65 protein-coding genes, 3 rRNA genes, 1 pseudogene and 2 other annotated features (1 of these 71 only partly in view) are annotated in these 57,153 nt (G+C 42.9%); all 69 genes and pseudogenes read right to left on the bottom strand.

The window, feature by feature from the left end:
* On the bottom strand, positions 1–408 hold the 5' portion of the coding sequence (gene truA, locus IQ283_RS11520) for a tRNA pseudouridine(38-40) synthase TruA (RefSeq protein ID WP_194220310.1). It extends 333 nt beyond the left edge of the window; 408 of the gene's 741 nt are visible here — the first part of the coding sequence; it begins with the start codon at positions 406–408; the stop codon falls past the left edge of the window.
* An 11-nt stretch (positions 409–419) separates the two neighbouring features.
* Positions 420–1,217 carry an energy-coupling factor transporter transmembrane component T family protein gene (locus IQ283_RS11515; protein WP_194220309.1) on the bottom strand — a complete coding sequence of 266 codons (798 nt, stop codon included), beginning with the start codon at positions 1,215–1,217 and terminating at the stop codon, positions 420–422.
* Positions 1,214–2,083 (bottom strand): energy-coupling factor ABC transporter ATP-binding protein, encoded by an 870-nt coding sequence (locus tag IQ283_RS11510; RefSeq protein WP_194220308.1) that lies wholly within the window; start codon positions 2,081–2,083, stop codon positions 1,214–1,216. The genes IQ283_RS11515 and IQ283_RS11510 overlap by 4 nt, the downstream gene beginning before the upstream one ends.
* A complete protein-coding gene (locus IQ283_RS11505) occupies positions 2,059–2,898 on the bottom strand; it encodes an energy-coupling factor ABC transporter ATP-binding protein (RefSeq protein ID WP_194220307.1) in 840 nt (279 codons plus the stop codon). Before IQ283_RS11505 ends, IQ283_RS11510 begins: the two co-directional genes overlap by 25 nt.
* A gap of 303 nt (positions 2,899–3,201) precedes the next feature.
* On the bottom strand, positions 3,202–3,564 hold the full coding sequence (gene rplQ, locus IQ283_RS11500; RefSeq protein ID WP_098445995.1) for a 50S ribosomal protein L17: 363 nt from the start codon (positions 3,562–3,564) through the stop codon (positions 3,202–3,204).
* A 47-nt stretch (positions 3,565–3,611) separates the two neighbouring features.
* A complete protein-coding gene (locus tag IQ283_RS11495) occupies positions 3,612–4,556 on the bottom strand; it encodes a DNA-directed RNA polymerase subunit alpha (protein ID WP_194220306.1) in 945 nt (314 codons plus the stop codon).
* 244 nt (positions 4,557–4,800) lie between these two features.
* The gene (gene rpsK / locus IQ283_RS11490) at positions 4,801–5,196 is read right to left on the bottom strand and encodes a 30S ribosomal protein S11 (RefSeq protein WP_048313348.1); all 396 of its coding nucleotides are present in this window, start codon (positions 5,194–5,196) and stop codon (positions 4,801–4,803) included.
* A 16-nt stretch (positions 5,197–5,212) separates the two neighbouring features.
* Positions 5,213–5,578 (bottom strand): 30S ribosomal protein S13, encoded by a 366-nt coding sequence (gene rpsM / locus IQ283_RS11485; RefSeq protein ID WP_048313347.1) that lies wholly within the window; start codon positions 5,576–5,578, stop codon positions 5,213–5,215.
* A gap of 21 nt (positions 5,579–5,599) precedes the next feature.
* Positions 5,600–5,713, bottom strand: a complete 114-nt coding sequence (gene rpmJ, locus IQ283_RS11480; protein ID WP_003720928.1) for a 50S ribosomal protein L36 — start codon at positions 5,711–5,713, stop codon at positions 5,600–5,602.
* Between the two features lie 35 nt (positions 5,714–5,748).
* Positions 5,749–5,967 (bottom strand): translation initiation factor IF-1, encoded by a 219-nt coding sequence (gene infA, locus IQ283_RS11475; protein ID WP_098445993.1) that lies wholly within the window; start codon positions 5,965–5,967, stop codon positions 5,749–5,751.
* Positions 5,960–6,280, bottom strand: a complete 321-nt coding sequence (locus tag IQ283_RS11470) for a KOW domain-containing RNA-binding protein (RefSeq protein WP_194220305.1) — start codon at positions 6,278–6,280, stop codon at positions 5,960–5,962. Before IQ283_RS11470 ends, infA begins: the two co-directional genes overlap by 8 nt.
* A gap of 16 nt (positions 6,281–6,296) precedes the next feature.
* Complete coding sequence (gene map / locus IQ283_RS11465) at positions 6,297–7,043, bottom strand: type I methionyl aminopeptidase (protein WP_194220304.1); 747 nt, start codon at positions 7,041–7,043, stop codon at positions 6,297–6,299.
* Positions 7,043–7,693, bottom strand: coding sequence for an adenylate kinase (locus tag IQ283_RS11460; RefSeq protein WP_194220303.1), 651 nt, complete (start codon positions 7,691–7,693; stop codon positions 7,043–7,045). Before IQ283_RS11460 ends, map begins: the two co-directional genes overlap by 1 nt.
* A 66-nt stretch (positions 7,694–7,759) precedes the next feature.
* Entirely contained in the window at positions 7,760–9,055 is a 1,296-nt protein-coding gene (gene secY, locus IQ283_RS11455; RefSeq protein ID WP_194220302.1) for a preprotein translocase subunit SecY, read from the bottom strand.
* Positions 9,055–9,495 (bottom strand): 50S ribosomal protein L15, encoded by a 441-nt coding sequence (gene rplO, locus IQ283_RS11450; protein WP_098445988.1) that lies wholly within the window; start codon positions 9,493–9,495, stop codon positions 9,055–9,057. The genes secY and rplO overlap by 1 nt, the downstream gene beginning before the upstream one ends.
* Positions 9,496–9,524: 29 nt before the next feature.
* Positions 9,525–9,713 (bottom strand): 50S ribosomal protein L30, encoded by a 189-nt coding sequence (gene rpmD / locus IQ283_RS11445; RefSeq protein ID WP_194220301.1) that lies wholly within the window; start codon positions 9,711–9,713, stop codon positions 9,525–9,527.
* 14 nt (positions 9,714–9,727) lie between these two features.
* A complete protein-coding gene (gene rpsE / locus IQ283_RS11440; protein ID WP_098445986.1) occupies positions 9,728–10,228 on the bottom strand; it encodes a 30S ribosomal protein S5 in 501 nt (166 codons plus the stop codon).
* Between the two features lie 18 nt (positions 10,229–10,246).
* The gene (rplR, locus tag IQ283_RS11435; protein WP_194220300.1) at positions 10,247–10,609 is read right to left on the bottom strand and encodes a 50S ribosomal protein L18; all 363 of its coding nucleotides are present in this window, start codon (positions 10,607–10,609) and stop codon (positions 10,247–10,249) included.
* 29 nt (positions 10,610–10,638) lie between these two features.
* Entirely contained in the window at positions 10,639–11,175 is a 537-nt protein-coding gene (rplF, locus tag IQ283_RS11430; protein ID WP_194220299.1) for a 50S ribosomal protein L6, read from the bottom strand.
* Between the two features lie 27 nt (positions 11,176–11,202).
* Positions 11,203–11,601, bottom strand: a complete 399-nt coding sequence (rpsH, locus tag IQ283_RS11425) for a 30S ribosomal protein S8 (protein WP_048313336.1) — start codon at positions 11,599–11,601, stop codon at positions 11,203–11,205.
* Positions 11,602–11,630: 29 nt separating this feature from the next.
* A complete protein-coding gene (gene rpsN, locus IQ283_RS11420) occupies positions 11,631–11,816 on the bottom strand; it encodes a 30S ribosomal protein S14 (RefSeq protein WP_098445982.1) in 186 nt (61 codons plus the stop codon).
* Positions 11,817–11,832: 16 nt separating this feature from the next.
* A complete protein-coding gene (rplE, locus tag IQ283_RS11415) occupies positions 11,833–12,372 on the bottom strand; it encodes a 50S ribosomal protein L5 (RefSeq protein ID WP_194220298.1) in 540 nt (179 codons plus the stop codon).
* Between the two features lie 25 nt (positions 12,373–12,397).
* Positions 12,398–12,709, bottom strand: coding sequence for a 50S ribosomal protein L24 (gene rplX, locus IQ283_RS11410; RefSeq protein WP_194220297.1), 312 nt, complete (start codon positions 12,707–12,709; stop codon positions 12,398–12,400).
* Between the two features lie 41 nt (positions 12,710–12,750).
* Positions 12,751–13,119: a 50S ribosomal protein L14 gene (gene rplN / locus IQ283_RS11405; protein ID WP_098445980.1), complete on the bottom strand. Its 369-nt coding sequence runs from the start codon at positions 13,117–13,119 to the stop codon at positions 12,751–12,753.
* A gap of 45 nt (positions 13,120–13,164) precedes the next feature.
* Positions 13,165–13,428, bottom strand: coding sequence for a 30S ribosomal protein S17 (gene rpsQ / locus IQ283_RS11400; protein WP_194220296.1), 264 nt, complete (start codon positions 13,426–13,428; stop codon positions 13,165–13,167).
* A gap of 20 nt (positions 13,429–13,448) precedes the next feature.
* The gene (gene rpmC, locus IQ283_RS11395; protein WP_048313330.1) at positions 13,449–13,652 is read right to left on the bottom strand and encodes a 50S ribosomal protein L29; all 204 of its coding nucleotides are present in this window, start codon (positions 13,650–13,652) and stop codon (positions 13,449–13,451) included.
* Positions 13,642–14,076 (bottom strand): 50S ribosomal protein L16, encoded by a 435-nt coding sequence (gene rplP, locus IQ283_RS11390; protein WP_048313329.1) that lies wholly within the window; start codon positions 14,074–14,076, stop codon positions 13,642–13,644. Before rplP ends, rpmC begins: the two co-directional genes overlap by 11 nt.
* A gap of 3 nt (positions 14,077–14,079) precedes the next feature.
* Positions 14,080–14,739, bottom strand: coding sequence for a 30S ribosomal protein S3 (gene rpsC / locus IQ283_RS11385; protein ID WP_098445978.1), 660 nt, complete (start codon positions 14,737–14,739; stop codon positions 14,080–14,082).
* Positions 14,740–14,742: 3 nt separating this feature from the next.
* Positions 14,743–15,084 carry a 50S ribosomal protein L22 gene (gene rplV, locus IQ283_RS11380; RefSeq protein WP_048313327.1) on the bottom strand — a complete coding sequence of 114 codons (342 nt, stop codon included), beginning with the start codon at positions 15,082–15,084 and terminating at the stop codon, positions 14,743–14,745.
* Positions 15,085–15,104: 20 nt separating this feature from the next.
* A complete protein-coding gene (gene rpsS, locus IQ283_RS11375; protein ID WP_048313326.1) occupies positions 15,105–15,383 on the bottom strand; it encodes a 30S ribosomal protein S19 in 279 nt (92 codons plus the stop codon).
* Between the two features lie 58 nt (positions 15,384–15,441).
* Positions 15,442–16,272: a 50S ribosomal protein L2 gene (gene rplB, locus IQ283_RS11370; RefSeq protein ID WP_194220295.1), complete on the bottom strand. Its 831-nt coding sequence runs from the start codon at positions 16,270–16,272 to the stop codon at positions 15,442–15,444.
* A gap of 28 nt (positions 16,273–16,300) precedes the next feature.
* Complete coding sequence (gene rplW, locus IQ283_RS11365; protein WP_194220294.1) at positions 16,301–16,585, bottom strand: 50S ribosomal protein L23; 285 nt, start codon at positions 16,583–16,585, stop codon at positions 16,301–16,303.
* Positions 16,585–17,208 (bottom strand): 50S ribosomal protein L4, encoded by a 624-nt coding sequence (rplD, locus tag IQ283_RS11360; protein ID WP_194220293.1) that lies wholly within the window; start codon positions 17,206–17,208, stop codon positions 16,585–16,587. Before rplD ends, rplW begins: the two co-directional genes overlap by 1 nt.
* Before the next feature lie 17 nt (positions 17,209–17,225).
* Positions 17,226–17,861, bottom strand: coding sequence for a 50S ribosomal protein L3 (gene rplC, locus IQ283_RS11355; RefSeq protein WP_194220292.1), 636 nt, complete (start codon positions 17,859–17,861; stop codon positions 17,226–17,228).
* A gap of 46 nt (positions 17,862–17,907) precedes the next feature.
* Positions 17,908–18,216, bottom strand: coding sequence for a 30S ribosomal protein S10 (rpsJ, locus tag IQ283_RS11350; protein WP_098445973.1), 309 nt, complete (start codon positions 18,214–18,216; stop codon positions 17,908–17,910).
* Between the two features lie 376 nt (positions 18,217–18,592).
* Complete coding sequence (gene tuf, locus IQ283_RS11345) at positions 18,593–19,783, bottom strand: elongation factor Tu (RefSeq protein WP_194220291.1); 1,191 nt, start codon at positions 19,781–19,783, stop codon at positions 18,593–18,595.
* Between the two features lie 106 nt (positions 19,784–19,889).
* Positions 19,890–21,968, bottom strand: coding sequence for an elongation factor G (gene fusA / locus IQ283_RS11340; RefSeq protein ID WP_194220290.1), 2,079 nt, complete (start codon positions 21,966–21,968; stop codon positions 19,890–19,892).
* Between the two features lie 46 nt (positions 21,969–22,014).
* Positions 22,015–22,485, bottom strand: coding sequence for a 30S ribosomal protein S7 (gene rpsG / locus IQ283_RS11335; protein ID WP_194220289.1), 471 nt, complete (start codon positions 22,483–22,485; stop codon positions 22,015–22,017).
* 39 nt (positions 22,486–22,524) lie between these two features.
* Positions 22,525–22,947, bottom strand: a complete 423-nt coding sequence (rpsL, locus tag IQ283_RS11330; RefSeq protein ID WP_194220288.1) for a 30S ribosomal protein S12 — start codon at positions 22,945–22,947, stop codon at positions 22,525–22,527.
* A 112-nt stretch (positions 22,948–23,059) separates the two neighbouring features.
* Positions 23,060–23,308: a 50S ribosomal protein L7ae-like protein gene (locus tag IQ283_RS11325; RefSeq protein WP_194220287.1), complete on the bottom strand. Its 249-nt coding sequence runs from the start codon at positions 23,306–23,308 to the stop codon at positions 23,060–23,062.
* A gap of 86 nt (positions 23,309–23,394) precedes the next feature.
* Complete coding sequence (gene rpoC, locus IQ283_RS11320) at positions 23,395–27,015, bottom strand: DNA-directed RNA polymerase subunit beta' (protein ID WP_194220286.1); 3,621 nt, start codon at positions 27,013–27,015, stop codon at positions 23,395–23,397.
* 35 nt (positions 27,016–27,050) lie between these two features.
* The gene (rpoB, locus tag IQ283_RS11315) at positions 27,051–30,593 is read right to left on the bottom strand and encodes a DNA-directed RNA polymerase subunit beta (protein WP_194220285.1); all 3,543 of its coding nucleotides are present in this window, start codon (positions 30,591–30,593) and stop codon (positions 27,051–27,053) included.
* Between the two features lie 262 nt (positions 30,594–30,855).
* Complete coding sequence (locus IQ283_RS11310; RefSeq protein ID WP_194220284.1) at positions 30,856–31,455, bottom strand: class I SAM-dependent methyltransferase; 600 nt, start codon at positions 31,453–31,455, stop codon at positions 30,856–30,858.
* A gap of 117 nt (positions 31,456–31,572) precedes the next feature.
* A complete protein-coding gene (gene rplL / locus IQ283_RS11305; protein ID WP_194220283.1) occupies positions 31,573–31,935 on the bottom strand; it encodes a 50S ribosomal protein L7/L12 in 363 nt (120 codons plus the stop codon).
* Between the two features lie 54 nt (positions 31,936–31,989).
* Positions 31,990–32,490, bottom strand: a complete 501-nt coding sequence (gene rplJ / locus IQ283_RS11300; protein WP_160921565.1) for a 50S ribosomal protein L10 — start codon at positions 32,488–32,490, stop codon at positions 31,990–31,992.
* A 44-nt stretch (positions 32,491–32,534) separates the two neighbouring features.
* Positions 32,535–32,670: a sequence feature (ribosomal protein L10 leader region), on the bottom strand.
* 58 nt (positions 32,671–32,728) lie between these two features.
* Positions 32,729–33,421, bottom strand: coding sequence for a 50S ribosomal protein L1 (gene rplA, locus IQ283_RS11295; RefSeq protein ID WP_194220282.1), 693 nt, complete (start codon positions 33,419–33,421; stop codon positions 32,729–32,731).
* Positions 33,422–33,560: 139 nt separating this feature from the next.
* Complete coding sequence (gene rplK / locus IQ283_RS11290) at positions 33,561–33,986, bottom strand: 50S ribosomal protein L11 (RefSeq protein WP_048313309.1); 426 nt, start codon at positions 33,984–33,986, stop codon at positions 33,561–33,563.
* A gap of 148 nt (positions 33,987–34,134) precedes the next feature.
* Positions 34,135–34,668, bottom strand: coding sequence for a transcription termination/antitermination protein NusG (gene nusG, locus IQ283_RS11285; protein WP_194220281.1), 534 nt, complete (start codon positions 34,666–34,668; stop codon positions 34,135–34,137).
* A gap of 78 nt (positions 34,669–34,746) precedes the next feature.
* Positions 34,747–34,941 carry a preprotein translocase subunit SecE gene (gene secE, locus IQ283_RS11280; RefSeq protein WP_098445961.1) on the bottom strand — a complete coding sequence of 65 codons (195 nt, stop codon included), beginning with the start codon at positions 34,939–34,941 and terminating at the stop codon, positions 34,747–34,749.
* Positions 34,942–35,032: 91 nt separating this feature from the next.
* Positions 35,033–35,182 carry a 50S ribosomal protein L33 gene (rpmG, locus tag IQ283_RS11275; protein ID WP_194220280.1) on the bottom strand — a complete coding sequence of 50 codons (150 nt, stop codon included), beginning with the start codon at positions 35,180–35,182 and terminating at the stop codon, positions 35,033–35,035.
* Positions 35,183–35,441: 259 nt separating this feature from the next.
* On the bottom strand, positions 35,442–36,092 hold the full coding sequence (sigH, locus tag IQ283_RS11270; protein WP_194220319.1) for an RNA polymerase sporulation sigma factor SigH: 651 nt from the start codon (positions 36,090–36,092) through the stop codon (positions 35,442–35,444).
* Between the two features lie 115 nt (positions 36,093–36,207).
* Positions 36,208–36,717: an NYN domain-containing protein gene (locus IQ283_RS11265; protein ID WP_194220279.1), complete on the bottom strand. Its 510-nt coding sequence runs from the start codon at positions 36,715–36,717 to the stop codon at positions 36,208–36,210.
* A 3-nt stretch (positions 36,718–36,720) separates the two neighbouring features.
* A complete protein-coding gene (rlmB, locus tag IQ283_RS11260; RefSeq protein WP_194220278.1) occupies positions 36,721–37,467 on the bottom strand; it encodes a 23S rRNA (guanosine(2251)-2'-O)-methyltransferase RlmB in 747 nt (248 codons plus the stop codon).
* A complete protein-coding gene (locus tag IQ283_RS11255) occupies positions 37,460–37,879 on the bottom strand; it encodes a Mini-ribonuclease 3 (RefSeq protein ID WP_194220277.1) in 420 nt (139 codons plus the stop codon). Before IQ283_RS11255 ends, rlmB begins: the two co-directional genes overlap by 8 nt.
* Before the next feature lie 3 nt (positions 37,880–37,882).
* Positions 37,883–39,283, bottom strand: coding sequence for a cysteine--tRNA ligase (gene cysS, locus IQ283_RS11250; RefSeq protein ID WP_194220276.1), 1,401 nt, complete (start codon positions 39,281–39,283; stop codon positions 37,883–37,885).
* Positions 39,273–39,928 (bottom strand): annotated as a pseudogene (gene cysE, locus IQ283_RS11245) (serine O-acetyltransferase). The gene cysS and the pseudogene cysE overlap by 11 nt, the downstream one beginning before the upstream one ends.
* Before the next feature lie 118 nt (positions 39,929–40,046).
* Positions 40,047–40,269 (bottom strand) — a binding site (T-box leader).
* 15 nt (positions 40,270–40,284) lie between these two features.
* On the bottom strand, positions 40,285–41,754 hold the full coding sequence (gene gltX, locus IQ283_RS11240; RefSeq protein WP_194220275.1) for a glutamate--tRNA ligase: 1,470 nt from the start codon (positions 41,752–41,754) through the stop codon (positions 40,285–40,287).
* Positions 41,755–41,822: 68 nt separating this feature from the next.
* Entirely contained in the window at positions 41,823–42,296 is a 474-nt protein-coding gene (gene ispF, locus IQ283_RS11235; RefSeq protein ID WP_194220274.1) for a 2-C-methyl-D-erythritol 2,4-cyclodiphosphate synthase, read from the bottom strand.
* Positions 42,296–42,988 (bottom strand): 2-C-methyl-D-erythritol 4-phosphate cytidylyltransferase, encoded by a 693-nt coding sequence (gene ispD, locus IQ283_RS11230; RefSeq protein ID WP_194220273.1) that lies wholly within the window; start codon positions 42,986–42,988, stop codon positions 42,296–42,298. The genes ispF and ispD overlap by 1 nt, the downstream gene beginning before the upstream one ends.
* A 25-nt stretch (positions 42,989–43,013) precedes the next feature.
* Positions 43,014–44,111 (bottom strand): PIN/TRAM domain-containing protein, encoded by a 1,098-nt coding sequence (locus IQ283_RS11225; protein WP_194220272.1) that lies wholly within the window; start codon positions 44,109–44,111, stop codon positions 43,014–43,016.
* A gap of 160 nt (positions 44,112–44,271) precedes the next feature.
* Positions 44,272–45,333, bottom strand: coding sequence for a DNA integrity scanning diadenylate cyclase DisA (gene disA, locus IQ283_RS11220; protein WP_194220271.1), 1,062 nt, complete (start codon positions 45,331–45,333; stop codon positions 44,272–44,274).
* Between the two features lie 3 nt (positions 45,334–45,336).
* Positions 45,337–46,710 carry a DNA repair protein RadA gene (gene radA / locus IQ283_RS11215; RefSeq protein WP_194220270.1) on the bottom strand — a complete coding sequence of 458 codons (1,374 nt, stop codon included), beginning with the start codon at positions 46,708–46,710 and terminating at the stop codon, positions 45,337–45,339.
* A 276-nt stretch (positions 46,711–46,986) separates the two neighbouring features.
* Positions 46,987–49,428 carry an ATP-dependent protease ATP-binding subunit ClpC gene (clpC, locus tag IQ283_RS11210; protein WP_206759457.1) on the bottom strand — a complete coding sequence of 814 codons (2,442 nt, stop codon included), beginning with the start codon at positions 49,426–49,428 and terminating at the stop codon, positions 46,987–46,989.
* Positions 49,425–50,480 carry a protein arginine kinase gene (locus tag IQ283_RS11205; RefSeq protein WP_408962593.1) on the bottom strand — a complete coding sequence of 352 codons (1,056 nt, stop codon included), beginning with the start codon at positions 50,478–50,480 and terminating at the stop codon, positions 49,425–49,427. The genes clpC and IQ283_RS11205 overlap by 4 nt, the downstream gene beginning before the upstream one ends.
* 41 nt (positions 50,481–50,521) lie before the next feature.
* Positions 50,522–51,058 (bottom strand): UvrB/UvrC motif-containing protein, encoded by a 537-nt coding sequence (locus IQ283_RS11200; protein ID WP_194220267.1) that lies wholly within the window; start codon positions 51,056–51,058, stop codon positions 50,522–50,524.
* A 38-nt stretch (positions 51,059–51,096) separates the two neighbouring features.
* Positions 51,097–51,558 carry a CtsR family transcriptional regulator gene (locus IQ283_RS11195; protein WP_194220266.1) on the bottom strand — a complete coding sequence of 154 codons (462 nt, stop codon included), beginning with the start codon at positions 51,556–51,558 and terminating at the stop codon, positions 51,097–51,099.
* A gap of 519 nt (positions 51,559–52,077) precedes the next feature.
* Positions 52,078–52,194: ribosomal RNA gene (gene rrf, locus IQ283_RS11190) — 5S ribosomal RNA — on the bottom strand.
* Between the two features lie 115 nt (positions 52,195–52,309).
* A 23S ribosomal RNA gene (locus tag IQ283_RS11185) occupies positions 52,310–55,239 on the bottom strand.
* A 236-nt stretch (positions 55,240–55,475) separates the two neighbouring features.
* Positions 55,476–57,027: ribosomal RNA gene (locus tag IQ283_RS11175) — 16S ribosomal RNA — on the bottom strand.
* Together the 16S, 23S and 5S rRNA genes form the textbook arrangement of a ribosomal RNA operon.
* Between the last annotated feature and the right edge of the window lie 126 nt (positions 57,028–57,153).

Here is a 57,153-nt window from a genome sequence, read left to right as displayed (position 1 = left end):
GAGCGGATGAGGTTCATGTACGGCATAGTTTCTTCTAAAAACATCTGAAGCTGCACGATTATGCACTCGATATTGATAGGTTTTGCGAACGACATCATACCTCGCATGGAAATCGCTAGGAGCGGTTTCAGTGTGTAAAACCCTCACATCCTGTGGGAGCTGAGCGTTTAATGCCCGTGTCCAATTTTCAGAAGGAATCGAAAGCGGGGTGTCAAAATGAATAATCTGCCCGTGAGCATGCACCCGAGCATCCGTTCTTCCTGATCCGGTAATCGGAATAGAGGCGCCTTTATGCATCTGCTTCAGGGCGCACTGCACTTCCTCTTGAACTGTGCGGCCATTTGGCTGAATTTGATAACCATTAAAAGCCGTCCCGTCATAAGAGAGGGTCATTTTTATTCGTTGCATCACATTCTCCCCTAACTTCTTAGAAGCAGCAAACTAACACATAGAAGGAGGAGGATAAGAAATAAGGCTGTATCTTTTCCTGACCACTTCAGTAATCGGATGCTAGTTCTTCCTTCTCCCCCACGATATCCTCTAGCCTCCATTGCCATAGCAAGATCTTCAGCACGCTTAAATGCACTTACAAAGAGAGGTACTAGCAGAGGAACAATACTTTTCAATCGTTCTTTAATTGGTCCACTAGAAAATTGCGCACCTCGTGCAGATTGTGCTTTCATAATCTTCTCAGTTTCTTCCAGAAGCGTCGGAATAAACCGAAGAGCAATAGACATCATGAGAGCAAACTCATGAACAGGAAGACCAATTTTTTTCATAGGTCCAAGTAACGTTTCAATACCTACTGTAATATCAATAGGCGTTGTCGTCAGAGTTAACAAGGAAGTAATCATGATTAAAAACAATAGCCGGAGTGAAATAAATACACCTTGCTTCAAGCCACCTTCATAAACTTCAAGAAAACCAAAATCAAACAGCAGCGGTCCCTCTTTCGTTAAAAACACATGAAGAAGAAACGTTAAAATGATAACAAGTAAAATTGGTTTTAAACCATTATAGATATAGCGCAATGGTAATTTGGATACCAGGATCGCTAGAAGTGTAAAACCACCAAGTAATGCGTAGGTAATCCAATTGTTAGCCAAGAAAACGATAATAACAAATAGAAACGCCGTTAGCAACTTCGCTCTTGGATCAAGTTTATGGATGAAGGATTGACCTGGGACGTATTGACCAATAATAATATTTTGCATCAAGAATCATCTCCTTTCTGCAAAATAGACAGGGCTGCATCAACTGCCGCATCGAGAGTAAATACACTCTTTGGCAGACTGAGATTAAAGCGTTCTTCTAGCCGATGAATGAACTTAACAGTTTCTGGTACATCAAGACTTAGTTTCTTCAACGCATCGGAATTAGCGAAAATTTCCTCAGGTTTCCCCTGAAGTGCCACACCGCCCTTTTCCATTATGACGATCTCATCGGAATACTGCGCTGCATCTTCCATGCTATGGGTCACTAGAATCGTAGTGAGGCCCTCCTCCTGATGTAAACGATAAAAGAGACTCATAATCTCCCGTCTCCCTTTAGGGTCTAGTCCAGCAGTAGGTTCATCGAGAATTAGAATAGATGGTTTCATCGCTAGTACTCCTGCAATAGCTACTCTGCGCATTTGGCCACCACTCAAATCAAACGGAGAACGGCTAAGGTATGATTGATCAAGTCCCACTTGTTCAATTAACCTCGCTGCACGCTGTTTCGCTTCTTCTTCTGATACTCCAAAATTACGAGGACCAAAGATAATATCTTTCTCTATAGTCTCTTCAAACAACTGATGTTCTGGATATTGAAAAACGATCCCTACATGCTCTCTTAGGGCTTTTAGGCGTTTTTCTTTCTCACCAGCTCGAATCAAAAAGTCGCCAATCTGAATGCTTCCTTTTGTAGGTTTAAGTAACCCATTTAAATGCTGGATCAGCGTTGATTTGCCTGAGCCTGTATGCCCAATAATCGTTTGGAAAGTACGTGCTGGGATAGATAACGATATTTCAGAGAGCGCTTTTCTTTCGAAAGGGGTCCCTCTACCATAAGAATGCTCTAAATCTTTGATTGTAATGTCCATAGCTCATTCACCAGTTCCTCTTGAGATAAAGTAAGCTTTGAGAAATCATAGCCTTTCTCACTGAGTGCTCGCTGCACCTGAAGTGGAAACGGCAAATCTAAACCAATTTGCTCAAGCATGTCACCTTTCTTAAACACATCAACCGGAAGACCTTCATCAATGACCTCTCCTGCATTCATGACGATCAATCGATCAGCTTGTGCAGCTTCTTCGAGATCATGGGTGATAGAGATCACCGTCATGCCTTCTTCGTCTTTAAGCTCACGCATCGTTTGAAGCACTTCTTTACGACCAGCTGGATCTAGCATAGAAGTGGCCTCATCTAGGATGACAATGGATGGTCTTAAGGCAATAATCCCAGCAATCGCTACACGTTGCTTTTGACCACCTGAGAGACGATGTGGCTCTTGATCAAGGTAATCTGCCATCCGCACCTTATTCACACTCTCATGGATGCGCTCCAACATTTTTTCGCGTGCCATTCCGTTATTTTCAAGACCAAAAGCTACATCATCACGCACAGACGTACCTACAAACTGATTGTCTGGGTTTTGAAATACGATCCCCACTCTTCTTCTAATTTCCCAAATACTTTCCTCATCTCTACTGTTATATCCTTCTACGGTAACATCGCCTTTTTCAGGAAGTTGCAGCCCATTTAGAAGCTTTGCAAGTGTCGACTTCCCAGAACCATTATGTCCTACGATCGCTAGCCATTCACCCTTATGAACAGATAATGAAACATCATGCAATACATGGGGTTGCTCTTCCTGATACCGAAAGGATACGTTTTGAACGGTGATTAGTTCTTCCATACTCGTTCCTCCTGCCTCTGCTAATTTCAAGCGGTGATCGCTTCAGGCAATATACTGGTGCGAAAAAAAGGCGGGCAGATGGAACCGCCGCTTTTTCCTATCAGTATAATAAGCTTTTTAATGCGTGATATTAACTGTACTTATCCTATAAAAAAAGCCTGGCATCTGCCAGGCTTTCTTTAATGGCAAGCAGCAAATAACCACTTGAATTTGTGCGATTCAAACAAAAAAACGCACGAAAAAAGGGCATAGAATCAGTATCCAATGTCGAGATCCTGTCCCGCCCTTTTAATCAAGTGCGTCTTATACTAGCTCGATGATAACCATTTCAGCACCGTCACCGCGGCGTGGTCCAAGTTTACGGATACGAGAGTAACCGCCTTGACGCTCAGCATAACGAGGAGCGATATCGCTGAATAGTTTTTGAACTGCATCTTGACCGCTTTCTTGATCCGCTACTTCGTTACGGATGAAAGAAGCTGCTTGACGACGTGCGTGAAGATCTCCGCGTTTACCAAGCGTAATCATTTTGTCGATGAAAGAACGAAGTTCTTTCGCCTTTGATTCTGTCGTTTCAATACGTTCATTGATGATCAAATCTGTAACAAGGTCACGGAATAGCGCTTTACGCGTATCACTAGTACGACCTAACTTTTGGTATGCCATGAAGTATTCCCTCCTTTGTTGTTTATAAAATCAACAACTTTAAATATCTATTCTTCGTTACGAAGTCCAAGCCCAAGCTCTTCAAGCTTCTCTTGTACTTCTTCAAGTGACTTACGTCCAAGATTACGAACTTTCATCATGTCTTCTTCAGACTTCTGAGTCAATTCTTGAACTGTATTAATGCCAGCACGCTTCAGGCAATTGTATGAACGAACTGAGAGATCAAGCTCTTCGATAGTCATCTCAAGCACTTTCTCTTTTTGATCCTCTTCTTTTTCGACCATGATTTCAGCATTTTGAGCCTGGTCCGTTAAACCAACAAAAATGTTTAAATGTTCATTTAAAATCTTTGCACCTAACGAAACAGCTTCTTCAGGACGAATGCTTCCATCTGTCCAAACATCAAGGGTTAGTTTGTCATAATTTGTTACCTGGCCAACGCGAGTGTTTTCAACCTGGTAGTTAACACGAGAAACAGGTGTGAAGATCGAGTCAACCGGAATTACACCGATTGGCTGTTCATCATTTTTGTTTCCTTCCGCTTGTACATAGCCTCTTCCACGAATTGCAGTAACTCGCATCTGGAAACGCGCACTAGCAGAAAGGGTAGCAATATGAAGGTCAGGGTTTAAGATCTCCACGTCGCTGTCATGAGTAATATCTCCTGCTGTTACCGTTCCTGGTCCTTGTACATCAACAACCAATGTCTTCTCTTCTTCAGAGTAAACTTTCATAGCTAACTTCTTAAGATTGAGAATGATAGTTGTTACATCTTCATGTACGCCTTCAATTGTAGAGAACTCATGGAGTACTCCTTCAATTTGTACGGATGTGACAGCAGCACCAGGAAGTGAAGATAACAGGATACGACGAAGGGAGTTACCCAGGGTAGTTCCATAACCACGCTCTAATGGTTCTACAACAAACTTACCGTATTTTGCATCCTCGTTGATAGCTACCGCTTCAATTTTTGGCTTTTCGATTTCGATCATCCAACAAACCCTCCTTCAAAACGTCGAACTTCGGTTAGACATGCTGTCTAACCGAATAATCCCCTTAGGTGGTTCAAATACCAACAACCTAATTATGATTCGTCAACCGTCAACAATTTATACATTATCATTATTGACATGTTCATCAATTGTATACCGATAGATTGAATCTTTCCATAAGAGATTGTTCAAAACCAGGCATTCTCCCGAAGGGAACATCTACGTTTTTGAACTCTCTACTACCTTAGACTCTACGACGTTTTGGCGGACGGCAGCCGTTATGAGGTACTGGAGTTACGTCACGGATCGCAGTAACCTCTAGACCTACAGCTTGAAGTGCACGAATTGCAGCTTCACGACCAGCACCAGGGCCTTTAACAGAAACTTCTACAGTTTTCATGCCGTGCTCCTGTGCAGTTTTACCTGCAGTTTCAGCAGCCATTTGAGCAGCGAATGGAGTAGACTTACGAGAACCTTTGAAGCCCATGTTTCCGGAAGTTGCCCAAGAAATCGCATTTCCGTGAGTATCAGTAATCGTAATGATTGTGTTGTTAAAAGTGGAACGGATATGAGCTACTCCACTCTCAACATTCTTTTTCACGCGCTTTTTACGTGTATTTGCTTTACGTTGTTTAGCCATTTGTTAATTACCTCCCTTACTTCTTCTTGTTAGCTACTGTACGGCGAGGGCCTTTACGAGTACGAGAGTTGTTCTTCGTATGTTGACCTCGGACAGGAAGACCACGACGGTGGCGGATACCACGATAAGAACCGATTTCGATTAGACGTTTAATGTTAAGTGAGATTTCACGACGAAGATCACCCTCAACCTTAATTTTGTCTACTACTTCACGGATTTTTCCGAGCTCTTCTTCAGTTAAGTCGCGTACACGAGTGTCTTCAGAAACACCAGCGTCAACTAGAACTTGTTTCGCAGTTGTTTTACCGATTCCATAAACGTAAGTTAACGCGATTACGATGCGCTTTTCGCGTGGAACATCAATACCAGCAATACGTGCCATTACGTTGCACCTCCTTATATATTAGCCTTGTTTTTGCTTATGCTTTGGATTTTCACAGATAACCATGACTTTCCCTTTACGGCGAATAACTTTACATTTTTCACACATTGGTTTTACTGACGGTCTTACTTTCATTATTTTAACCCTCCTTGTATACGGAGATTAATTTCTTATTTATATCGATACGTGATACGACCACGTGATAAGTCATATGGAGAAAGCTCAACAGTTACTTTGTCACCTGGTAGAATACGGATGTAATGCATACGTATCTTTCCGGATACGTGAGCAAGAATCTTATGACCGTTTTCGAGTTCTACTCGAAACATTGCATTCGGTAGAGGTTCGATAACCGTGCCTTCCATTTCAATTACTTCTTCTTTAGCCATCTACTTGCTCTCCCTCCTTTAAATCAATGACGTGTTCATTCATATACTTTGAGATCGCGAAACGTAGCTTGCCATTTGTGACACGGCCCGTTTCTTCAAGACTTCGCTTTACCTCAGGAGATATATACTCTACCAGCTCAAGGTGTGCGAGGTTCTTCCGCTTAGGACGATCAAACTTTCGTTTGTCACCATCGGCTAAGAAAACATAACGTTCATCAACAATCCCTACAATCACGCTATATTGATCAGCGTCTCTTCCCCGTCTATTCCGAACGATCTGACCGATCTCGGGAACGGTATCCGACTCTTTCACGAACCATCACCTTCACTTAGGCTTTTGTTAGTATTTCATATCCTTCTTCTGTAACGGCAATCGTATGCTCGAAATGAGCACAGTTCTTACCGTCAGTTGTTACTACAGTCCAATTATCCGAAAGTGTTCGAACGTAGCGAGAGCCCAGATTCACCATTGGCTCTACTGCAAGGACCATCCCCTGCTTAAGCCTCGGTCCTTTTCCTGGAGGACCGTAATGGGGAATTTGAGGATCTTCATGAAGGTCCTGACCTACACCATGACCAACATATTCTCGTACAATCGAAAAACCCTCAGCTTCGGCATATGCTTGGATCGCATGAGAAATATCAGAAAGCCTCCTACCAGCCTTCGTCTCATTCAACCCTTTATATAACGATTCCTCGGTAACTTTTAACAACCGTTCGTCTTCTTCTGAGATAGTGCCAACAGGATAGGTCCAGGCTGAATCGCCATGATAACCATTATACTTAGCACCAATATCAATGCTAATTATATCTCCCTCCGCCAACACGCGATCTCCTGGAATACCATGTACAAGCTCTTCATTGACTGAAGCGCATATACTTCCAGTAAATCCATTGTAACCCTTAAAGGAAGGAATTGCACCAAGCTGACGAATAAACCGATCGGCAATCGTATCCAGCTCTTTTGTCGTAACTCCAGGCTTGATGTGCTTCTGTAGTTCTTGATGTGTTAACGCGACAATTTTGCCTGCTTCTCGCATGATATCAAGTTCACGAGGAGTCTTGCAAATAATCATTACGACAACCCTTTTAGGAGTTGGTCGACATCTTCAAACACCTCATTGATGTCTCTGTTGCCATCAATCGTTTTAAGATAGCCCTTGCCTTCATAAAAGGTCAACAATGGCTGCTGTTGCTGCTTGTTGACTTCGAGGCGAGTTCGTACAGTTTCTTCTTTATCATCATCACGTTGATAAAGCTCTCCACCGCACTTATCACAAACTCCATCTTCTTTAGGAGGATTAAAGATTACGTGATAGGTTGCTCCACAATTACGGCAAACGCGACGTCCAGTCAAACGCTGCATGAGTTGATCTTCCTCGACTGCAATGTTTACCACGTAGTCAAGTTTTTTGCCAAGATCGGCTAAGATCGTTTCAAGCGCATCAGCCTGTGCGACGGTTCTTGGAAAACCATCGAGGAGAAAACCTTTTTCGCAATCATCTTTTCCTAAACGCTCCCGTACTATACCGATTGTTACTTCATCAGGTACGAGGTTTCCAGAATCCATGTACTCTTTTGCTTTTAGACCAAGAGGCGTTCCTTCTTTGATCGCTGCTCGGAACATATCTCCAGTAGAGATATGAGGGATACCATACTTTTCGACAATCTTTTCTGCCTGGGTTCCTTTTCCGACACCCGGAAGCCCCATTAATACTAGATTCATCTAATCCCTCCGCACGTCACCCAATCGAGGATGAAGGAGGGGAAGAAAGCTCTTCCCAGTTTATCCTCAAGATTTAATAAAGCCTTTATAATGACGTTTAATTAATTGACTTTCAATTTGCTTCATCGTATCAAGCGCTACCCCAACAACGATCAGCAAGCTTGTTCCGCCGATTTGCAGCGTCTGCGGCAGTCCTGCTACGGTTGTGAAAAATACCGGAATAATCGATATAACAGCAAGGAAAAGTGCTCCTACAAACGTTAAACGGTAGAGAATTCGTGTAATGTACGTTTCAGTAGCATTACCCGGACGAATACCAGGAATGTATCCACCCTGTTTTTTCAGATTCTCAGCCATTTTCTCCGGATTTACCTGGACGAACGTATAGAAATACGTAAATCCAATGATGAGTAACGCATACACGACCATACCAATAGGCTGTGTATAGTCAAACACCCTTACGATCCATTCCGTTACCGAATTATCTCCGAACAACCTGGCGATCGTTGGTGGAGTAATGATCAGTGATATCGCAAAGATAACTGGAATAACACCTGCTGCATTAACTTTAATCGGTAAGTGAGTGGATTGACCACCAACTTGTCTGCGGTTAACAGTTCGTTTTGCATATTGAATTGGAATTTTACGAAGACCTTGTTGAACAAAGATAACAGCGACAACAATTGCAAGTGCAGCTAGTGCAATAATAACAAGTGTAACGATGTTAATGAACAACTCATCCTGAGAACCCTCAAACATCTGAGCATAGAGCTGATTAAGCCCCGGAGGAATTGCAGCTACAATCCCAGCAAAGATAATGATTGAAATTCCGTTTCCAACGCCTTTTGCAGTGATCTGTTCGCCTAACCACATCAAAAAAGCCGTTCCGGCTGTTAAAACAAGAGAAATATTAAGATACGTTAGTACACCGGGATTACTAATCAACTGACCTCCAACAATATTGTTAAACCCGATTGAAAGTCCAACACCTTGGACAAGTCCAAGTGCGATCGTTCCATAACGAGTAACTTGTGTTAGCTTTTTACGTCCGGCTTCGCCCTGTTTAGACCATTCGGTAAACTTAGGAACAACGTCCATTTGCAAAAGCTGCACAATGATAGAAGCAGTGATGTAAGGCATAATTCCCATGGCAAAGATGGAGAAGTTTTGCAACGCTCCACCGCCAAAGGTGTTGAGAACTCCGAAGAGACTCATTTGATCTTGAAATTGAAGTACATCTCTGTTCACACCAGGAACCGGTATGAATGTTCCGATACGGAACACGACAAGCATGAGTAGGGTGAAAATAACTTTATTTCTAATATCACCTACGCGCATAATGTTGGAGATTGCTTGGAACATTAGATCACCTCAGTATTTCCGCCTGCCGCTTCAATCGCCTCTTTTGCAGAAGCAGAGAACTTGTGGGCTTTCACGGTAAGCTTTTTCTCAAGCTTACCATTACCTAGAATCTTAATTCCAGCTTTTTCTTTGCTAACTACGCCAGATTCTAAAAGAAGCTCTGGAGAAACTTCAGTTCCATCTTCAAAACGGTTCAACGAATCAAGATTAACAATCGCGAACTCTTTACGGTTCATGTTTGTAAATCCACGTTTCGGTAGACGTTTAAAGATTGGAAGCTGTCCTCCTTCGAAACCGACGCGTACACCGCCGCCAGAACGAGCTTTTTGACCTTTTTGACCACGGCCAGATGTCTTACCGTTACCAGTAGCAATACCGCGACCAAGTCTGTTGCGTTCTTTACGAGAACCTTCAGATGGTTTTAGTTCGTGTAGTTTCATTGTGGGCACCTCCTCAATGTATAGATTTTTTACGCATCAATTTCGTTAACAGTTACAAGGTGAGATACCTTGTTGATCATACCGCGAATCGCAGGATTGTCGCTATGAACAACCGTGTGATGCATCTTTTTAAGTCCAAGTGTTTTTACCGTCACGCGTTGGTCTTGAGGGCGACCAATCACACTACGTGTGAGGGTGATTTCTAATTGCTTAGCCATCTAATTTCCCTCCCTTAACCTAGTAGCTCTTCTACAGATTTTCCACGAAGCTTCGCAACGTCTTCAGCACGCTTAAGGTTTTCAAGGCCATTAAGAGTTGCACGCACCATGTTAATCGGATTGTTAGATCCAAGAGACTTCGATAGAATGTCACCTACACCAGCGAGTTCAAGTACCGCACGAACAGGTCCGCCAGCGATAACTCCTGTACCTTCAGAAGCAGGCTTCAATAGTACGTTACCAGCTCCGAAATGGCCTGTGATTTGGTGAGGAATTGTTGTTCCAACGACTGGAACAGTAATTAAGTTCTTTTTCGCATCTTCAATAGCTTTGCGAATAGCTTCAGGAACTTCCTGTGCTTTACCAGTTCCGAATCCAACGTGACCGTTTTTATCTCCGACAACTACGATTGCTGCAAAGCGGAAACGACGTCCACCTTTTACAACCTTCGCTACGCGGTTAACGGTAACTACGCGTTCTTCAAGTTCTAGTTTGTTAGCATCAATGCTAGGCATGAGTTAACCTCCTTTTTATTAAAATTTCAGTCCTGCTTCACGCGCTGCGTCTGCAAGAGCTTTCACACGTCCGTGATAGAGGTATCCTCCGCGGTCGAAAACCACTTCTGAATAACCTGCTTCAACAGCACGCTTTGCGATAGCTTCTCCTACTTTCACAGCTGCTTCTGTGTTACCGCCGTGTTTAACGTCAATTCCTTGTTCCATACTTGAAGCTCCAACGATTGTAACACCTTTAGTGTCATCGATAAGCTGAGCATAGATGTTCTTATTAGAACGGAATACGTTTAGACGCGGACGTTCAGTAGTACCGGTAACTGTGCGACGAACGCGAGCGTGTCTTTTTTGACGCGCTTTGTTTTTATCGGCCTTAGTGATCATTAAAGTCACTCCTTTCCGCTAGGTTTTACCTATTTACCTGTTTTACCTTCTTTACGACGTACATATTCGCCTTCGTAACGAATTCCTTTACCTTTATAAGGTTCTGGAGTACGGACAGCGCGGATGTTTGCTGCAACAGCTCCAACGCGTTCTTTATCGATCCCTTTAACAACAACTTTTGTGTTTGAAGGAACTTCAATGTCAATACCTTCTTCAGGTACCATCTCAACTGGGTGAGAGTACCCTACGTTAAGGATTAGTTTCTGACCGGATTTACTAGCACGGTAACCAACCCCGATGATTTCAAGACCTTTTTCAAAGCCTTTAGTCACACCTTCAACCATGTTAGCGATCAGGCTGCGAGTTGTACCGTGAAGTGCACGGTGCTCTTTATGATCTGAAGGACGAGCTACAGTTAGCACGTTCTCTTCAATGTTTACTTTGATATCAGAGCTGAATGAACGAGAAAGTTCCCCTTTAGGTCCTTTAACCGTTACAACGTCCTCTTTGATATCGATTGTTACACCACTTGGGATTTCAATCGGTTTAAGTCCGACACGTGACATAATTACACCTCCATTCTGCTTTAAGAATTACCAAACGTACGCTAGAACTTCTCCGCCTACTTGCTGTTGACGAGCTTCTTTGTCCGTCATAATTCCTTTAGAAGTAGAAACAAGAGCGATTCCTAGACCGCCAAGTACACGTGGTACTTCGTCTGCTTTAGCGTATACGCGAAGACCAGGTTTACTGATTCGCTTTAATCCAGTGATAACTCGTTCGTTATTTGAACCGTATTTTAAGAAGATACGGATGATTCCTTGTTTGCTGTCTTCGATCATTTCAACATCACGTACAAAACCTTCACGTTTGAGGATTTCAGCGATGCTTCTTTTCGAATTAGATGCAGGAAACTCAAGTTTTTCGTGGCGAACAGTGTTCGCATTACGAATTCTTGTAAGCATATCTGCGATTGGATCAGTCATGACCATTAGTAATTACCTCCTTCCCTATTTCGGGTTTACCAGCTAGCCTTTTTAACGCCTGGGATTTGACCTTTGTGTGCAAGTTCCCGGAAACAAATACGGCAAAGTTTAAATTTACGAATAACAGAGTGAGGACGTCCGCAACGTTCACAACGAGTGTATTCTTGAACTTTAAACTTAGCTTGACGCTGTTGTTTCGCGATCATTGATTTTTTCGCCACAATTTTCCCTCCTTACTTACTTTTGAAATGGCATACCTAGGTTAGTCAACATTTCACGGCTCTCTTCGTCCGTATTAGCTGTTGTTACGATAACGATGTCCATTCCGCGTACTTTATTTACTTTATCGTAATCAATTTCAGGGAAAATCAACTGCTCTTTAATACCAAGTGTGTAGTTACCACGACCGTCGAATGCTTTCTTAGAAATACCTCTGAAGTCACGTACACGAGGTAGTGATACAGAAATAAGTTTATCTAGGAATTCAAACATACGAGTTCCGCGCAATGTAACTTTTGCACCAATCGGCATGTCTTCACGAAGCTTAAAGCCAGCGATAGACTTTTTAGCACGAGTGATAAGTGGTTTTTGACCTGAGATTAACTCAAGCTCTTCAACAGCTGTATCAAGAGCTTTCGGGTTCTGTACAGCGTCACCAACACCCATGTTGATTACGATTTTCTCAAGTTTTGGAACTTCCATAACAGAGGAATAATTAAATTTCTCCATCAATGCAGGTTTAGTTTCATTTTGATACTTTTCTTGGAAACGATTCATCGGATTGACCTCCTTTCGCTACGAACTACTTATCGAGTACTTCACCGGATTTTTTTGAGATACGAACTTTCTTCCCGTTGTCTACTTTGTATCCAACGCGAGTAGGTTCACCAGACTTCGGATCAAGCGCCATTACGTTAGAAACATGAACCGCAGCTTCCTGTTCGATGATTCCACCTTGAGGATTAGCCTGTGATGGTTTCGAATGTTTCTTAACAAGGTTGACACCTTCAACGATAACTCTTTCTTTTTTCGGGTAAGCTTCAAGGATCACACCTTGTTTACCTTTATCCTTACCAGAAATAACTTTTACTTTATCTCCCTTTTTTACGTGCATAAGGTCGCGCACCTCCTTACAAGGCATCTATTTTCAAATGATTAAAGAACTTCTGGAGCAAGAGAAACGATTTTCATGAACTGATTGTCGCGTAGTTCGCGAGCAACTGGTCCGAAAATACGTGTTCCGCGCGGTCCTTTGTCATCACGGATAACAACCGCTGCGTTTTCGTCAAATTTGATATATGAACCATCTTGACGACGAACGCCAGATTTACTGCGTACAATAACAGCTCTTACGACTTCACCCTTCTTAACAACGCCTCCAGGTGTTGCCTGTTTCACCGAACAAACAATTACGTCACCGATATTAGCAGTTTTGCGACCGGAGCCACCAAGAACTTTGATACATAGCAATTCGCGTGCACCAGAGTTGTCTGCTGATTTCAAACGAGATTCCTGTTGAATCATCTAGAAAGACCTCCCTTCGGACATTATTCAATGATCCGAGTTCATTTAGATAATAACTGCTTCTACAACTACTTCCATAAGACGGAAACGCTTATCTTTAGAAACTGGACGAGTTTCCATGATAGTTACCACGTCGTTGATTTTTGCAGTGTTGTTTTCATCATGTGCTTTAAACTTCTTAGAATACTTAACGCGTTTACCGTATAACGGGTGCATTTTGTATGTCTCAACCATAACAGTAATTGTCTTATCCATTTTGTCAGAGACTACACGCCCAGTGTATACTTTGCGATTATTGCGTTCGCTCATTTCGCAAACCTCCCCTCATATTAACCGTTTGTGATTCCTAACTCTCTTTCACGCAAAACAGTGTTTGCGCGAGCGATTGATTTACGGACTTCACGAATGCGGGCTGGGTTTTCCAGTTGACCTGTAGCAAGTTGAAAGCGAAGATTGAAAAGTTCTTCTTTAAAAGATTTCGCTTTCTGCTCGATTTCGGCAGTGGTCAAGTTACGAATTTCCTCAGCTTTCATTTGTGTCACCACCCACTTCTTCGCGTTTTACGAACTTAGTTTTAATAGGCAATTTGTGAGAAGCAAGACGAAGTGCTTCGCGCGCTACTTCTTCAGATACGCCTGCAATTTCAAAACAGATTTTCCCTGGCTTTACTACAGCTACCCAACCTTCAGGAGCACCTTTACCGGAACCCATTCGTACTTCAAGTGGTTTAGCAGTGTAAGGCTTTGATGGGAAAATTTTAATCCAAACTTTACCGCCACGTTTCATGTAACGAGTCATAGCAATACGAGCTGCTTCGATTTGACGGTTAGTGATCCAGCTAGCTTCAAGAGCTTGTAGACCATATTCACCAAATGCTACTTCAGTGCCACCTTTAGCACGTCCGCGCATTTTTCCGCGATGTTCTCTGCGGTATTTAACACGTTTAGGTAACAACATGATTTATTTTCCCCCTTCCTCTTTTTGCGTTCCTTTCGTTGGAAGGACTTCACCACGATAGATCCAAATCTTCACACCAAGCTTACCGTAAGTAGTATCTGCTTCTGCAGTACCATAATCGATGTCAGCACGAAGTGTGTGAAGAGGTACAGTACCTTCACTGTATGATTCAGAACGAGCAATATCAGCACCGTTTAGACGGCCAGATACTTGCGTTTTAATACCTTTTGCTCCGGATCTCATTGCACGCTGGATTGTTTGCTTCATAGCGCGACGGAATGAAACGCGGTTTTCAAGTTGACGAGCGATGTTATCAGCAACTAGAGTTGCGTCGATGTCAGCTTGTTTGATTTCGAAAATGTTAACGTGAACTTTCTTACCTGTTAGTTCCGCGAGAGACTTACGAAGAGACTCAACTTCAGAACCACCTTTACCGATTACCATACCAGGTTTAGCAGTTTTCACTGTAACATTCACTCGGTTTGCTGCACGTTCGATTTCAACAGCTGAAACAGATGCATCTTTCAAACGTTTTTCAATATATTCACGAATTTTAATATCTTCGTGTAAAAGGTTAGCGTAATCTTTGTCTGCGTACCATTTAGACTCCCAATCACGAATGACACCAATTCGAAGTCCTACCGGATTAATTTTCTGACCCACTCGTTATCCCTCCTTCTTTTCTGATACCACGACTGTGATATGGCTAGTACGCTTGTTAATGCGGCTAGCTCTACCCATAGCGCGTGGGCGGAAACGTTTCATTGTTACTCCTTCGTCCACAAACACTTGAGAAACCGTAAGATTGTTCGGTTCTAGCTCAAGATTATGCTCTGCATTAGCGATCGCAGAGTTAAGCACTTTCTCAACTACTGGAGAAGCAGCTTTGTTTGTGTTGCGCAAAATCGCAATAGCTTCACCGACTTGCTTTCCTCGAATGAGATCTACGACTAAGCGTGCTTTACGAGGAGCAATACGCACGTGTTTTGCAACAGCTTTAGCTTGCATTCGTTGTACCTCCCCTCAAATTAACGTCTAGTTTTTTTGTCATCTGCAGCGTGCCCGCGATATGTGCGAGTTGGAGCAAATTCACCAAGTTTGTGGCCGACCATGTCTTCAGTAACATAAACCGGTACATGCTTGCGTCCATCATAAACTGCAAAAGTGTGTCCAATAAATTCTGGGAATACTGTTGAACGACGAGACCAAGTTTTGATAACTTTTTTGTCGCTCTTTTCATTTAAGTCTTCGACCTTTTTCATTAAATGATCGTCGACAAAAGGTCCTTTTTTCAAACTACGACCCATTTGTGAACCTCCCTTTTGAGATTATGCTACGGCTCCTTGGAACCGTAGGAAAATCTCGTTATTTTTTACGACGTCGTACAATGTACTTGTCAGAGTCTTTGTTTTTCTTACGTGTCTTAAATCCAAGGGTTGGTTTGCCCCATGGTGACATTGGTGATTTACGTCCGATCGGCGCACGACCTTCACCACCACCGTGTGGGTGATCAACTGGGTTCATTACAGAACCACGAACTGTAGGACGAATGCCCAACCAGCGAGAACGACCAGCTTTACCAATATTGATAAGCTCGTGCTCAAGGTTACCAACCTGACCGATTGTAGCGCGGCAAGTAGATAGAATCATACGAGTTTCTCCAGAACGAAGACGTACTAGTACGTATCTGCCTTCTTTACCAAGAAGCTGAGCTTCTGCGCCAGCAGAACGAACAAGCTGTCCGCCGCGGCCTGGTTTAAGTTCGATATTGTGAATAGTAGTACCAACTGGAATGTTGATTAGTGGAAGAGCGTTTCCTACTTTAATGTCAGCTTCAGCGCCAGACATGATTTCAGTTCCTACTTTAATTCCTTTTGGAGCAAGAATGTAACGCTTCTCTCCATCAGCATAGTTGATAAGAGCGATGTTAGCAGAGCGGTTTGGATCGTATTCGATCGTAGCAACGCGTCCTGGTATTCCATCTTTGTCTCGTTTAAAGTCGATAACACGGTATTTACGCTTGTGACCGCCACCTTGGTGACGAACTGTCAAGCGACCTTGGTTGTTACGACCGCCTTTTCTATGAATCGGTGCAAGCAACGATTTTTCCGGCTGGTCTGTTGTGATTTCAGCAAAGTCAGATACTGACATACCACGACGACCGTTTGTGGTCGGTTTATACTTTTTAATCGCCATTCTTATTTCCCTCCTTCACTATTAATTTTTAGCCTTCAAAGAAGTCCAATTCTTTGCTTTCTGGTGTAAGCGTCACGATAGCTTTTTTGCGACGTGGTGTAAATCCGCTGTGGCGGCCAACACGTTTCTTTTTACCCATATAGTTCTGAGTGTTAACTCCTGCAACTTTAACTCCGAAGATTTCTTCTAGAGCACTCTTGATTTGAGTTTTGTTAGCACGAGTATCAACTTCGAAAGTATACTTTTTGTCTGCCATTACGTCTGTAGTAGCTTCTGTAATAACGGGGCGCTTGATGATATCACGAGCGTTCATTACGCTAGCACCTCCTCTACTTTTTCCACAGCGTCTTTTGTCATAACTAGTTTGTCAGCTTTAAGGACATCAAGGATGTTAAGTCCAGCTGAAGTTACAACAGTAACACCAGGAATATTGCGTGCAGATAATGCAACTGCTTCGTTATAGTCTCCTGTAACGATAAGCGCCTTGTTTTCTGCAGATAAGCTTGATAGTACTGATTTCATTTCTTTTGTTTTTGGAGCATCAAAAGAAATGCTGTCCACGATGACCATATCCTCTGTTTGTACTTTAGAAGACAAAGCAGAACGGATTGCCAAACGGCGAACTTTTTTAGGTAGCTTATAAGAATAGCTTCTTGGTGTCGGACCAAATACTACTCCACCGCCAACCCATTGTGGTGAACGGATTGAGCCCTGACGAGCACGACCTGTTCCTTTTTGGCGCCATGGTTTAGCTCCACCACCGCGTACTTCTGAACGATTTTTTACGTCATGATTACCTTGACGCATAGATGCTTGTTGCATGATAACCGCATCATACATAACACTTTCGTTTGGTTCGATGCCGAAGATTGCTTCAGCGAGTTCGATGTCGCCGACCTGTGCTCCGGTTTGGTTGAACATTGTTACTTTAGGCACTTGGATATCCTCCCTTCTTACTTAGCTTCTTTTGCTTTAACCGCGCTTTGAATAGTTACGTAGCTCTTCTTAGCTCCAGGTACGTTACCTTTTACTAGAATGACGTTACGTTCTACATCAACTTTAACGATCTCAAGGTTTTGTACAGTTACACGTTCGCCACCCATGCGACCAGGTAGAAGTTTACCTTTCATAACACGCATTGGATCGATAGGTCCCATTGAACCTGGACGACGGTGATAACGAGAACCGTGAGTCATTGGTCCGCGAGATTGGTTATGGCGCTTGATTGCACCTTGGAAACCTTTCCCTTTAGACGTACCAGTTACATCAACTACGTCACCTTCGTTAAAGATATCTACCTTGACTTCCTGACCAATTTCGTAACTACCTTCTGCGTTACGAATTTCTTTCACGAAGCGCTTAGGTGTCGTGCTAGCTTTCGTAGCATGGCCTTCTTCAGGCTTGTTGAAGCGAGACTTCTTCTTGTCAGCAAAACCAACTTGGATTGCTTCGTAGCCGTCTGTATCAACCAATTTCTTTTGAAGGACAACGTTTGGTTCTGCTTCAATAACAGTTACCGGGATAATATCTCCGTTGTCAGCAAAAACTTGTGTCATGCCTACTTTTCTTCCTAAGATTCCTTTGGTCATTCGTCACACCTCCTAATTGTTTTTAAATGATTTATTTAGCGTTATATTAAAGTTTAATTTCGATGTCAACGCCAGACGGTAGGTCCAAACGCATTAACGAGTCAACCGTTTGTGGTGTAGGCTCGATGATGTCGATAAGACGCTTATGCGTACGCATTTCAAACTGCTCACGAGAATCTTTGTACTTGTGTACAGCACGTAGAATTGTGTAAACAGATTTTTCCGTCGGCAACGGGATTGGTCCGGATACTTGAGCACCTGAACGTTTTGCTGTTTCTACAATTTTCTCAGCAGACTGATCTAGAATACGGTGATCATATGCTTTTAAACGAATACGAATCTTTTGCTTTGCCATTATTTCCCCTCCTTTATCGCCCATATTGTTATAGACAGTTCTCCGTGAAAATAAACCCAACACACTCGCCATGGCAAAGGGGCCGGGTGTGTCAGCAACCTTCCACATCATCGCTGTTTATGACCAACATTCTTATTATACTAAATTAAGCGCCTATATGCAAGGTTAAGCTCAATTAGAAAAGTATGTCGATCGCACACTCTTGATAGTATAACGGCCTGCGCCGAAAAATGCAAGGTCTAAAAGCAATTTCAGACTATTCAATGAATCGGTTGTAATTTCAAATGGTCCTGATCGAACCCATTTGTCTAATCTAACATAGATTCAAAATAAAAAACACCCGGAAAAATCCGGGTGTTTTGTTTAATCAATGAGATTACTCAGTGATTGTTGCTACAACGCCTGCGCCTACAGTACGTCCACCTTCACGGATAGAGAACTTAGTTCCATCTTCGATTGCGATTGGAGCGATAAGTTCAACTGTCATTTCGATGTTGTCTCCAGGCATAACCATTTCAACGCCTTCAGGAAGAGCGATTGTACCAGTTACGTCAGTTGTACGGAAGTAGAACTGAGGACGGTAGTTAGCGAAGAATGGAGTGTGACGTCCACCCTCTTCTTTAGAAAGAACGTAAACTTCAGCTTGGAACTTAGTGTGAGCTTTTACAGTTCCTGGCTTAACAAGAACTTGTCCACGCTGAATGTCGTCGCGGGATACACCACGAAGAAGTGCACCAATGTTGTCACCAGCTTCAGCATAGTCAAGAAGCTTACGGAACATTTCAACACCAGTAACTGTTGTTTTCTTGTTCTCTTCAGCAAGACCAAGAATTTCAACTTCGTCACCGACTTTGATTTGTCCACGCTCAACACGGCCAGTTGCTACTGTACCACGACCAGTGATTGAGAATACGTCCTCAACTGGCATCATGAATGGCTTGTCAGTGTCACGTGTTGGAGTTGGGATATACTCATCAACAGCGTCCATAAGTTCATAAATCTTAGCTTCGTAGTCAGCGTCGCCTTCTAGAGCTTTAAGAGCAGAACCTTTGATTACTGGAACTTCATCGCCATCGAAGTCGTATTCAGAAAGAAGATCACGAACTTCCATTTCAACTAGTTCAAGTAGTTCTTCGTCGTCAACCATGTCGCATTTGTTCAAGAATACAACTAGAGTTGGTACACCAACTTGACGAGCAAGAAGGATGTGTTCACGAGTTTGTGGCATTGGACCGTCAGCAGCAGAAACTACTAGGATTCCTCCGTCCATTTGTGCAGCACCAGTGATCATGTTTTTAACATAGTCAGCGTGACCTGGGCAGTCAACGTGTGCATAGTGACGGTTTTCAGTTTCGTACTCAACGTGTGCAGTTGAGATTGTAATTCCACGTTCGCGCTCTTCAGGAGCACCATCAATTTGATCATAAGCCATAGCAGTACCGCTACCTGAACGCTTATGAAGCACTGAAGTGATCGCAGCTGTTAGAGTTGTTTTACCATGGTCAACGTGTCCAACTGTACCAACGTTAACGTGGGGCTTGGAGCGGTCGAATTTTTCTTTAGACATTAGTGTTTCCTCCTTTGATTACCAAGAAATTATCTATGCCAAGATAGGCGTATGAGTGAATCAATCTCGCCTATCTTAGATTACAACAAAAGTTGGTTTGCTACAATTATTCGCCTGTAGCTTTTTTAATGATTTCTTCAGAAATTGATTTAGGTACTTGCTCGTAGTGATCGAAAGTCATTGTATAAGTACCACGACCTTGTGTACGTGAGCGAAGCGTAGTTGCATAACCAAACATTTCTGAAAGTGGTACGAACGCGTTAATAACCTGAGCGTTTCCGCGAGCAGTCATACCTTCAACACGTCCACGACGGCTAGTTACATCGCCCATGATGTCTCCCAAGTATTCTTCTGGCACTACAACTTCAACTTTCATCATAGGCTCAAGAAGAGCAGGGTCACAAACAGTCTTAGCTTTTTTCAAAGCCATAGATGCCGCGATCTTAAATGCCATTTCGTTTGAGTCAACGTCATGGTAAGATCCATCAACAAGACGAGCTTTCACGTCGATTAGTGGGTAGCCTGCAAGCAGACCGTTGGCCATTGAATCGCGAAGTCCTGCTTCAACTGCAGGGATATATTCACGTGGAACAACACCACCGACAATTTTGTTTTCAAATTCAAATCCAGCGCCTTCTTCGTTAGGTTCAAATTCAACCCATACGTGTCCGAATTGTCCACGACCACCGGACTGACGTACGAATTTACCTTCAACCTTACCGGCTTTACGGATTGATTCGCGGTAAGCAACCTGAGGTGCACCAACAGTTGCTTCTACTTTAAACTCACGACGTAAACGGTCAACGATGATATCAAGGTGAAGTTCACCCATTCCAGAAATGATCGTTTGGCCAGTTTCTTCGTTTGTTTCAGTTTTGAAAGTTGGATCCTCTTCAGCAAGCTTAGCTAGAGCTACAGCCATTTTATCCTGGTCACTCTTAGTCTTAGGCTCGATTGCTACTGAGATAACTGGATCTGGGAAGTCCATAGACTCAAGGATAACAGTATCCTTTTCATCACATAGAGTGTCACCAGTAGAAGTATCTTTCAGACCAACTGCCGCTGCGATATCTCCTGCGTAAACAGTTGAGATTTCTTCACGAGAGTTAGCGTGCATCTGAAGAATACGGCCTACACGTTCGCGCTTATCTTTAGTCGAGTTCTTAACATAAGAACCGGAAGAAAGCGTTCCTGAGTAAACACGGAAGAATGTAAGCTTACCAACGTAAGGGTCAGTCATTACTTTAAATGCAAGTGCAGAGAAAGGACCATTATCGTCAGCTGTGCGAATTACTTCTTCTTCAGAATCTTTTAGATGACCTTTAATTGCTGGAACATCAAGTGGTGAAGGCAGGTAGTCAAGTACAGCATCAAGAACAAGCTGAACGCCTTTGTTCTTAAATGCAGAACCACAAAGTACAGGATAGAATTCAACGTTACAAGTTCCTTTACGGATTGCAGCTTTGATTTCTTCAACTGTCAATTCTTCACCTTCAAGATATTTCATCATAAGGTCTTCTTCAAGCTCAGCTACAGCCTCAATAAGCTTCGTGCGATACTCTTCAGCTTGTTCCTTGTATTCAGCAGGAATTTCGCGTGATTCTGTACGTGAACCAAGATCATCAAGATAATAGAAAGCTTCCATTGTGATGAGATCAATGATTCCTTCGAAGTCATCTTCAGCACCGATTGGTAGCTGAATAGGGTGTGCATTAGCTTGTAAACGCTCAGTTAGTGTACCTGTGGAGTATAGGAAGTCTGCTCCGAGTTTATCCATTTTGTTAATGAATACGATACGCGGTACGCCGTAGTTAGTAGCCTGACGCCAAACAGTTTCTGTTTGTGGTTCAACACCAGATTGTGCATCAAGTACTGCAACTGCTCCATCCAATACACGCAATGAACGTTCAACTTCTACTGTGAAGTCTACGTGACCAGGCGTGTCAATGATGTTAACACGGTGGTCTTTCCACTGGGCAGTGGTAGCAGCAGAAGTGATCGTGATTCCACGCTCCTGCTCCTGCTCCATCCAGTCCATCTGTGATCCACCCTCGTGAGTTTCACCGATTTTGTGGATACGCCCTGAGTAGAAAAGAATACGCTCAGTAGTTGTTGTTTTACCAGCATCGATGTGAGCCATGATACCGATATTACGTGTATCTCTTAAGGAGAATTCTCTTGCCATTAGTATTTCTCCTTCCTTTTATAAAGGGATTTGGGTTGTGTGCTGATTACCAACGGTAGTGAGCAAATGCTTTGTTAGCTTCAGCCATTTTGTGCTGTTCTTCACGCTTCTTAACAGAAGCACCTGTGTTGTTAGCAGCATCCATAATTTCGTTAGCAAGTCTTTCTACCATTGTCTTTTCACCGCGAAGACGGGAATAGTTCACAAGATAGCGAAGACCTAGAGTTGTACGACGATCTGGACGTACTTCAACTGGAACCTGGTAGTTTGCACCACCAACACGACGAGCGCGTACTTCAAGTACTGGCATAACGTTCTTCATCGCTTGGTCAAATACTTCCATAGCCTCTGTGTTTGTGCGTTCCTGAATAAGATCAAATGCTTTGTATAGCACCTGTTGAGCTTTACCTTTCTGACCGTCTACCATAAGGCGGTTGATCAGGCGAGTAACTAGCTTGGATTTGTAAATTGGATCTGGTAATACGTCACGACGTTCTACTGGACCTTTACGTGGCATGGGTTAACCCCCTTTCATGTTTTAGTTAATTAATAGCTATTATTTCTTAGCTGGCTTCGGTCTCTTAGTACCGTATTTAGAACGACCTTGTCTACGATCGTTAACCCCTGCAGTGTCAAGCGCACCACGAACAATGTGGTAACGTACACCCGGTAAATCTTTAACACGTCCTCCGCGGATTAGCACTACACTGTGCTCCTGAAGGTTGTGACCGATACCTGGGATATAGGCAGTTACTTCAATTCCGTTAGTAAGACGAACACGAGCGTATTTACGCAATGCGGAGTTCGGCTTCTTAGGAGTCATCGTACCTACACGAGTACACACACCACGTTTTTGTGGAGATGAAAGATCAGTATGAGACTTTTTGAAGCTATTATATCCTTTGTTCAATGCTGGAGAATCGGATTTCTTTGTTTTAGAAACACGTCCCTTGCGAACAAGTTGGTTAATAGTTGGCATTTTGTTTTCCTCCCTTCTTTTGTTAATAGCAAGCCCACACATCCAGGTGGTTCATGTATAGATAAAAGGAAAGTTTTTACCTGGCAGGTCAAGCCTAGCCTGGTAAAAACGGTTATGCTTTTATCGTAACTGTTGCTGCGCCTACTTCGATTCCACATGCCTTACCTAGCTTCTTCATAGAATCCACTCGGTAAACTGGTATGCTTTTCTCTTCGGCGAGTGCAACAACTTTAGAAGTTACCCTGCGATCAGCGTCGTCAGCGATGAAAACTTCCTTCGCTTCTCCAATCTGGAGGGCCTTTAGAGTTTGTTTCGTTCCGATAATTAATTCATCTGCCTGTGATACTTTTTCATAAGACAAGAACATATCCTCCAAAGTAACAGGATTATCGGAAGCACCTTGGATATAATATCACCCTGTACTTCCGATGTCAACACTTCCCCTGTTTATTCTTGACTAACTAACGCACTTTCTTCTTGTTCTAAAAGCTCTTCAGCCTCTTGTGCTTCACCTGCTACGTTGATTCTACGGTAACGTTGCATACCAGTACCTGCCGGAACAAGTTTACCGATAATAACATTTTCCTTAAGACCAAGTAGCTCATCACGCTTACCTTTGATAGCTGCATCGGTTAGGACACGAGTTGTTTCCTGGAAGGATGCTGCTGATAAGAATGATTCAGTTTCAAGAGATGCTTTAGTAATACCAAGAAGAACCGGACGTCCAGTTGCAGGTAAGCCGCCTTGTTTAAGAACTTTACGGTTAACACCTTTAAACTGGTGAATATCGATAAGGGATCCTGGCAACACTTCAGTATCGCCCGCATCAATAACACGAATTTTACGCATCATCTGACGAACCATAACTTCAACGTGCTTATCGCCAATTTCAACACCCTGCATACGGTAAACCTTTTGCACTTCTGCAAGTAGGTATTCTTGAACGCCGTCAATACCACTAATAGTTAGAAGTTGTTTAGGGTCAATCGAACCTTCAGTTAGAGGTTGACCAGCCTTCACTTCATCTCCTACAACTATTTTCAAACGAGCGCCGTATGGTACAGGGTAGTTTCTTGTTTCAGTTTCACCTTGAACGACAATCTCTTTCTTCTCTTTCACCTCAGCCAAATCAATCACTTTACCATCAAGTTCAGAAACAACAGCCTGACCTTTAGGGTTACGTGCTTCAAATAGCTCCTGGATACGAGGAAGACCCTGAGTAATATCGTCTCCGGCAACACCACCTGTGTGGAATGTACGCATTGTCAACTGTGTACCTGGTTCACCGATTGATTGAGCAGCGATGATTCCAACTGCTTCACCAACTTCTACACGAGTACCTGTTGCAAGGTTACGTCCATAACACTTCTTACAAACGCCGTGACTAGTGCTACAAGTAAAGGCAGAGCGGATATAGACGTTCTCAATACCAGCTTCTACAATTTCAGTAGCGATGTCTTCTGTAATTAGGTTGTTTTTCTCAACAAGAACTTCGTTCGTCTCAGGATGTCTAACTTTCTTAAAGGCAACACGGCCAACAAGACGGTCAAACAATCCTTCGATTAATTCATTTCCATTCTTAATCGCACTAACTTCAAGGCCGCGATCCGTACCACAATCGTCTTCACGAACAATAACATCCTGTGCCACGTCAACAAGACGACGAGTAAGGTAACCTGAGTCAGCTGTTTTAAGGGCCGTATCGGCAAGACCTTTACGTGCACCGTGTGTTGAAATAAAGTACTCAAGTACTGTTAGACCTTCGCGGAAGCTGGATTTGATTGGAAGTTCAATGATCTGTCCAGATGGGTTTGCCATCAATCCACGCATACCTGCGAGCTGAGTAAAGTTAGATGCGTTACCACGGGCACCTGAATCACTCATCATAAAGATTGGGTTGTCTTTTTCGAGTCGATTCATTAGTTTTTCCTGGATACGATCTTTCGCACTACTCCAAATCGCAATAACACGATCATAACGTTCGTCGTCGGTAATAAGACCACGACGGAATTGCTTAAGAACTTTTTCGACTTTCTCTTCAGCCTCATGAACAATTTCTTGTTTCTCAGCAAGTACCACTACGTCAGCTACACCAACGGTAATACCAGCTTTAGTTGAGAATTTGAAACCAAGATCTTTCATGCGGTCAAGCATACGAGACGTTTCAGTCACTTTGAATCGCTTAAACACTTCGGCGATGATCTTACCAAGAATACCTTTCTTAAATGGTGAAATCAATTCGCGCTGAGCAATTTCTTCTTTCACATTCACTCCGTGAGGAAGGAAGTATTTTTCCGGTGTGGCGATTTCAAGGTTATTTGTCGTCGGTTCATTAATATATGGGAATGACTCCGGAAGAATTTCGTTAAAAATCAACTTACCAACCGTTGTCACAAGCAATTGCTTGTTCTGCTCTTCAGTAAAGGCAGATTTATTTAATGATGCAGCAGGGATTGCTACTCGAGAATGAAGATGTGCAAATCCATTCTGGTATGCAATTAATGCTTCATTTGTATCTTTGTAAACAGAACCCTCACCGATTGCTCCTTCACGTTCCATAGTAAGGTAGTAGTTACCTAGAACCATATCCTGTGACGGTGTAACAACTGGTTTACCATCTTTCGGGTTAAGAATGTTCTGTGCTGCAAGCATTAAGATACGTGCTTCAGCTTGCGCTTCAGCAGATAACGGTACGTGGACGGCCATTTGGTCACCATCGAAGTCAGCATTGTAAGCTGTACATACGAGTGGGTGAAGACGAATTGCGCGCCCTTCAACTAGAATTGGTTCAAACGCCTGAATTCCAAGTCTGTGAAGCGTTGGTGCACGGTTTAGAAGAACTGGATGTTCTTTAATTACGTTTTCCAAAACGTCCCAAACTTCAGGGTGAACTTTTTCTACTTTACGTTTCGCACTCTTAATGTTGTGCGCAAGGCCTTTTGATACAAGCTCCTTCATTACGAAAGGTTTGAACAATTCAAGCGCCATTTCTTTTGGAAGTCCACATTGATACATCTTCAAGTGAGGACCTACAACGATAACGGAACGACCTGAATAGTCAACACGCTTACCTAGTAGATTCTGACGGAAACGACCTTGCTTCCCTTTCAGCATGTGAGAAAGGGATTTTAAAGGACGGTTACCAGGACCTGTTACTGGACGACCACGACGGCCGTTATCAATAAGGGCATCGACAGCTTCTTGAAGCATACGCTTCTCGTTCTGCACGATAATGCTAGGAGCACCAAGATCTAACAAACGTTTCAAACGATTATTGCGGTTAATTACGCGACGATACAGATCGTTTAAATCCGATGTCGCAAATCGTCCGCCGTCAAGCTGTACCATAGGACGAAGCTCTGGAGGAATAACCGGAAGAACATCTAAGATCATCCATGACGGGTTATTTCCTGAACCACGAAATGCCTCAAGTACTTCAAGACGTTTAATCGCACGAGTTCTGCGTTGACCTTGTGCAGTTTTAAGCTCTTCTTTAAGGATATCTACTTCTTTATCAAGGTCGATATCAAAAAGTAGTCTGCGGATTGCTTCCGCACCCATTTCTGCAGAGAATGTTTTGCCATACTTTTCACGGTATGCACGGTATTCTTTTTCAGAAAGAAGTTGTTTCTTCTCAAGCGGTGTGTCTCCAGCTTCAGTGACAACATAAGAAGCAAAATAAATAACTTCTTCTAGTGCACGCGGAGACATGTCGAGAACAAGTCCCATACGACTTGGAATGCCTTTAAAGTACCAGATGTGAGAGACAGGAGCAGCAAGCTCGATGTGCCCCATTCTCTCACGACGGACTTTTGCACGTGTTACTTCAACACCGCAGCGATCACAAACGACTCCTTTATAACGGATACGTTTGTATTTCCCACAATGACATTCCCAGTCTTTTGTGGGTCCAAAGATTCGCTCACAGAAAAGACCATCTTTCTCTGGCTTCAAGGTACGGTAGTTAATGGTTTCTGGCTTCTTAACTTCTCCTCTTGACCAAGAGCGGATTTTAGCCGGTGACGCCAGACCGATTTTCATATACTCAAATTTATTGACATCTATCAAGGGGCCTACCTCCCTTTAGAATTCAGGTTTAACCCTTACTCACTCGCCTGATTTGACCCAACATTCAAGTTTAATTTCTCACTGGATTGGTCTTCTTCATCGTCTAACTCTTTCATTTCAATTTCTTGCTCATCACTTGCTAGCATTTTGACATCCATACCAAGCGACTGCAATTCTTTGATTAGAACTTTAAACGATTCTGGAATACCAGGCTCAGGAACATTTTCGCCTTTTACGATTGCTTCGTAAGTCTTAACACGTCCAACAACATCATCCGACTTCACAGTCAAAATCTCTTGAAGGGTATATGCAGCACCATATGCTTCGAGTGCCCATACTTCCATCTCACCGAAACGCTGTCCACCGAATTGTGCTTTACCACCAAGCGGTTGCTGCGTAACAAGTGAATATGGTCCAGTAGAACGTGCGTGAAGCTTGTCATCGACCATGTGAGCAAGTTTGATCATATACATGACACCGACAGAAATGCGGTTGTCAAATGGTTCGCCTGTGCGACCATCGTAAAGAACAGTTTTACCATCACGTGGCATTCCTGCTTCTTCTAGTGTTTCCCATACGTCTTCTTCACGAGCTCCATCAAATACCGGTGTTGCTACGTGAATTCCAAGTGCACGTGCAGCCATACCGATATGCAACTCTAGTACCTGTCCAATGTTCATACGAGAAGGAACACCTAGAGGGTTCAACATGATATCGATCGGAGTTCCATCTGGCAAGTATGGCATATCTTCTTCAGGAAGAATCCTAGAGATTACACCTTTGTTACCATGACGTCCCGCCATTTTATCTCCTTCATGAATCTTACGCTTCTGCACAATATAAACACGAACAAGTTGATTTACTCCCGGAGGAAGCTCATCGCCGTCTTCACGGTTAAAGATCTTCACATCAAGTACAATACCATCTCCGCCGTGTGGTACACGTAGAGAAGTATCACGAACTTCACGAGCTTTTTCTCCAAAGATTGCATGAAGTAGACGTTCTTCAGCAGTTAGCTCTGTTACACCTTTAGGAGTAACTTTACCAACGAGGATATCTCCGTCTTTCACTTCAGCACCCATGCGAATAATTCCGCGTTCATCAAGGTTACGCAATGCGTCTTCCCCAACGTTCGGAATGTCACGAGTAATTTCTTCAGGTCCTAACTTTGTATCGCGAGCTTCTGATTCGTACTCTTCGATGTGAATTGAGGTATAAACGTCATCTTTTACAAGACGTTCGCTCATAATAATAGCATCCTCATAGTTGTAACCTTCCCATGTCATAAATCCGACTAGGACGTTACGCCCAAGGGCCATTTCACCTTTTTCCATTGAAGGTCCGTCGCCAAGGATTTCTCCTTTTACAACGCGATCGCCTTCAACAACAATAGGCTTTTGGTTATAGCACGTTCCCTGGTTGGAACGAATGAATTTAAGCAATTTGTAACGATCAAGATCGCCTTTTACTTCCTGTCCATCAATGACGGAGATACGACGAACATGAATTTCTGCAGCAGATGCAAACTCGACAAGACCGTCATGCTTACAAATAACAGCAGCACCGGAATCTTTTCCGTTAACATGCTCCATACCTGTTCCGACAATTGGTGCTTCAGGAACCATCAAAGGTACAGCTTGACGCTGCATGTTCGCACCCATAAGCGCACGGTTGGAGTCATCGTTCTCAAGGAACGGAATACAAGCCGTTGCGGCCGAAACTACCTGTTTCGGTGATACGTCCATGTAATCAATTTTTTCACGAGCGATGATAATGTTTTCGCTACGGAAACGAGCAACAATATCTTCATCTTGGAATGAACCATCATCGTGTAGCTTTGCATTTGCCTGTGCCACAACGTAATTATCCTGTTCATCAGCAGTTAGGTAGTCAATAAACTCCGTCACTTTGCCTGTTTCAGGATCTACTCTGCGGTATGGCGTTTCAATGAAGCCAAATTTATTAACTCTCGCATAAGAAGACAATGAGTTAATAAGTCCGATGTTTGGTCCCTCTGGCGTTTCGATCGGACACATTCTGCCATAGTGGGAGTAATGTACGTCACGAACTTCAAAGCCAGCACGCTCACGTGTTAAACCACCAGGTCCTAGAGCAGATAAACGACGCTTGTGAGTTAACTCAGCTAGCGGGTTTGTCTGATCCATAAACTGGGACAACTGAGAGCTACCAAAGAATTCTTTAATAGAAGCGATAACAGGACGAATGTTGATAAGCGCCTGAGGCGTAATAACGTTCGTATCCTGAATAGACATACGTTCACGAACGACACGTTCCATACGAGATAAACCGATACGGAATTGGTTCTGAAGTAGTTCACCTACAGAACGAAGACGACGGTTACCAAGGTGATCAATGTCATCTGTGTTACCTACTTGATGTAGAAGGTTAAAGAAATAGTTAATAGAAGAAATGATGTCGCCAGGTGTGATATTCTTCACGCCTGTTTCAACTCCACCATTACCAATTACATTAATGACTCTTTCCCCTTCTGGATCATCAGGTGCGTACACCTTAATGGATTGCAGACCGATAGACTCATCTTCAATTACTCCACCGTGAGGCTCAACGTCTTTAAATCCAACGTTAGTCTCTAGAGCAGGAAGGATTCTGTCAAGTAGACGACGATCAAGGATCGCGCCTTCTTCTGCAATCACTTCGCCTGTTTCAGGATCAACAAGCGTTTCCGCAAGACGTTGATTGAATAGACGGTTTTTAATATGAAGCTTCTTGTTAATCTTGTAACGTCCTACGTTCGCAAGATCATAACGCTTTGGATCAAAAAAGCGAGAATCAAGTAAGCTTTTGGCGTTATCGACAGTCGGAGGCTCGCCAGGACGTAAGCGTTCGTAGATTTCTAGAAGCGCTTTTTCCGTGCCGTCCGTGTTGTCTTTTTCCAGGGTATTGCGAAGATACTCATCTTCACCTAGGAGATCTATGATTTCTTGATCAGACCCAAACCCTAACGCTCTGAGCAGCACCGTAATTGGTAGCTTTCTAGTACGATCAATTCGTACATAGACAATATCTTTGGCATCAGTTTCAAATTCCAGCCATGCTCCTCGGTTTGGAATGACAGTAGCTGTATATCCTTTTTTGCCGTTCTTATCGATCTTTTCACTATAGTAGACACTTGGAGAACGCACGAGCTGAGATACGATTACGCGTTCTGCCCCATTAATAATAAACGTACCTGTTTCAGTCATTAATGGGAAGTCACCCATGAACACTTCCTGTTCCTTTACTTCGCCTGTTTCTTTATTGATCAAGCGTACTTTCACACGTAAAGGCGCAGAATAGGTCACATCTCGCTCTTTGGTTTCTTCCACGGGATACTTAGGTTCACCGAGGCTGTAATCAATAAATTCCAGCACAAGATTACCAGTGAAATCTTCGATTGGAGAAATATCCTGGAACATTTCTCGTAAACCCTCATCAAGAAACCATTGATAAGAAGCCGTTTGAATCTCAATTAGATTTGGCAAATCCAACACTTCTTTGATTCGCGCGTAGCTTCTTCTTTGGCGGTGGCGTCCATACTGAACTAGTTGGCCTGTCAAATGATTCACCCCTCAAATCCAGCGTATTTATTTTCTTAGCCCAATGATATTCTGTTTTAAAAAGAATCTATCGTTGGACAAAAAAAGAAAAAGGGCATTGATAAAAATTCCCCTTAACTATAAGCGATTATATTAGTTTTTCCAGACGACGGCATTTTATACCTCTTTGCACACGAATGTGAAAAAGGCCTGGAAAATCCATCATTGGCATTATATTATATTAGCATAGGCCATCCATGAAGTCAAAGGATATTTTCATATTTTACTTGACTGCTTTAAGAATATAGTATCCTTTCTTTTTCACGACGGTTTCAACATGCTCAAACATTTCTTCGAGTCTGGTTATTGCAGATGGAGCCCCTTGCTTCTTTTGGATTACTACCCAAAGCGTCCCACCTTTTTTTAAGATGTCATAGGCCTCTTCAAGAATTCCATGAACAACTTGTTTACCTGCACGTATAGGAGGGTTCGTAAGGACAGACGCGAACGTTTTATCTTTTACGGCATTCAACTGATCACTTGCCATAACGCTCAAATTATGAACGCGATTCTTAATGGCATTGCTCATCGCAAGCTCTGTTGCGCGTTCATTTATGTCTAGCATATAAAAATAACGATTTGAAAATTCAGAAGCGAGTGAAATGCCGATCGGGCCATAGCCACATCCAACATCAACAATATCCCCTTCAAGTTCAGGTTCTTCAAATGATTCGATTAGAAGTTTACTCCCAAAATCGATTTCCTTCTTTGAAAAAACACCAGAATCAGTCGTGAATTGAAATTTACTTCCCCGTAAATCCGCATCAATTTTGTTCGGACTGCTTTTCACACCCGGATTCTTCGTATAATAATGTTCACCCATTGCTTTCCCTCTTTTCAACGTCATTTCTATAAACCTAACCCCTATAACCAAACCAAAAAATATTAGCGTCAAATAACAAAAAGCTCGCTTTTAAAAGCGAGCTTTTGTTTCAAACGACTACTTAACTTCTACTACTGCGCCAACTTCTTCAAGCTTGCCTTTAAGCTCTTCAGCTTCTTCTTTAGCAATGCCTTCTTTAATCGGGCTTGGTGCGCCATCAACTAGTTCTTTAGCTTCTTTCAAGCCAAGACCAGTGATTTCGCGAACAACTTTGATGACCTTGATTTTGCTGCTTCCAGCACTTTCAAGAACTACGTCAAATTCAGATTGCTCTTCAGCAGCACCTTCTGCTGCGCCACCTGCTGCTGCTACTGGAGCTGCTGCAGTTACACCAAATTCTTCTTCGATTGCTTTAACTAGGTCGTTAAGCTCAAGAACTGTCATTTCTTTGATTGCTTCAATGATTTGCTCGTTACCCATGAGTAAATCCTCCTTAATTTTTGTTTTATTTATACCAATTGATAGGCCGTGTATTTACGCGCCTTGTTCTTCCTTTTGATCAGCCACAGCTTTTGTAGCAAGTGCCATATTGCGCATAGGTGCTTGAAGCACAGATAGCAACATAGAAAGTAGTCCATCGCGGTTTGGTAGGTCCGCAAGTTCTTTGATCTTTTCTACTGATACAACGCCGCCTTCGATTACGCCAGTCTTGATTTCAAGAGCTTCGTGATTCTTAGCGAAGTTGTTCAAAATTTTAGCAGGAGCAACAACATCTTCATTGCTGAACGCGATTGCCGTAGGTCCGACAAGGTGTTCATTCAAATCAGTAAGTTCAAGCTCTTCTGCCGCGCGACGAGTCATTGTGTTCTTGTAAACACGGAACTCAACGTTTGCATCACGCAATTGCTTACGAAGCTCAGTTACTTCAGAAACATCAAGTCCGCGATAATCAACAAAAATTGTTGATTGGCTATCACGTAGTTTGTCTGCAATTTCCGTAACTAGTTGCTTCTTCTGTTCAACTATACTGCTCATAGTTCCACCTCCTAAAGAAATGTATCTATACCGCCCTGGAATATGAGGTCATATAAAAAGCCTTCACATCCGAAGACATGAAGGCTTTACGATTACATACGTATCGAATCACTTCACACCTCGGCAGGATATTAAGTGCAAGAACACCCCTGCTGTCTACGGTACAGAAAGTATTAATTTATCAAACAACATTTACAAGTATATTTAATAGCTACGCAAATGTCAACAGCTAATTTAATTAGCGGTAAGTTGATGCGTTAACTTTAACACCAGGTCCCATTGTAGATGTAACCGAAATGTTTTTAAGGTACGTACCTTTAGCTGCTGCTGGCTTAACTTTCACAAGTGTTTCTACAAGTGTGTTTAAGTTTTCAACAAGCTTGTCAGCTTCGAAAGATACTTTACCGATCGGTGCATGGACGTTACCAGCACGATCAACGCGGTACTCTACTTTACCAGCTTTGATTTCGTTAACAGCTTTTTCAACGTCGAACGTTACTGTTCCAGTTTTCGGGTTCGGCATTAAACCTTTTGGTCCAAGTACACGACCTAGTTTACCAACTTCGCCCATCATGTCTGGAGTTGCAACGATTACGTCAAACTCAAACCAACCTTCGTTGATTTTAGCGATATAGTCTGCTTCTCCTACATAGTCAGCGCCAGCTGCTTCAGCTTCTTTAGCCTTTTCACCTTTAGCGAAAACAAGAACGCGTTGTGTTTTACCAGTTCCGTTTGGAAGTACAACCGCGCCACGAACCTGCTGGTCGTTTTTCTTAGGGTCTACCCCAAGACGAACTGCTGCTTCAACTGTTCCATCAAAGTTTCCTACAGATGTCTTTTTCACAAGTTCAACTGCTTCTTGAGGCTCATAGAAAGTTGTACGTTCAACTAGCTTGGCAGCCTCCTGGTATCTCTTACCTCTTTTTGCCATTTTGTGTTCCTCCTTGAATGTGGTTTAGCGGATTAACCTCCCACTATTTATGACGCCAAAATGTCGACATCATAATAAAAGTTGCGAACCTGTATAACACAGGCAGGAATCCCTTTTAATCGCAACGGCTTGTGTAACATTAATCTTCGATCGTAATTCCCATGCTACGTGCAGTACCTTCAACCATACGCATTGCAGAATCAACATTCGCTGCGTTAAGGTCTGGCATTTTTGTTTCAGCGATTTCACGCACTTTATCACGCTTCACAGTCGCAACTTTGTTGCGGTTTGGTTCACCAGAACCTGACTCGATACCTGCTGCTTTCTTAAGAAGAACTGCAGCTGGTGGAGTTTTAGTGATAAATGTAAATGAACGGTCTTCAAAAACCGTAATTTCTACTGGAATGATCATACCAGCCTGGTCAGAAGTACGAGCATTAAACTCTTTACAGAATCCCATAATGTTAACTCCAGCTTGACCTAGTGCAGGTCCTACTGGCGGTGCAGGATTCGCCTTCCCAGCCGGGATTTGCAATTTAACAACCTTGATTACCTTTTTAGCCACGCGACACACCTCCTTAAGTCCGTGATGTGGTATTTGGGTGTTTTACACCCTCCCACCTTATATATCAATTGAATGTCTCGATTAGTATGAGACTCATGAAACATTAAAATTCTATCATTAATCGAAAAGTTAAGCAAGGACTTTTCAATTAGAACTTCTCAACTTGTCCGAAATTAAGTTCAACAGGCGTTTCTCTGCCGAACATATTCACGTGCACTTTGACCTTTCCTTTGTCCGTATCGATCCCTTCAACAGAACCTACGAAATCAGCAAATGGACCTTCTTTTACTTTAACTTTCTCTTTAAGTTCAAAGTCTACATCTACTTTTGGTTGCTCCATACCCATTTGCTTAAGAAGTGATTCCACTTCTTCCGGAAGCAATGCAGTCGGTTTAGACCCAGCACCACTAGACCCTACGAATCCAGTAACACCTGGTGTATTCCGAACGACATACCATGAATCATCTGTCATGACCATTTCTGTAATAACATAGCCAGGAAAGACTTTTTTCATAACTGTCTTTTTCTTGCCGTTCTTCTCTTCTGTTTCTTCTTCTACCGGGACGAGAACACGAAAGATCTTATCCGTCATGCCCATTGTCTCAACCCTTTTCTCAAGGTTGGTTTTTACTTTGTTTTCATACCCCGAGTACGTATGAACAACATACCATCTTTTTTCCATATTTGCAGGACTGCGTCCTTCCCTCCCCAGCTCATTTACTCTCTCATTCTAACCTTCTGAATGAAAATTTATAACGAATTATCCTAAAATGAGGCGGATTATCGAGGAAATACCCTGGTCAATCAATGCGAAGAAAACAGCTATAAAAATAACCGTTGTAACAGTTACAATCGTATAGCGTGTTAATTCCTTACGCGTTGGCCAACTTACCCGCTTCATTTCACTTGCGACATTACGAAAGAACTTACCAGAACGTTGAACAATACTTGCCATTACTTGTTACCCCCAATTAATCTGGTGGAAAACTCCCCCGAGAATCTATTTTGATAAGGTTTGCCTCAAGAAGCAAACACCCTTCGAGGCATTACTTTGTTTCACGATGGACAGTATGAACATCGCAGTATTTGCAATACTTCTTAACTTCCATGCGGGCCGGGCTCGTCTGTGAGTTTTTCATAGTTGTATAGTTTCGGCTATTGCATTGAACACATGCTAGTACTGCCTTTTTTCGCATAATGACACCTTCCTAAGCCGCGCAGTAGTGAAGTTTGTAATTTATATAAGCTATCTCATTTCAAAAAAGAGCAAAATAAAAAAACGTTCAGCTACCCTGTGACGTTCTTACAAACCTAACAAAAAATTGACATTCTTACTTTTATCACTTTATCACAGCGTGTTTCAGCATGTCAATAAAGCGTCGGATAGGTACTCATAAGAAAAGAACAGGGAACTCGCCCCTGTTCTTTTCCCTACCCATCATAGGTTTGTCCATATTATAGGCTGACTTCACGTAGTTCGAGATAACGCTCTAACTTGCGCTTCACTCGTTGCAATGCGTTATCAATTGACTTGACGTGACGGTTTAGATCAACCGAAATTTCTTGGTATGAACGTCCATCGAGATAGAGCATTAGCACCTTTCTCTCTAAATCGCTCAAAATTTCTGACATTTTAAGTTCGATGTCATCAAATTCTTCCTGATTAATAATTAGTTCCTCAGGATCAGTTACTTTTGTGCCGCATATAACGTCAAGAAGCGTACGATCAGACTCTTCATCGTAAATTGGCTTATCAAGCGATACGTAAGAATTAAGCGGAATATGCTTCTGTCTTGTTGCGGTTTTGATAGCTGTAATCATCTGCCGGGTGATGCATAATTCGGCAAACGCTTTAAAAGATGAGAACTTGTCTCCTCTAAAATCACGAATGGCTTTGTAGAGACCGATCATCCCTTCTTGGATGATATCTTCTCGGTCTGCTCCAATGAGAAAATACGACCTCGCCTTAGCGCGTACGAAATTTTTGTACTTCGTAATCAAATGTTCCAACGCTCTACTGTGACCTTCATGAACCATGATGACGAGCATTTCATCATCAAGTTGATCGAATGCTACGTGTTCCAGGTGTCTTTGGTCTACTGACAGTTGTTCTTGATTTACCGTGCTTTCTTTGAGGTCTACTGTACTCAATATGCGTTCCCCCCGACCAGTACGCTATATAGAAATATTATACAGTACGTGTCGAAAAATCGTCAACCGCCTATTTACCGCCTCTTCGCCATTTTTCAAATATTTCGCTAATTTCTTCTGATAAATGCAGGCCACCAGAACGATTGCGTCGATTTTCAGTATTTACGCTTTTTTCAATTCCTTTTTCGATTCCTTGCATTTCGTTGTAAAGTTCACGCGCAGATTTCCTAAGTGCACCTTGTCCAAAGATAGCCCACTGCTCTGTAAAATCTGACGTTGCCACATGTATTTGCGTTCTTATACCCTTCAGTTCCCTCGCCATTTTCTCAATCCGCTCATCTGCTGTCTCATTTTCTCTCGTATAAATAACATCAATTCTGTACTGGCTATGACGTTTTTCAATCCCATGAGAGAGGTGAGCGTCAAAAACGACGATCACCTGATACCCGGTATAAGCTTGATATTCGGCCATTTTTTCAATTAGAAGCTCACGTGCTTTACTGAAATCCCTCTCTTTAAGTGTTCGTAATTCTGGCCATGCACCAATAATGTTATAGCCATCAACTAACAGCACGTCCATTATTTACTCCCCCAAAGGATGACGTTGTCGGTAAACCTCATACATCATTAACCCTGCAGCAACTGAAGCGTTGAGAGAGGTTACTTTTCCGGCCATTGGAAGACTTACTAAGAAATCACATTTATCCTTAATAAGACGTCCCATTCCTTTACCTTCACTTCCGATGACAAGTCCGATCCCCATATCATAGTCTGCCTGGCGATAGTCCTGGCCACCGGTTGCATCAGTGCCCACAAACCACAAGCCGCGGTCTTTCAACTCATCCATCGTTCTAGCAAGGTTCGTTACTCGCGCAACCGGGATATACTCAATCGCTCCTGTAGAAGATTTGGCAACGGTAGAAGTTAAACCAACCGCTCTTCTTTTTGGAATAATAACTCCATGAGCTCCTGCAGAATCCGCTGTTCTTAATATAGATCCTAGATTATGTGGATCTTCAATTTCATCAAGAATAAGGAAAAACGGTGGCTTCCCAGAATCTTCTGCTTTCTTAAATAAATCCTCAATATCAGCATATTCATAAGCCGCAATTGAAGCGACAACACCTTGATGGTTACTTTCCCCGGAAAGTTGTTCTAGCTTTCGTTTCGGCACGAACTGTACGAGTACATTTTGTTCCTTTGCTTTTTGTATCAAGTTTTGAAGAGGGCCTTTTTGAGACCCTTCATTTATCCAAATTTTATTGATTTCGTGTCCTGATCGTAATGCTTCAAGAACCGAATTTCGTCCTACAATAAATTCTTTATCCATCTGACTTCACTTCTTTCTTCGGTTGTTCTACGAATTCATAAAGCTTTTGTAACAATTCATTTACTCTCTCTTCATTTCCCTTTAAATGATGGTACCCAAACAAAGCTTCAAGAGCTGTTGAATATTTGTACGTACTTACGCTCGTATTCTTTGGGACAGTTCCCGATTTAGCATTTCTTCCTCGGCGCACAACACCAGCTTCTTCCTCTGTCAGCCATTCTTTGTTTAAAACATGGTGCAGGAACGCTGCCTGTGCTTTTGCAGAAACATACGTCGTTGCTGTTCGGTGCAGCTGATTAGGTCGAATGTGACCAAGTGAAAGCAGCCGCTTCCGAACGTTAATTTCAATAACCGAATCTCCCATATAAGCAAGTGCAAGTGAATTAAGTTGTTTTGCATCGATTTCCTTCATGCGCTACATCCTTTTCCAGCGAACGCCTTGAGGTGTATCCTCAAGAAGAATTCCCTGTTCTTTTAATTCATCACGAATTTCATCTGCTCTTCCAAAATCACGTTGTTTCCTTGCTTTATTACGTTCTTCTATCAGTTGATCCACATCTTCATCAAGTAGAGCTTTTTCTCTTTTGAAGGAAATGCCAAGAACGGAACCAAAATCTTCAAAGCGCTCCATAAATAGTTCAAGAATCTCCATGGATGAATTTGTCCCCTGGAGGTAGAGATTAGCTTCTTTAGAAAGTTCAAATAAAATGGAGATCGCATTCGCCGTATTAAAATCGTCGTCCATTTCTGTAACGAAGCGTTCACGATATCCCTCAATTTTCTCTTGCCATTTCTCAACATCTCCATCAAGGTCGGCACTGTGTTGAAGGCGGTGCTCAAGATTTTCTACCGTATCCTTAATGCGATCAAGTCCTGTTTTAGCACTTGCCAGGAGCTCATGGTCAAAGTTAATGGGATTACGGTAATGAACAGACAACATAAAGAATCGAATCGCTTCTGGGTCATGCTGTTTAATCAAGTCATGAACAAGGACAAAATTACCTAGTGATTTAGACATTTTCTCGTTGTTAATATTGATATACCCGTTGTGAAGCCAATAATTCGCAAAAGTATGCCCAGTTAACGCTTCCGTTTGCGCTACTTCATTTTCATGGTGAGGGAATGCCAGATCTTTTCCTCCCGCATGGATATCAATTGTATCTCCTAAATATTTCTTCGCCATCGCCGAGCATTCAATATGCCAGCCTGGTCGCCCCTCTCCCCATGGACTCGCCCATGAAATTTCACCTTCTTTTGCAGATTTCCAAAGTGTAAAATCAAGAGGGTCTTCTTTCTTTTCACCCACCACAATTCGAGAACCAAGCTTAAGCTCATCGATGGACTGGTGCGAAAGTTTTCCATAACCTTCGAATTGACGTGTTCTAAAGTACACATCTCCTTCAGACTCATATGCGTAGTTCTTTTCAATAAGAGCTGTGATAAAATCAATGATTTCCTGCATGTTCTCTGTTACTCGTGGATGTTCGTCTGCTTTCTTAACGCCAAGCGCACCAGTATCTTCATGATAAGCACCGATAAATCGTTCAGCCACAGCCGGTACATCTTCGCCCAATTCATTGGCCGCTCGAATCAATTTATCGTCTACATCCGTAAAGTTGGAAACATACTGCACATCATAGTCTCTGTATTGAAGATAACGACGAACAACATCAAAAACAATAGCAGGGCGCGCGTTACCAATATGAATATAGTTGTATACGGTCGGACCGCACACGTACATCCTTACTTTACCTTCTTCAATTGGTTGAAACGTTTCTTTTTTCTGTGTCAATGTGTTATATAGCTTAATCGCCATAACTTTCACTCCTCTTCCTTAACGTTCGTACTTCCTCTGTTAACTCTCGCAATTCTTGTTCCATTTGCTTAAATTTATCAGCCACTGGATCAGGCATTTTATGATGATCAAGGTTATGTGGAACTTTTACTCCATTTTGGATAACGACTCTTCCAGGTATACCTACCACAGTTGAATTAACCGGTACATCCTGCAAAACAACGGACCCGGCACCTACCTTGGAATTCTCTCCAATCGTGATGGAGCCTAGCACCTTCGCTCCCGTCGCAACAAGCGTATTATCCTCAAGAGTTGGATGACGCTTCCCTTTTTCTTTACCAGTTCCCCAAGTGTTACACCTTGGAATAACGTCACATTATTTCCAATCTCACATGTTTCTCCTATAACAACGCCCATACCGTGATCAATAAAACAACGTTCTCCAATTGTTGCTCCTGGATGAATTTCGATACCTGTGAAAAATCGACTGATTTGCGATACTGCTCTAGCAAGAAAGAAAAACTTCTTTTTCCAAAACCAGTGTGCCACTCGATGTGACCATATTGCGTGAAGGCCAGCATAAGTTAAAATAACTTCAAAATAACTTCGTGCTGCTGGATCTTGATCAAAGACCACATCGATATCCTGCTTCAACGTCTTCCACATTTCTTCACCCCTCTCCGTATACTCCCATAAGGTCAACTAGAATGTAGGTTCACCATCTTAGCGTTCCAAAGAACTATAATTATTAAAAAAAAAGCGCCCCTGTGTGATGACTCCATCACACAGAGACGCTATTCGCGTGGTTCCACTCTGCTTCGAACATTTTTACAAATGTTCCTATCACCGATAACGGCGGCACCGCTCCTACCTAATCACCATAAAGGCTTTCTGCAGAAGACTCAGAGGGGCATTTCAATGAATGAATACTTAAGCTGCTTTCAGCCGAGGACAGCTCTCTCTATAAAGAATTACACTCATTTACTTTTCCTCTTCAACGTTGGTTGTCAATTGGTTTATTATTATGCTTTATTCATCGCAAGAACTTGATTCAAACGAGCATTAACTGCTTCTCTTCCAAGTAAGGCAATCGCCTGTGGTAGTTCAGGTCCATGTGTTTCACCTGTCGTAGCCACACGTATTGGCATAAAGAGTTTTTTACCTTTATGACCAGTTGCCTTTTGAGTAGCCTTGATAGCTGATTTAATCGCAGCTGGCTCAAATTCTTCAACTTCTTTAAGTTGGTCTAAGAATCCTTGCATCACTTCAGGAATTTGCTCTTCGTTTAGTACTGTCATTGCCTCTTCATTATACTGAATTTCTTGCTTAAAGAACAACTCAGTAAGCTCAACAATTTCTCTACCATAGTGAAGTTGTTCTTGATAAAGGGCGATTAGTTCTTGAGCCCATTCCTTTTGTTCCGCTGTCATTTCAAGAGGGAATCTTCCTGCTTCAACAAGATGTGGAAGAGTAAGTTCAACCACTCGATCAAGACTCGCCTGTTTAATATATTGATTATTCATCCAGTAGAGTTTTTGTGAATCAAAAACTGCCGGCGAAGTGGACAAGCGTTCTGGATCAAAGATTTCGATCAATTGCTCTTTCGTAAACAGCTCTTCTTCTCCCTTAGGCGACCAACCAAGTAGTGTCACAAAATTAAATAACGCTTCTGGAAGAAAACCTAAGTCATGGTACTGTTCAATATACTGCACAATTGATTTATCCCGCTTACTAAGCTTCTTCTTCTGATCATTAACGATCAGTGTCATATGACCAAATTTAGGTGGTTCAAAACCAAATGCTTCGTAGATCATTAACTGCTTAGGTGTGTTTGAGATATGATCATCCCCACGAAGAACGTGAGAAATCTTCATATGGTGATCATCGAGAGCAACTGCATAGTTGTAAGTCGGAATACCGTTCTTCTTAACGATAACAAAGTCGCCAATTCCATTCGATTCAAAGGATACGCGGTCTTTTACAACATCGTCAAACGAATATTCTTTATCACGTGGAACTGCAAAACGAATGCTCGGTTCTCTACCTTCCGCTTCTAACTTTTCACGCTGATCTTCTGTAAGATGTCGACATTTTCCAGAATATCGAGGCATTTCTCCTCGCGCACGCTGTGCTTCTCGCTCTGCCTCAAGCTCATCTTCTGTACAATAACATTTATATGCAAGTTCTTTATTCAAAAGCTCTTTTGTATGTTCAGTATAAATATCTAGACGTTCCATTTGAGTATATGGACCGTATTCTCCCTCTTTATCGATACTTTCATCCCAATCCATTCCTAGCCACTTTAAGTAATCAAGCTGATTCTCAACGCCGCCTTCAACATTACGAGACTGGTCCGTATCTTCAATACGAATGATGAACTTACCGCCTTGATTTCTAGCAAACAAATAATTAAATAACGCCGTTCTTGCATTCCCAATATGTAAATAACCTGTTGGGCTCGGCGCATAACGTACGCGTACTTCGTTTCCCATTATATCCACCACCATTAATTATTATCTTTAACTGTCTTATTATTTTACCATTACCGTCAAATTATCGGTCAAGCTTTTTGAAGCAATACGACAACTTCAGCCGCAATTCCTTCCCCTCTACCAGTAAATCCAAGCTTCTCTGAAGTAGTAGCTTTCACATTCACCTGGCTAATGTCACCCTCAAGTAAATGAGCAATCACTTCACGCATAGCTGAAATATGAGGAGCCATTTTGGGAAGCTGCGCAATAATCGTGCAATCCACATTACCGAGCGTGAAGCCTTTTTCCTTCACAATTCCAAATACATGTCGAAGAAGTTCCTTTGAATCAGCATCTTTAAAAGCTTCATCTGTATCGGGAAAATGTTTTCCTATATCGCCTTCTCCAATAGCCCCAAGACAAGCATCCGCAACGGAATGCAGGAGTACGTCAGCATCGGAATGACCAAGCAAACCTTTCTCAAATGGAATGGTAACCCCTCCAATAATACACGGACGGTCTTCCACTAACTTATGTACATCAAAGCCATGACCAACTCGCATTAAACTCCACTCTCCCTCTTCTCTCGCAAGATCGCTCTCGCAAAAATTAAATCTTCAGGTGTTGTTAATTTCACATTCCAATAATCGCCCGGGATCACTTGGACTGAGCGTCCATTCATCTCTACTAAACTGGCGTCGTCAGTTCCTATCACACCGTTCTCCTCAGCCCATTTATGAACTCCTTTGATGACCGAAAGACGAAAAGCCTGTGGAGTTTGCACGGCCCACAAGCTTGAGCGATCAATGGTTTTCTGCACCTTCAGTTCATCCACTTGCTTCACTGTGTCCTTAACTGGAACAGCTACAATCGCACCATCATAATCTTTAGCTGCTGTCGCCGCTTGATTTGCAACTTCATGTGTAAAAAATGGACGGGCGCCATCGTGAATTAAAACAATTTTATCCCCTTGCAATGCTTTAAGTCCTTCATAAACACTTTGCTGACGTTCATAGCCACCTGTTACGACACGACTTACCTTTGTTAATCCATATTCCTGAATAAGCGAGTGAAAATCTTCATGCTCACGTTCATTTACAGCGAGCACGATCTCCTCGCAATTTGGGTCACTCTGAAAAACCGATATCGTATGAACGATAATCGGTTTTCCTTCAAGCATAATAAATTGTTTGTTTTTCCCTGCGTTCATCCTTTTTCCCTGTCCGGCAGCAGGAATGACTACTGAATATTTCAAAGCTAGAACCCCCGTCGCCTATCACTTAAAGTGCTTTTTCGAGTAGTTTGGGTTTGGCAAAAATCATGCGTCCAGCTGATGTCTGCAATACGCTTGTTACAAGAACATCAATCGTTTTGCCAATATAATTCCTACCTTCTTCCACTACAATCATTGTACCATCGTCTAGATAGGCTACGCCCTGATTATATTCTTTTCCATCTTTGATGACTTGAACATTAAGCTCTTCACCAGGGAGAACGACTGGTTTAACCGCATTAGCTAAATCGTTGATGTTCAACACTTGAACCTTTTGAAGTTCGCATACTTTATTTAAGTTAAAGTCGTTTGTAACAACCATGCCATTAACAAGCTTGGCAAGCTTAACTAATTTACTATCAACTTCTTGAATTTCTTCAAAATCACCTTCGTATATTTCCACATTCACCGCAAGCTCTTTTTGGATCTTGTTTAGTATATCAAGACCTCGACGACCACGGTTTCGTTTCAAAACGTCTGATGAATCAGCAATATGCTGCAATTCCTCCAGTACAAATTGTGGTATAACGAGTGTTCCTTCAAGAAAACCAGTTTGACAGATATCAGCAATTCTTCCGTCAATAATTACGCTTGTATCAAGGATTTTCAATTTGGATGAACCAGAATCAATCTCATCCTCATCGTTATCCTTTTTCTTATCTTTTCCTTTGGTGTTCGAGAAAAGATTAATCAGCTCATCACGCTTTTTAAATCCAACCTGGAATCCAAAATACCCAAGCAAAATGGTAATGAAAATCGGCAGAATGTTACTCACAACTGGAAAATTAATCTCAGCCAGAGGTACGGTTAGTAAAAATGCAATTATAAGTCCAATAATCAGTCCAATTGCCCCAAATAGTACGTCTCCAACCGGTGCACTAACAACCTTTTCTTCAACCAGACGAATGAAATCGACAATATAATCTGTCACCCAAAAAGTTGCTAGAAAGAATAACACCGCTCCTATGACAGCACCTGCATAAGAATTAGTAAATACTGCTGGAAGGTCCCCTATATTGAGTAATTGTATTAAATCTGGTAAGTATACTAATCCCAGTGCTCCGCCTAAAATGATAAAAAATAACTGTACAATCCACTTTATCATTGACGTTTTCACCTCCTTTTAACATTATAAACAAATTCTCAGAATTGAAACATAAATCCTTGAAGTTTGTGAATTTTATAGTATGATTATAGGTTAGCTTGCATGACTATAAATTAATTATAGATTAGCACACCCCCTATGGAATGTCTATTTCACAGCCCTATATGTGGCGATCTACAAAGAGTTGCTCCTGAATTCGTTTCAATCCATCTTTAATTTTCTTAGCTCGAATGGCCCCAATTCCATCTACATGATCGAGTTCTTCAATAGAGGCTTTAGAAATAGCGTTAAGGTTTTCAAAACTATCTACCAAGTTCTCAATTATATTTGATGGCAGTCTCGGAATTTTATGCAAGATCCGATACCCTCTCGGTGCTACATTCTCATTTTGATCATGATAACCCAGAATTCTCATAATGGCATTGTCTTCTAGTAAGTCATCACTTGAAAGCTTCTTTAAACGTTTCATAACATCAGCTGGAGATTCATCCACATCTTTTACGTAATCTCCAATCAGCCACTTTGCTTCCGATTCAAGATTCGAAACAAGCTCTTCCATCTGCATACTAATCAGTCGACCTTCCGTACCAAGCTCATTAATGTAGTTAAGGATCTCCTTTTTGATGCGCAAAACCATCTCAATACGATGGATAACTTGAGCAACTTCCTGAAGGGTTACGAGTTCTTCAAACTCAAGAGCTCCGAGATCAGTAATCCCTTGATCAAGAACTGATTTGTATTTTTCAAGTGTTTGCATCGCCTGATTCGCTTTTGTCAGTATAACGCCGATTTCCTTTAATGAATATCGAATACTTCCTTGATAAAGTGTAATAACGTTACGACGCTGTGAGATCGAGATCACTAGATTACCTGTTTGCTTGGCGACGCGTTCCGCTGTTCGATGTCGGATACCCGTCTCAGTAGACGGGATCGAAGTCTCGGGTATTAACTGTGTATTAGCATAAAGGATTTTAGAAGCTTCTTTGTTTAAAATAATGGCTCCATCCATTTTCGCAAGCTCATACAAGTAAGCAGGGGTAAACCGACACTCTATTGAAAATCCACCATCAACAATGTCCTGCAATTTCCCATCATACCCTACAACGATTAAACCGCCAGTATTAGCTCGTAGTATATTATCGATTCCATGCCTTAACTGCGTACCGGGTGCAACGATTTTTAGAATTTCATTTATGATTTCCTGCTGCTTATCGATCTCCATCTTCTACCCTCCTAGCGCTTCATTTAATGCTTCATCTACGGTTTGAACTCCAATAACCTGAATACCTTCAGGGAAAGTCCAACCACCTATATTTTTCTTCGGAATAATAGCCCGCTCAAAACCAAGTTTGGCAGCTTCAATCACTCGTTGTTCGATGCGTGATACCCTTCTGATTTCTCCTGTTAGTCCAATTTCTCCTACCACAATATCTGATGGACGTGTTGGTTGATCTCTAAAACTGGAAGCGATTGAAACTGCAATAGCAAGATCAATTGCCGGCTCATCAAGTCGCACACCACCCGCAACATTTAAATAGGCATCCTGATTTTGCAGGAGAAGTCCTACTCTTTTCTCAAGAACTGCCATTAATAGAGAAACGCGATTATGATCAATCCCTGTCGCGGTTCTTCGTGGATTCCCAAAGCTTGTTGGTGATATTAATGCCTGGATCTCAACTAGAACAGTTCTTGTTCCCTCCATAGATGCAACAACCGTTGAACCAGCTGATCCAGATGATCGTTCTTCTAGAAAGATTTCTGAAGGGTTCAGCACTTCTTCAAGCCCCTCTTCCTTCATCTCAAAAACACCAATTTCATTTGTTGAGCCAAAACGGTTCTTTACTCCGCGTAGAATTCGGAACGTATGGTGACGTTCCCCTTCAAAATAAAGCACAGCGTCAACCATATGTTCTAAAAGTCTCGGACCAGCGATTGACCCCTCTTTTGTCACATGGCCAACAATGAAAATAGCTATTCCTCTTGTTTTAGCTATACGCATAAGTTGAGAAGTACATTCCCGCACTTGTGAAACACTTCCGGGTGCAGACGTAACTTCTGACCTGAAAATGGTTTGGATCGAATCGATGATCACAAGCTGGGGGTTTATTTCTTCAATTGCTTTACTAATATACTCAAGATCAGTCTCTGCTAATACATATAATTTTTCTGCATCGACTCCTAGACGATCTGCACGAAGCTTCGTCTGCTTGACAGACTCTTCACCAGATATATATAGAACCGGATGATCTTGGTCAGCAAGCTTTGATGACGTTTGGAGCAAAAGAGTTGACTTACCAATACCCGGGTCCCCTCCAACAAGTACGAGGGAGCCTGGTACTACTCCGCCGCCTAACACGCGATCAAGCTCTGTAATATGAGTTAAAATTCTAGGCTCCATTTCTTTTTGAATACGTCGGATGGACGTCGGTTTACTTGCAGTTTCATTACTTGAAGTAACAAAACGTCTTCGGTCATTGTCACCTGGTACAACCTCTTCCACCATAGTATTCCATTGATGGCACCCCGGACATTTCCCCATCCATTTAGCAGATTCATAGCCACAATCCTGACACATAAATTTCGTTTTTTTCTTTGCCATTTAACACCCTCACCTTCACGATCAACCGAACAAATTACTATCTTTATTTTATCACAACTTATAAGTTCCTATGAACTCATAATGATTGGCAGATTTAAAAAGTTCTCTAGGACAACTAAACCGTCCTGATTATTGAAATAAACTGCTTTTCAACTCTTTTACTCTAGCATCCCGAAATAAGACATTATTATTGTCTCAATACCTTTCCCTTAAGTATCTAAAACCACTCCTCAAATATAAAAAAACCGGAAGACATTTGCCTTCCGGTTGTTATTCTTAAGATGAAGTTGCTTCAGAAAGGGTTTCGACAACAAAATCATTTTCTTTATAATCGATTTTCACTCGTTGACCTTTTTCGATGTTACCTCTAAGCAACTCTTCAGAAAGACGATCTTCAATATGGCGCTGTAGAGCTCTTCTAAGCGGTCGAGCACCATATTCTGGATCATAACCTTCCTCAGAGATCTTATCTAGAGCCGTATCCGTTAATTCAAAATCAATACCATGATCTGATAGACGAGCTTTAAGCTGGTTGGCCATCAGAACAATGATTTCCTTCAAGTGTTTCTTTTCAAGAGAATGGAATACAATCGTCTCATCAATTCGGTTTAGGAACTCTGGACGGAAAGTCTTCTTAAGATCATCCATCACTTTACCTTTCATATCGCTATATTCCTGACCTTCAGAGCCAGTTGAAAAGCCAACGTATTTATTACGTTTAAGCGTGCTAGCTCCAACGTTTGAAGTCATAATAACGACTGTATTACGGAAATCGACTACGCGACCTTTAGAATCAGTCAAACGTCCATCTTCTAGTACTTGAAGAAGAATATTAAAGACATCTGGATGTGCTTTCTCAATTTCATCTAGCAAGATAACAGAATAAGGTTTGCGTCTTACCTTCTCAGTTAACTGCCCGCCTTCTTCATATCCAACGTAACCTGGAGGTGAACCAACAAGACGTGACGTTGAGTGTTTCTCCATGTACTCAGACATATCAATTCGAATAACAGAATCTTCTTCACCGAATAGTGTTTCAGCAACAGCACGAGCTAGTTCAGTTTTACCTACCCCTGTTGGCCCAAGGAAAATAAATGAACCAATTGGGCGCTTAGGATCCTTCAATCCAGCACGAGCACGTCGTACTGCTTTTGAAATGGATTTTACGGCTTCTTCTTGACCGATCAGGCGATTATGAAGAATCTCTTCCATTTTCAATAGACGTTCTGTTTCCTGCTCTTCTAGCTTGGAAACCGGGATACCGGTCCAATTGGCAACGACAATTGCAATATCCTCCGGTGTAACCTCTTGATTCTCTTTTCCTTGCTTTTCTTTCCATTCTTTCTTCGTCTGCTCTAGCTGCTCGCGTAAGCGTTGTTCAGAATCACGAAGAGAAGCGGCTTTCTCAAACTCCTGGCTTTGTACAGAGGCATCCTTTTCTTTTCGAACCTCTTCAAGCTTCTTATCAAGTTCTTTTAAATTTGGTGGTGCAGTATAAGAACGAAGGCGAACTTTCGAAGCGGCTTCGTCAATTAAATCAATTGCTTTATCCGGTAAGAAACGATCCGAAATGTAACGATCTGAAAGTTTAACCGCGGCTTCGATCGCATCGTCAGTAATCGTAACGCGGTGATGAGCTTCATAACGATCTCTAAGTCCCTTTAAAATAAGAGCGGACTCATCACTTGTCGGTTCGTTAACTTGAATTGGTTGGAAGCGGCGTTCAAGGGCAGCATCCTTCTCAATGTATTTACGATACTCATCAAGAGTAGTAGCACCAATACATTGAAGTTCTCCTCTTGCTAGTGCAGGTTTAAGAATATTTGAAGCATCAATTGCTCCTTCTGCACCACCAGCACCAATTAGTGTATGAAGTTCATCAATAAACAGAATAATGTTACCTGCCTGACGAATTTCATCCATTACTTTCTTCAAACGGTCTTCAAATTCACCGCGGTATTTCGTACCTGCAACGACAGTACCCATATCTAGCGTCATAACGCGCTTATCACGAAGCGTTTCAGGTACTTCATTGTTAATAATTTGCTGAGCAAGGCCTTCTGCAATTGCAGTTTTACCAACTCCTGGCTCTCCGATTAGGACAGGATTATTCTTTGTACGTCGGCTAAGCACTTCAATCACTCGCTCAATTTCTTTGCTTCGACCAATAACAGGATCCAGTCCGTTGTCTCGAGCGATCACAGTAAGATCTCTTGCAAGACTATCTAGTGTAGGAGTATTCGCGCTCGCTCCTCCAGCTTGATGACTAGAAGAAGAGCTTTCATTACTACCTAACAATTGTAGAACCTGCTGGCGAGCTTTATTCAAGCTTACCCCTAAGTTATTAAGTACGCGTGCAGCAACGCCTTCACCCTCACGAATTAAGCCAAGTAGAATATGTTCAGTACCTACATAGGAATGGCTCAACTTACGTGCTTCATCCATCGATAATTCAATCACTTTTTTAGCTCGTGGTGTATAGTGAATGGATTGAACAGAGTCCTGTCCGCGTCCAATTAACTTCTCTACTTCTTTTTGAATCTTGTCTGAGCCAAGTCCAAGTGCTGTTAACGCTTTGGCTGCAATACCTTCACCTTCACGGACTAACCCAAGTAAGATATGTTCAGTACCAACGTTGTTATGGCCAAGTCGGATCGCCTCTTCTTGTGCTAAAGCAAGTACTTTCTGGGCACGTTCTGTAAATCGTCCAAACATCATTGTTCATCACCCTCCAAATTCTTCGTTAGTTGATCTTCAAGTTCAAGTCTTTCTCTAATTAAAGTAGCACGTTTGATATCTCGTTCCGTAGGGGTAAGACTTGCCCCAGCATACTGCTGTAAGAAACCTGGTTGCGTTAGGATAAGCAATTCATTCAATATCGATTTAGATAAGCCTTTTACAAGACCTAAATCAATACCAAGTCTTACATCTGACAAACACTTAGCTGCTTCTTTTGATTGAATAATTCTGCTGTTCTGCAGAACACCAAGGGCACGATAAATACGATCCTCTAACTCAATTCTGGAGTTATCTAGAAGTGCCCTTCTAGCAGCACGTTCTTTTTCGATAACTTGCATAACCACACCTTGTAAATCTTCGATGATGTCATCTTCTGTCTTTCCAAGAGTGATCTGATTTGATATCTGAAAAATATTACCTAGCGCTTCGCTACCTTCCCCATAGCTACCTCTTACGACCAGACCGAGCTGGTTGATAGCCGGAATAATATGGTTTAATTGCTGTGTTAATACAAGCGCAGGGAGGTGTAGCATAACAGAAGCTCGCATGCCGGTTCCCACATTAGTAGGACAACTTGTTAAATATCCTTTTCTTTCATCAAATGCGTAGTCAACTTTTCCTTCAATCCAGTTATCTAATGAATTTGCAATGCTTAGCGCCTTCTTCAGTTCGAACCCTGCAACTAGACATTGAATACGAAAATGATCTTCTTCATTAATCATTATACTAACCGTTTCATTCTCGCTCAGAAGCACGCCGCCGTTATTTGAGTGTTCGATAAGGTTAGGACTAATCAAGTGCTTCTCCACAAGAACTCTCTTCTCGATAGGTTTTAACTCATCCATTTCAATTAATTCAAGTTCACCAATCTGGTCGTCTGGAATATCTGTAAACTGTTGTCGAACTTCTTTTATAACTTGTAAATTATCCTCACTGTTTGAAACGATCGGAAAAACATAATTCTTTAAGTTACGTGCAAATCGGACCCGACTACTCATGACAATATCAGAATCTGGACCCTCATCTTTCATCCATGGGCTTACGGCTTCACTGATAAAATGCTGAAGTGACATTATGCTCCCCCTTCCCATTTGCTCTTTTCTTCAAGGGAACGAATCAAATCTCTAGTTTCTGCAGCTTTTTCAAATTCTTCATGCTGGATATACTCTTTCATTTTGCTTCTTAAGTTCTGGACTTTGCGTTCAATTTCTATCGCTGCTCCAGCCCTCTTCGGAACTTTTCCAGCGTGAACAGTATTGCCCCCATGAACTTTTTTAAGTATAGGATCCAAGTTATCCGAAAAGGTTTTGTAGCACTCAGAACACCCAAATCTTCCAATCTTAGTGAATTGTTGATAGGTCAACCCACACTTTGGACAGTGTATTGGCTCTTTTTTATAAAAAGACTGAGCTGGATTCTCCTCAATAGGGGTATCGAAATTTAGTAATCCCGATAATAAGTTATGGATAGAAAAATGGTTAGTGCCTGGCTCAACCTCACCTTTTTCCTTAGCACACTTCTCACAAATGTGAAACTCTGTTTTTTCACCATTAATAATCTTAGTGAAATGAAGCGTAGCAGGGCGCTCACCACATTCCTGACAAGTCATAGGGCAACCCTCCTTCTCTACCCTAAAAAGTATAAAATTTATTTATATTTTAAAGCAGTTAGCATTGCACGCAACATATTCGCACGCAGATGATCTCTAACTGGTAATTCTATAGTAATCACAGTACGATCTAGTACGCTTAACATTAACTTCGCTTCTCGCTCCGAAATTACCTCTTCTTCATGTAAACGAAGAATAATATTTTCTGAAACTACTTGTGGCACTTGATTTTTGACGATCTGTATCATTTCGTCTATTAAATCAGCGTGGGTTTCGGGTTTAACTTTAACGATCCGTATATAACCCCCTCCACCTCTCTTACTTTCCACAATATAGCCTTTTTCAATCGTAAAGCGGGTATTTATTACATAATTAATTTGTGAGGGAACACATTGAAATTTATCTGCTATTTCACTTCGCTTTATTTCAACAGCATCCCTTCCATCCACCATTAAAATTTTCTTTAAATATGCTTCAATAATATCGGAAACATTCCTCACGTAGTTCCCTCCTCTCCGTCCCCATACTGACTTTGACTATATTTGACGTTAAATATATTATAACGTTTTTATCAAGGATTGCAAAGCAACAAGCCTATCGTAGTTCTTCTGTATAAAGCATTACCATTTAAGATAAATCCAAGACTCTTTTTTCTCTAGTTTTCACCTTTTAATAGAGCAACTAAAATTTTCTTCAGAAAACTATTAAACAAAAAAATACGATCAGACTCGAATAATTCATTTGCTACATAAGGGTAGCAAGATTTTTCATTAAAAGTTTCTTAGCCCTGCTATATGAATTGCTTTTATTTCTCAATTATATAGAGTGCTTAGATAGAGAATATATCCGATCAGGTATTTAGATGCTTGAGGAATTACTCTGCGATAGTAAGGCAAAACAATTATGCAAACAGAAAAATTAATTCTGCGATCTTTTAAAACAGAACTAGCTATCTAAAAGTGTTGAGAAAGAAATACAAAAAAAGCGAGAAACCCTCAGGTCTCTCGCTTTTCTTCATTGCCCAGCGACGTCCTACTCTTGCAGGGGGAGATCCCCCAACTACCATCGGCGCTGAAGAGCTTAACTTCCGTGTTCGGCATGGGAACGGGTGTGACCTCTTCGCCATCATCACTAGACTAACAGGATGTTAGCCGTTCGGTGTTCACCACAGGACGTGGTGACACTTAATCGAACTTCCTTATTTCAGGTGTTCCCTGAAAACTAGATAGCACGCACAACTTTCCAATATTTTAGGTTAAGCCCTCGATCGATTAGTATTCGTCAGCTCCACGTGTTGCCACGCTTCCACCCCGAACCTATCTACCTCATCATCTCTAAGGGATCTTACCAGCTTAATGCTGTGGGAAATCTCATCTCGAGGGGGGCTTCATGCTTAGATGCTTTCAGCACTTATCCCTTCCACACGTAGCTACCCAGCTATGCTCCTGGCGGAACAACTGGTACACCAGCGGTGTGTCCATCCCGGTCCTCTCGTACTAAGGACAGCTCCTCTCAAATTTCCTGCGCCCGCGACGGATAGGGACCGAACTGTCTCACGACGTTCTGAACCCAGCTCGCGTACCGCTTTAATGGGCGAACAGCCCAACCCTTGGGACCTACTTCAGCCCCAGGATGCGATGAGCCGACATCGAGGTGCCAAACCTCCCCGTCGATGTGGACTCTTGGGGGAGATAAGCCTGTTATCCCCAGGGTAGCTTTTATCCGTTGAGCGATGGCCCTTCCATGCGGAACCACCGGATCACTAAGCCCGACTTTCGTCCCTGCTCGACTTGTAGGTCTCGCAGTCAAGCTCCCTTGTGCCTTTACACTCTGCGAATGATTTCCAACCATTCTGAGGGAACCTTTGGGCGCCTCCGTTACACTTTAGGAGGCGACCGCCCCAGTCAAACTGCCCACCTGACACTGTCTCCGCACCGGATCACGGTGCTGGGTTAGAATGTCAGTACAGCCAGGGTAGTATCCCACCGACGCCTCCATCGAACCTGGCGGTCCGACTTCTATGGCTCCTACCTATCCTGTACAAGCTGTACCAAAATCCAATATCAGGCTACAGTAAAGCTCCATGGGGTCTTTCCGTCCTGTCGCGGGTAACCTGCATCTTCACAGGTACTATAATTTCACCGGGTCTCTCGTTGAGACAGTATCCAAGTCGTTGCACCTTTCGTGCGGGTCGGAACTTACCCGACAAGGAATTTCGCTACCTTAGGACCGTTATAGTTACGGCCGCCGTTTACTGGGGCTTCGATTCAGAGCTTCTCCCGTAAGGGATAACCCCTCCTCTTAACCTTCCAGCACCGGGCAGGTGTCAGCCCCTATACTTCGCCTTACGGCTTTGCAGAGACCTGTGTTTTTGCTAAACAGTCGCTTGGATCTTTTCACTGCGGCTCCCCTGGGCTATAAACCCGAGGAAGCACCCCTTCTCCCGAAGTTACGGGGTCATTTTGCCGAGTTCCTTAACGAGAGTTCTCCCGATCGTCTTAGGATTCTCTCCTCGCCTACCTGTGTCGGTTTGCGGTACGGGCACCTTTTTCCTCACTAGAGGCTTTTCTTGGCAGCGTAGAATCAAGGACTTCGGTACTAAATTTCCCTCGCCATCACGACTCAGCCTTCACGGTGAACGGATTTGCCTATTCACCAGCCTAATCGCTTGGACGCGCATTTCCAGCAGCGCGCTCTCCCTATCTTTCTGCGTCCCCCCGTCGTTCAAACGGAAAGGAGGTGGTACAGGAATATCAACCTGTTATCCATCGCCTACGCCTTTCGGCCTCGGCTTAGGTCCCGACTAACCCTGAGCGGACGAGCCTTCCTCAGGAAACCTTGGGCTTTCGACGGACAAGATTCTCACTTGTCTTTCGCTACTCATACCGGCATTCTCACTTCTAAGCGCTCCACCAGTCCTTTCGGTCTGACTTCACAGCCCTTAGAACGCTCTCCTACCATTGTCGTAAGACAATCCACAGCTTCGGTGATACGTTTAGCCCCGGTACATTTTCGGCGCAGCGTCACTCGACCAGTGAGCTATTACGCACTCTTTAAATGATGGCTGCTTCTAAGCCAACATCCTGGTTGTCTAAGCAACGCCACATCCTTTTCCACTTAACGTATACTTTGGGACCTTAGCTGGTGGTCTGGGCTGTTTCCCTCTCGACTACGGATCTTATCACTCGCAGTCTGACTCCCGCGGATAAATCGTTGGCATTCGGAGTTTGACTGGATTCGGTAATCCGGTAAGGACCCCTAGTCCAATCAGTGCTCTACCTCCAAGATTCTTGCCGCGAGGCTAGCCCTAAAGCTATTTCGGAGAGAACCAGCTATCTCCAGGTTCGATTGGCATTTCACCGCTACCCACACCTCATCCCCGCATTTTTCAACATGCGTGGGTTCGGGCCTCCATTCAGTGTTACCTGAACTTCACCCTGGACATGGGTAGATCACCTGGTTTCGGGTCTACGACCACGTACTATTTCGCCCTATTCAGACTCGCTTTCGCTGCGGCTCCGCCTTCTCAGCTTAACCTTGCACGGGATCGTAACTCGCCGGTTCATTCTACAAAAGGCACGCTGTCACCCATTAACGGGCTCCAACTAGTTGTAGGCACACGGTTTCAGGTTCTTTTTCACTCCCCTTCCGGGGTGCTTTTCACCTTTCCCTCACGGTACTGGTTCACTATCGGTCACTAGAGAGTATTTAGCCTTGGGAGATGGTCCTCCCGGATTCCGACGGGGTTTCACGTGTCCCGCCGTACTCAGGATCCGTCTCGGAGGGCATCGGATTTTGACTACAGGATTGTTACCTTCTCTGATGGACCTTTCCAGGTCGCTTCGTCTATCCGTGCCTTTGTAACTCCAAAGAGACGTCCTACAACCCCAGAGGGCAAGCCCTCTGGTTTGGGCTGATTCCGTTTCGCTCGCCGCTACTCAGGAAATCGCGTTTGCTTTCTCTTCCTCCGGGTAATGAGATGTTTCAGTTCCCCGGGTCTGCCTTCCATTCCCTATGTATTCAGAAATGGATACCATCCTATTAAAGATGGTGGGTTCCCCCATTCGGAAATCTCCGGATCAAAGCGTACTTACAGCTCCCCGAAGCATATCGGTGTTCGTCCCGTCCTTCTTAGGCTTCTAGTGCCAAGGCATCCACCGTGCGCCCTTAGTAGCTTAACCTTCGATTTGTTAGGCATTACTGCCATCACGCATCAGTTATTACTAAGTTATTGCATAAAAATAATTATTGGATGTCGTTGTTTGTGCTATCTAGTTTTCAAGGAACAAGGCTACTACTTGAATCCGCCTAAGCTTCATCACTTCACCTATTTTGAAAGAATAAATCATTCTTTCAAAACTAAACGAAACGCTCATGTAAGGTTGGTAACGTAAGTTACCTTCGTAATTCTCCATAGAAAGGAGGTGATCCAGCCGCACCTTCCGATACGGCTACCTTGTTACGACTTCACCCCAATCATTTGTCCCACCTTCGGCGGCTGGCTCCATAAAGGTTACCCCACCGACTTCGGGTGTTACAAACTCTCGTGGTGTGACGGGCGGTGTGTACAAGGCCCGGGAACGTATTCACCGCGGCATGCTGATCCGCGATTACTAGCAATTCCGGCTTCATGCAGGCGAGTTGCAGCCTGCAATCCGAACTGAGAACGGCTTTATGGGATTCGCTTCACCTCGCGGTGTTGCTGCCCTTTGTACCGTCCATTGTAGCACGTGTGTAGCCCAGGTCATAAGGGGCATGATGATTTGACGTCATCCCCACCTTCCTCCGGTTTGTCACCGGCAGTCACCTTAGAGTGCCCAACTAAATGCTGGCAACTAAGATCAAGGGTTGCGCTCGTTGCGGGACTTAACCCAACATCTCACGACACGAGCTGACGACAACCATGCACCACCTGTCACTCTGTCCCCCGAAGGGGAACGTCCTGTCTCCAGGATTGTCAGAGGATGTCAAGACCTGGTAAGGTTCTTCGCGTTGCTTCGAATTAAACCACATGCTCCACTGCTTGTGCGGGCCCCCGTCAATTCCTTTGAGTTTCAACCTTGCGGTCGTACTCCCCAGGCGGAGTGCTTAATGTGTTAACTTCAGCACTGAGGGTGGAACCCCCCAACACCTAGCACTCATCGTTTACGGCGTGGACTACCAGGGTATCTAATCCTGTTTGCTCCCCACGCTTTCGCGCCTCAGCGTCAGTTACAGACCAGAGAGCCGCCTTCGCCACTGGTGTTCCTCCACATATCTACGCATTTCACCGCTACACGTGGAATTCCACTCTCCTCTTCTGCACTCAAGTCCTCCAGTTTCCAATGACCCTCCACGGTTGAGCCGTGGGCTTTCACATCAGACTTAAAAGACCGCCTGCGCGCGCTTTACGCCCAATAATTCCGGACAACGCTTGCCACCTACGTATTACCGCGGCTGCTGGCACGTAGTTAGCCGTGGCTTTCTGGTTAGGTACCGTCAAGGTACCGCCCTATTCGAACGGTACTTGTTCTTCCCTAACAACAGAGCTTTACGACCCGAAGGCCTTCGTCACTCACGCGGCGTTGCTCCGTCAGACTTTCGTCCATTGCGGAAGATTCCCTACTGCTGCCTCCCGTAGGAGTCTGGGCCGTGTCTCAGTCCCAGTGTGGCCGATCACCCTCTCAGGTCGGCTACGCATCGTCGCCTTGGTAAGCCATTACCTTACCAACTAGCTAATGCGCCGCGGGCCCATCCTGCAGCGTTAGCTCGAAAGCCAACTTTCAACATTGCACCATGCGGTGCGATGTATTACCCGGTATTAGCTCCGGTTTCCCGGAGTTATCCCAGTCTGCAGGGCAGGTTGCCCACGTGTTACTCACCCGTCCGCCGCTAAGATCAGGGAGCAAGCTCCCATCTCTTCGCTCGACTTGCATGTATTAGGCACGCCGCCAGCGTTCGTCCTGAGCCAGGATCAAACTCTCCGATAGAAAGCTCAATCTAGCTTTTAAAACAATGTTTTGTTTCCGTAGAAACAACTACTTACATGGCGTTTCGTTCAGTTTTCAAAGATCGATTATTTCTTTCGTGTCGTTTTCAGCGACCAAACATCATAC

The organism is Pseudalkalibacillus hwajinpoensis, from assembly GCF_015234585.1.
Classification (GTDB): Bacteria; Bacillota; Bacilli; order Bacillales; family Guptibacillaceae; genus Guptibacillus; species Guptibacillus hwajinpoensis_B.
Note: the sequence above shows the minus strand (reverse complement) of the source record. Positions and strands in the feature narration are given on the sequence as shown.

What these genes read in the sequence shown, in the direction of transcription:
- rplO (WP_098445988.1), bottom strand. Translation starts at nt 9,495, where the DNA reads ATGAAACTACACGAACTAAAACCATCTGAAGGTTCTCGTAAAGAACGC.
- rplA (WP_194220282.1), bottom strand. Translation starts at nt 33,421, where the DNA reads ATGGCAAAAAGAGGTAAGAGATACCAGGAGGCTGCCAAGCTAGTTGAA.
- IQ283_RS11200 (WP_194220267.1), bottom strand. Translation starts at nt 51,058, where the DNA reads ATGACTTGTCAGGAATGTGGTGAGCGCCCTGCTACGCTTCATTTCACT.
- rpsS (WP_048313326.1), bottom strand. Translation starts at nt 15,383, where the DNA reads ATGGGTCGTAGTTTGAAAAAAGGACCTTTTGTCGACGATCATTTAATG.
- gltX (WP_194220275.1), bottom strand. Translation starts at nt 41,754, where the DNA reads ATGGGAAACGAAGTACGCGTACGTTATGCGCCGAGCCCAACAGGTTAT.
- IQ283_RS11510 (WP_194220308.1), bottom strand. Translation starts at nt 2,083, where the DNA reads ATGGACATTACAATCAAAGATTTAGAGCATTCTTATGGTAGAGGGACC.
- rplR (WP_194220300.1), bottom strand. Translation starts at nt 10,609, where the DNA reads ATGATCACTAAGGCCGATAAAAACAAAGCGCGTCAAAAAAGACACGCT.
- rpsG (WP_194220289.1), bottom strand. Translation starts at nt 22,485, where the DNA reads ATGCCACGTAAAGGTCCAGTAGAACGTCGTGACGTATTACCAGATCCA.
- secY (WP_194220302.1), bottom strand. Translation starts at nt 9,055, where the DNA reads ATGTTCCAAGCAATCTCCAACATTATGCGCGTAGGTGATATTAGAAAT.
- map (WP_194220304.1), bottom strand. Translation starts at nt 7,043, where the DNA reads ATGATTATTTGCAAGACTCCTCGTGAACTTGATATCATGCGAGAAGCA.
- rpsJ (WP_098445973.1), bottom strand. Translation starts at nt 18,216, where the DNA reads ATGGCAAAGCAAAAGATTCGTATTCGTTTAAAAGCATATGATCACCGT.
- IQ283_RS11205 (WP_408962593.1), bottom strand. Translation starts at nt 50,480, where the DNA reads ATGAAAGATGAGGGTCCAGATTCTGATATTGTCATGAGTAGTCGGGTC.
- rplB (WP_194220295.1), bottom strand. Translation starts at nt 16,272, where the DNA reads ATGGCGATTAAAAAGTATAAACCGACCACAAACGGTCGTCGTGGTATG.
- rplX (WP_194220297.1), bottom strand. Translation starts at nt 12,709, where the DNA reads ATGCACGTAAAAAAGGGAGATAAAGTAAAAGTTATTTCTGGTAAGGAT.
- rpsK (WP_048313348.1), bottom strand. Translation starts at nt 5,196, where the DNA reads ATGGCTAAACAACGTAAAGCAAATACACGTAAAAAGCGCGTGAAAAAG.
- rlmB (WP_194220278.1), bottom strand. Translation starts at nt 37,467, where the DNA reads ATGGATAAAGAATTTATTGTAGGACGAAATTCGGTTCTTGAAGCATTA.
- rplE (WP_194220298.1), bottom strand. Translation starts at nt 12,372, where the DNA reads ATGAATCGTTTCCAAGAAAAGTATCAAAATGAAACTAAACCTGCATTG.
- rplQ (WP_098445995.1), bottom strand. Translation starts at nt 3,564, where the DNA reads ATGGCATACCAAAAGTTAGGTCGTACTAGTGATACGCGTAAAGCGCTA.
- disA (WP_194220271.1), bottom strand. Translation starts at nt 45,333, where the DNA reads ATGGAGATCGATAAGCAGCAGGAAATCATAAATGAAATTCTAAAAATC.
- IQ283_RS11310 (WP_194220284.1), bottom strand. Translation starts at nt 31,455, where the DNA reads ATGGGTGAACATTATTATACGAAGAATCCGGGTGTGAAAAGCAGTCCG.
- IQ283_RS11505 (WP_194220307.1), bottom strand. Translation starts at nt 2,898, where the DNA reads ATGGAAGAACTAATCACCGTTCAAAACGTATCCTTTCGGTATCAGGAA.
- rplN (WP_098445980.1), bottom strand. Translation starts at nt 13,119, where the DNA reads ATGATTCAACAGGAATCTCGTTTGAAATCAGCAGACAACTCTGGTGCA.
- rpmJ (WP_003720928.1), bottom strand. Translation starts at nt 5,713, where the DNA reads ATGAAAGTAAGACCGTCAGTAAAACCAATGTGTGAAAAATGTAAAGTT.
- rplW (WP_194220294.1), bottom strand. Translation starts at nt 16,585, where the DNA reads ATGAACGCTCGTGATATCATCAAGCGCCCCGTTATTACAGAAGCTACT.
- secE (WP_098445961.1), bottom strand. Translation starts at nt 34,941, where the DNA reads ATGGCAAGTATTGTTCAACGTTCTGGTAAGTTCTTTCGTAATGTCGCA.
- rpsL (WP_194220288.1), bottom strand. Translation starts at nt 22,947, where the DNA reads ATGCCAACTATTAACCAACTTGTTCGCAAGGGACGTGTTTCTAAAACA.
- cysS (WP_194220276.1), bottom strand. Translation starts at nt 39,283, where the DNA reads ATGGCGATTAAGCTATATAACACATTGACACAGAAAAAAGAAACGTTT.
- IQ283_RS11255 (WP_194220277.1), bottom strand. Translation starts at nt 37,879, where the DNA reads ATGAAGGAAATCGATGCAAAACAACTTAATTCACTTGCACTTGCTTAT.
- tuf (WP_194220291.1), bottom strand. Translation starts at nt 19,783, where the DNA reads ATGTCTAAAGAAAAATTCGACCGCTCCAAGCCCCACGTTAACGTTGGT.
- IQ283_RS11225 (WP_194220272.1), bottom strand. Translation starts at nt 44,111, where the DNA reads ATGATAAAGTGGATTGTACAGTTATTTTTTATCATTTTAGGCGGAGCA.
- IQ283_RS11495 (WP_194220306.1), bottom strand. Translation starts at nt 4,556, where the DNA reads ATGATCGAAATCGAAAAGCCAAAAATTGAAGCGGTAGCTATCAACGAG.
- radA (WP_194220270.1), bottom strand. Translation starts at nt 46,710, where the DNA reads ATGGCAAAGAAAAAAACGAAATTTATGTGTCAGGATTGTGGCTATGAA.
- rpsM (WP_048313347.1), bottom strand. Translation starts at nt 5,578, where the DNA reads ATGGCACGTATTGCTGGTATTGATGTTCCACGCGAAAAGCGCATCGTA.
- ispF (WP_194220274.1), bottom strand. Translation starts at nt 42,296, where the DNA reads ATGCGAGTTGGTCATGGCTTTGATGTACATAAGTTAGTGGAAGACCGT.
- rpmD (WP_194220301.1), bottom strand. Translation starts at nt 9,713, where the DNA reads ATGGCTAAGCAATTAGAAATCACCCTCACACGTAGTGTGATTGGTCGC.
- rpsQ (WP_194220296.1), bottom strand. Translation starts at nt 13,428, where the DNA reads ATGAGCGAACGCAATAATCGCAAAGTATACACTGGGCGTGTAGTCTCT.
- rplL (WP_194220283.1), bottom strand. Translation starts at nt 31,935, where the DNA reads ATGGGTAACGAGCAAATCATTGAAGCAATCAAAGAAATGACAGTTCTT.
- rplC (WP_194220292.1), bottom strand. Translation starts at nt 17,861, where the DNA reads ATGACCAAAGGAATCTTAGGAAGAAAAGTAGGCATGACACAAGTTTTT.
- rpsH (WP_048313336.1), bottom strand. Translation starts at nt 11,601, where the DNA reads ATGGTCATGACTGATCCAATCGCAGATATGCTTACAAGAATTCGTAAT.
- rpmC (WP_048313330.1), bottom strand. Translation starts at nt 13,652, where the DNA reads ATGAAAGCTGAGGAAATTCGTAACTTGACCACTGCCGAAATCGAGCAG.
- rpmG (WP_194220280.1), bottom strand. Translation starts at nt 35,182, where the DNA reads ATGCGAAAAAAGGCAGTACTAGCATGTGTTCAATGCAATAGCCGAAAC.
- clpC (WP_206759457.1), bottom strand. Translation starts at nt 49,428, where the DNA reads ATGATGTTTGGACGATTTACAGAACGTGCCCAGAAAGTACTTGCTTTA.
- infA (WP_098445993.1), bottom strand. Translation starts at nt 5,967, where the DNA reads ATGGCTAAAGAAGAAGTAATTGAAATGGAAGGCACGGTTATCGAACCT.
- fusA (WP_194220290.1), bottom strand. Translation starts at nt 21,968, where the DNA reads ATGGCAAGAGAATTCTCCTTAAGAGATACACGTAATATCGGTATCATG.
- IQ283_RS11460 (WP_194220303.1), bottom strand. Translation starts at nt 7,693, where the DNA reads ATGAATCTAGTATTAATGGGGCTTCCGGGTGTCGGAAAAGGAACCCAG.
- rplP (WP_048313329.1), bottom strand. Translation starts at nt 14,076, where the DNA reads ATGTTGTTACCTAAACGTGTTAAATACCGCAGAGAACATCGCGGAAAA.
- rpsE (WP_098445986.1), bottom strand. Translation starts at nt 10,228, where the DNA reads ATGCCTAGCATTGATGCTAACAAACTAGAACTTGAAGAACGCGTAGTT.
- rplF (WP_194220299.1), bottom strand. Translation starts at nt 11,175, where the DNA reads ATGTCACGTGTCGGACTTAAACCGATTGAAATCCCAAGTGGTGTAACA.
- rplJ (WP_160921565.1), bottom strand. Translation starts at nt 32,490, where the DNA reads ATGAGCAGTATAGTTGAACAGAAGAAGCAACTAGTTACGGAAATTGCA.
- IQ283_RS11265 (WP_194220279.1), bottom strand. Translation starts at nt 36,717, where the DNA reads ATGGACGTGCTGTTAGTTGATGGCTATAACATTATTGGTGCATGGCCA.
- rplV (WP_048313327.1), bottom strand. Translation starts at nt 15,084, where the DNA reads ATGCAAGCTAAAGCTGTTGCAAAACACGTGCGTATTGCTCCTCGTAAA.
- nusG (WP_194220281.1), bottom strand. Translation starts at nt 34,668, where the DNA reads ATGGAAAAAAGATGGTATGTTGTTCATACGTACTCGGGGTATGAAAAC.